The organism is Pseudomonas sp. TTU2014-080ASC, from assembly GCF_001446935.1.
Taxonomy (GTDB): Bacteria; Pseudomonadota; Gammaproteobacteria; order Pseudomonadales; family Pseudomonadaceae; genus Aquipseudomonas.
Genome location: NZ_LKKK01000013.1, coordinates 173,015 through 229,701, shown reverse-complemented (window position 1 = coordinate 229,701; position 56,687 = coordinate 173,015). Strand labels below are relative to the sequence as shown.

Here is a 56,687-nt window from a genome sequence, read left to right as displayed (position 1 = left end):
ACCGATACGGTTCGGGCCACCACCAAGGATCATGATCTTCTCGCGGGTGGACGGATTCGCCTCGCACTCTTCCTCATAGGTGGAGTACATGTAAGCGGTATCGGTGGCAAACTCAGCAGCACAGGTATCCACACGCTTGTAGACCGGCAGGACTTTCAGCTTGTGGCGGTGGCTGCGCAGGTTCTTCTCGGTCACACCCAGCAGCTTGGCCAGGCGCGCATCGGAGAAGCCTTTACGCTTGAGTTTGAACATCAGGTCGCGATCAATGTTCGACAAGCCAAGAGTTTTCACCTGTTCTTCGATCTTGATCAGCTCTTCGATCTGAACCAGGAACCACTCGTCGATACGGGTCAGGTCAAAGACTTCGGCAACCGTCTTACCGGCACGGAAGGCGTCTGCCACGTACCAGATACGCTCAGCGCTCGGCACAGTCAGTTCGCGACGTAGGGTGCTTTCGGCTTCTGGGTCGTTCAGATCCAGCTTCGGATCAAAACCTACAGCGCCCACTTCCAGACCGCGCAGGGCTTTCTGCAGGGATTCCTGGAAGGTGCGGCCGATGGCCATTACCTCACCCACAGACTTCATCTGAGTGGTCAGGCGGGCGTCGGCTTTCGGGAATTTTTCGAAGGCGAAACGTGGGATTTTGGTCACAACGTAGTCGATGGACGGCTCGAAAGACGCCGGAGTACGACCGCCGGTGATGTCGTTCTGCAGTTCATCCAGGGTGTAACCCACAGCCAGCTTGGCGGCGATCTTGGCGATCGGGAAGCCGGTCGCTTTGGAGGCCAGCGCCGAAGAGCGGGATACACGCGGGTTCATTTCGATCACGACCATTCGGCCGGTGTTCGGGCAGATACCGAACTGCACGTTGGAACCGCCGGTTTCAACACCAATCTCACGCAGTACTGCCAGGGAGGCATTACGCATGATCTGGTATTCCTTGTCGGTCAGAGTCTGTGCCGGCGCAACAGTGATGGAGTCACCAGTGTGCACACCCATCGGGTCGAAGTTCTCGATAGAGCAGACGATGATGCAGTTGTCCTTTTTATCGCGGACCACTTCCATCTCGTACTCTTTCCAGCCGATGAGGGATTCGTCGATCAACAGCTCGCTGGTCGGCGACAGGTCCAGACCGCGGGCGCAGATTTCTTCGAACTCTTCGCGGTTGTAGGCGATACCACCACCGGTGCCGCCCATGGTGAAGGACGGACGGATGATGCAAGGGAAGCCAACCTGCTCAAGTACGCCGTAGGCTTCTTCCATACTGTGGGCGATTCCGGAGCGCGGGCAAGCCAGACCGATGTCTTTCATGGCCTTGTCGAAGCGCGAACGGTCTTCGGCCTTGTCGATGGTGTCAGCGTTGGCACCAATCATTTCCACGCCGAATTTTTCCAGAACCCCGTGGCGCTCCAGATCCAGGGCGCAGTTCAGTGCAGTCTGGCCACCCATGGTCGGTAGCAGTGCGTCCGGACGCTCTTTCTCGATGATCTTGGCAACGGTGGCCCACTTGATCGGCTCGATATAAGTCGCATCGGCCATGGCCGGGTCAGTCATGATGGTGGCCGGGTTGGAGTTCACCAGAATGACGCGGTAGCCCTCTTCTTTCAGGGCTTTACATGCTTGCGCACCGGAGTAGTCAAACTCGCACGCCTGGCCGATAACGATCGGGCCAGCGCCGAGGATCAGGATGCTTTTTATGTCTGTACGTTTTGGCATTTTCTCTCTCTCGAATCCTTGGGTCAGTCGGCTGGCTTAACGGCGCTTGGCCATGGCTTCGATAAAACGGTCAAACAGCGGTGCAACGTCGTGCGGGCCCGGGCTCGCTTCAGGGTGGCCCTGGAAGCTGAAGGCAACCTTGTCGGTACGCTCGATACCCTGCAAGGTGCCGTCGAACAGCGACTTGTGGGTGGCACGCAGATTGGCTGGCAGGCTCGGCTCATCCACAGCAAATCCGTGGTTCTGGCTGGTGATCATGACCACACCACTTTCCAGATCCTGAACCGGGTGGTTAGCGCCGTGGTGACCGGTCGCCATCTTCACGGTTTTGGCACCGGAGGCCAGAGCCAGCAGTTGGTGGCCCAGGCAGATACCGAATACAGGGATCTCGGTCTGGAGAACCTCCTGAATAGCCTTGATTGCGTAATCACACGGCTCGGGATCGCCTGGGCCGTTGGAGAGGAATACGCCGTCCGGGTTCAGCGCCAGCACTTCGCTGGCTGGGGTTTGTGCCGGAACTACGGTCAGACGGCAGCCACGGGCAACCAGCATACGCAGGATGTTCAGCTTCACACCGTAATCGTAAGCGACCACGTGATATGGCAGTTCGTTTGCAGCAATTTCCGGATGACTGTCGCTTTCCAGATTCCATACGCTGGAACGCCACTCATAACGCTCAGAGCAGGTAACTTCTTTAGCCAGATCCATACCCTTCAGGCCTGGGAAGCTGCGCGCCAGTTCGAGCGCTTTTTCTTCCGTCGCGTCTTCACCGGCCAGAATGCAGCCGTTCTGTGAACCTTTCTCACGCAGGATGCGGGTCAGGCGACGAGTGTCGATACCGGCAATGGCAACGGTGCCATTTTCTTTCAGATACTCATCAAGCGGCTGCTTGTCGCGCCAGCTGCTGGAGATCAGCGGCAAATCGCGAATAATCAGACCCGCTGCCCATACGCGATTGGACTCCGCATCTTCCGGGGTAGTACCGGTGTTACCGATATGCGGATACGTCAGAGTGACGATTTGCTGGGCATAGGACGGATCAGTAAGGATTTCCTGATAGCCTGTCATGGCGGTATTGAAAACCACCTCTCCAATTGTATGGCCATCGGCTCCGATGGCCTCGCCGCGAAAAATGCTGCCATCAGCAAGGGCGAGTATGGCTGGCTTACTCAAGAAGACCTCCCGTAGATCGATGCTTGAAGCAAACGCAGATTGTAAAAAAGCGGGATGACGTCTCGACCGTCACCCCGCTTTTTTAATTCATTCATTCTGCGTAACTTTTAGTGGACACACTAAAGCGAGAAGCTTACAGGAAAGTGCCTTTTTGGTCCACCTTTGCGACGCCAAAGTCTTAGACTTCAGCGCCGAGTGCGACACAATGACTCAGTTAAGCCCCAAAACATCCTGCATGTCATACAGACCCGCTTCACGCCCCTGCAGCCACAGCGCTGCACGGACAGCACCCTTAGCAAAGGTCATACGACTGGACGCCTTATGGGTGATCTCTAAACGCTCGCCCTCGGCAGCAAACAGAACCGTGTGATCACCCACCACATCACCTGCACGCACAGTGGCAAAGCCAATGGTTTCACGCTCACGGGCACCGGTCTGACCTTCGCGACCATAGACTGCCACTTTCTGCAGATCACGCCCCAGCGCACTGGCAACAACCTCCCCCATGCGCAGCGCAGTACCGGACGGAGCATCCACTTTATGGCGGTGATGCGCTTCGATAATTTCGATATCGACATCATCACCCAGCACACGGGCAGCGGTATCCAGCAACTTGAGGCAGAGATTGACACCAACACTGAAGTTGGCCGCAAACACGATAGGGATCTGCTTGCCAGCCGCAGCCAGCAATTCCTTTTCCTGCGGAGTGAAACCAGTTGTGCCGATCACCATGGCTTTACCCGCCTGACGGCAGACTTCCAGATTCTTCAGCGTTACAGATGGATGAGTAAAGTCGATCAGCACATCGAACTGATCCAGCACCGCATTCAGGTCGCCGGACAGGCTCACACCCATCTTGCCCTGCGCGATCAGCTCACCGACATCGGCACCAACTAAGCTGCTGTCAGCACGATCAATTGCAGCAGTCAGGCTGGCAGAATCAGCCAACTGTACAGCCTCAATCAGGGTTTTACCCATGCGCCCGGCGGCGCCCATCACAGCAATACGTTGCATACGATTCAATTCCAAACTGTCATGACAGGCTGACTGCCCTGCCGGGCAGCGCCTGTCATGCACGATTACAGGTCGCCGAAGAAGCGCTTCACACCTTCAAACCAGCCATTGGCCTTGGGCGAATGAGAGCTGTCACCTTCCAGCGTTTTGCGGAACTCTTCAAGCAGTTCACGCTGACGACGATCCAGATTGACCGGCGTTTCAACCGCCACACGACACATCAGGTCACCGGCACCGCCACCACGTACAGGCGCTACGCCTTTACCGCGCAGACGGAACATTTTGCCAGTTTGTGTGCCTTCCGGAATCTTCAGTTTGACCCGGCCATCCAGTGTCGGCACCTCCAACTCACCACCGAGGGCTGCGTCAGCAAAGCTGATCGGCACTTCGCAGTAAAGATGCTTACCGTCACGCTGGAAGATCGCGTGCTCACGCACATTGACCACGACATACAGATCGCCCGCAGGACCACCCAGAGCACCCGCTTCGCCTTCGCCGGACAGACGGATACGGTCACCGGTGTCGACTCCCGCCGGCACCTTGACCGACAGTGTTTTGCTTTCTTCTACACGCCCCTGACCATGGCAGCTGCCACACGGATCAGTGATCATCTTGCCGCTACCATGGCAGCGCGGGCAGGTCTGCTGGACGGAGAAGAAGCCTTGCTGCATGCGTACCTGCCCAATACCGCCGCAGGTGGTACAAGTCACAGGTGAAGTACCTTTCTTGGCACCGGAACCATCGCAGGTCTTACAGTTGACCAAGGTCGGCACGCGAATGGTCACAGTCGTCCCGCGTACGGCCTCTTCCAGATCAAGCTCCAGGGTGTAGCGCAGATCACTGCCGCGCTGCGGACCACCGCGTTGCCCGCCGCGACTGCCACCACCGAAGAAATCACTGAACACATCACCGAAAATATCGGAGAAGTTCGCCCCGCCAAAACCACCTGCACCACCGCCGCCCATGCTTGGATCAACACCAGCATGGCCATACTGGTCGTACGCCGAACGCTTACTCGCATCGGAAAGCACTTCGTAAGCCTCGTTGGCCTCCTTGAACTTCTCTTCAGCGTCTTTATCGTCCGGGTTGCGATCTGGGTGATATTTCATAGCCAGACGGCGGTAAGCCTTTTTCAGCTCCGCTTCGCTGGCACCGCGCTCAACACCGAGCACCTCGTAATAATCACGTTTAGCCATATATCCTCAACACCTCGAATTCGTCAGCCCCAGACACGCCAACGCGGGAGCAAGCCCCCGCGTGACGGATCAAGCCGGATACAGCCTTAGGTGCATCCGGCAGGAGCGGCATAAGCTTGCGCTTACTTGTTGTCCTTGACCTCTTCGAACTCGGCGTCGACGACGTCGTCAGCCGGATCCTTGGACTTCTCGCCAGCGTCCGCCTGAGCACCACCCTGAGGCTGTTCGGCGTACATTTTCTGAGCCAGCGGTGCAGTCACTTCGGACAGGGCAGTCATTTTGGCTTCAATTTCAGCCTTGTCGTCGCCCTTCACAGCCGCTTCCAGCGCAGCAACGGCGCTTTCAATGGCTGCTTTTTCCTCCGCAGTCGCTTTATCGCCAGCTTCAGTCACCATCTTACGAGTGGCGTGTACCAGCTGATCACCCTGGTTGCGAGCACCAGCCAGCTCTTCAAACTTGCGGTCTTCCTCGGCGTTGGCCTCGGCATCACGCACCATTTGCTGAATCTCCTCCTCGGACAGACCGGAGTTGGCCTTAATCACGATGGACTGAGACTTGCCAGTCGCCTTGTCTTTCGCACTTACGTGCAGAATACCGTTGGCGTCGATATCGAAGGTTACTTCGATCTGCGGCACGCCACGCGGAGCCGGCGGAATCTCAGCTAGGTCGAATTTACCCAACGACTTGTTGCCGCTGGCCTGCTTACGCTCACCCTGCAGAACGTGGATGGTTACCGCGCTCTGGTTGTCGTCAGCAGTCGAGAACACCTGAGACTTCTTGGTCGGGATGGTGGTGTTCTTCTCGATCAGCGCAGTCATCACGCCGCCCATGGTTTCGATACCCAAAGTCAGCGGGGAAACGTCCAGCAGCAGTACGTCTTTAACGTCGCCTGCCAGAACCGCACCCTGAATGGCAGCACCCATGGCAACCGCTTCGTCCGGGTTAACGTCTTTACGCGGCTCTTTGCCGAAGAAATCGCTAACAGTCTTCTGCACCAGCGGCATACGGGTCTGACCACCGACCAGAATCACGTCGTTGATCGCGCCAACGTCGATACCGGCATCTTTCAGTGCAATTTTGCACGGTTCGATAGTGCGCTGAACCAAGTCTTCAACCAGAGATTCCAGCTTGGCACGGGAAATCTTGACGTTCAGGTGCTTCGGACCGGTCGCATCAGCAGTGATGTACGGCAGGTTAACGTCGGTCTGCTGACTGGAAGACAGCTCGATTTTGGCTTTTTCAGCAGCTTCTTTCAGACGCTGCATGGCCAGAGGATCACCCTTCAGGTTCATGCCGGTTTCTTTGTTGAATTCGTCTACGAGGTAGTCGATCAGACGAATGTCAAAGTCTTCACCGCCCAGGAAGGTGTCACCGTTAGTAGCCAGTACTTCAAACTGGTGCTCACCGTCTACTTCAGCAATTTCGATCACGGAAACGTCGAAGGTACCGCCACCCAGGTCATACACGATGACAGTGTGGTCGCCCTTGGCCTTATCCATACCGTAAGCCAGAGCAGCAGCAGTCGGCTCGTTGATGATGCGCTTAACGTCCAGACCCGCAATACGGCCGGCGTCTTTGGTAGCCTGACGCTGGCTGTCGTTGAAGTAAGCCGGAACAGTAATAACCGCTTCAGTCACTGCTTCACCGAGGTAGTCCTCAGCGGTTTTCTTCATTTTCTTCAGGACTTCGGCGCTGATTTGCGGCGGAGCCATTTTCTGGCCATTTACTTCAACCCAGGCGTCACCGTTGTCAGCCTTAGCGATTTTGTATGGAACCAGACCAATATCTTTCTGCACGACGTCTTCATCGAAACGACGGCCGATCAGACGCTTAACGGCGTACAGAGTATTGTGCGGGTTGGTCACAGCCTGACGCTTGGCAGACTGACCAACAAGAATTTCACCGTCATTGGCATACGCGATGATCGAAGGGGTAGTACGCGCACCCTCGGCGTTCTCAATAACTTTTACAGAACCGTTTTCCAGAATGGAGACGCAGGAGTTAGTTGTCCCCAAGTCAATACCGATAATTTTACCCATGTTCACTCTCCCGAAATTTTTTAAGATTTCGCCGCTGTAAGCCTCAGCCGCGATAGCACTAAAACGCTTGACTGCTTAATGGGGGCAGTCGGAAATATTTCAAGCCTGCTCGTCAATTGAAGGCGGGGCAGCGGCAGGTGCCTTGCTGACCACAACCATAGCCGGGCGCAGCAGTCGGCCATTCAGCAGCCAGCCTTTCTGGAATACCTTGAGCACGCTGTTAGGCTCTACATTGGTGCTTTCTTCCATGGCCATAGCCTGGTGATGCTCTGGATTGAATGGCGCACCGTGCGGATCAACCTGCTCCAGGTTGAAGCGTTTGAGTGTGTCCAGGAACAACTTCAGCGTCAGCTCCATGCCATCGCGCACAGCCTTGATCGATTCATCATCAGGACGAGAAAGCTCCAGCCCACGCTCAAGACTGTCCACTACAGGCAGCAAGTCGTTGGCGAACTTTTCCAAAGCGAACTTGTGCGCTTTTTCCACGTCCTGTTCAGCACGACGGCGTACGTTTTGCAGGTCGGCAGCCATGCGCAGCGACTGATCCTGCGCAGCAGCCAGTTGCTCTTCCAGCGTTTGCACGCGAGCAACCAGATCCTCGCCTGAAGTGTCTTCTGCAGTATTCAATTGCTCTTCAGGGTTCTGCGTATCCAGGGTCTGTTCGTCAGCCATGCCTATCTCCTCTAAAAGTTCGACGTGAGCACCGCTCACAACCTTGTCTTCTATATGGGAACGAATTTTCCTATTTCAAGGTCCCGCAGTGGATTGTCAGCCACAAGAAAAACACTGTATAAATAACCAGACCATAATTCGGAGGCCTTGCCATGCTGGTCCACCTGTCCGTTCATAACTACGCCATCGTTGAACACCTTGACCTTGAGCTGGACGCCGGCATGAGCGTCATTAGCGGTGAAACCGGCGCGGGCAAGTCGATCATGCTCGATGCGCTGGGCTTGACCTTGGGGGACAGGGCCGATAGCGGCGTGGTACGGCCCGGCGCTGACAAAGCCGACATTTTGGCCAGCTTCGACCTCAGCGACATTCCCGAAGCGCGCGCCTGGCTCAGTGAGCGGGATATGGAAACAGACGGCCCATGCATTCTGCGCCGCGTTATCACTAGTGAGGGCCGCTCCCGCGGCTACATCAATGGCACCCCCTGCCCGCAAAGCGACCTGAAAGCACTCGGTGAACTGATCATCGACATCCACAGCCAGCACGAACACCAGTCGCTGTTGAAAACCGATACCCACCGCCGCCTGCTGGATGAGTTTGCGGGCAGTCAGGAGCTGGCCCGTCAGGTACAGCTGGCAGCCCAACGATGGAAACAAACACGTAACGAACTTGAGCGGCTCTCTAACCAGAGCGATGAGCAGCGTGCCCGCCACCAGTTACTGAGCTACCAACTGGAAGAACTGGAGAACCTATCGTTAGGGGAGGATGAGCTCGAACAACTGGAGCAAGAACACAAGAACCTAACCAACGCCGAAAGCCTGCTTAGCGCCTGCCGCCTGGTAATCGAGCTGTGCAGTGAGAACGACTCTGGCAACGTCCTGTCCGCCTTGACTAACGGCCTTAATCGCCTGAGCGCCTTTCAAGGCCAACCCGGCGCACTGACAGAAGCCATCAACCTACTGGCCAGCGCACAGATCCAGGTCGAAGAAGCCGTTGGCGAACTGAACCGTTTTCTCGACCATTTCGAAGCCGACCCACAGCGCCTTCAATACTTAGAAGAGCGCCTGGACACCATCTATACCCTCGCCCGCAAACACCGCACCCAACCAAACGAGCTCATCAGTCTGCAACAACAGCTTCTGGAAGAACTGGAGAACCTCAATGCAGATGATCAGTCTCTGGAGCGCCTGAGCGAAGAGCTCAGCGCATTTGAACGTCATTATCAGGAAAAAGCTGCCGAACTCAGCGCCATCCGCGCTGACGCAGCCGAACGCCTCGGTCTTGCCGTCGAGACAGAAATGCACAGTTTGGGCATGCCCGGCGGCCGTTTTACCATCAAGCTCACAGGCAACAACAACCCTGAACCACAACCCAATGGGCTGGAACAGATTGAGTTTCTAGTTAGTGCCAACCCCGGCCAACCGCTTAAAGCCTTAGGCAAAGTGGCGTCCGGCGGTGAACTCTCACGCATCAGCCTGGCGATTCAGGTCATCACCGCACAGACCTCACGGGTACCGACACTTGTGTTCGACGAAGTGGATGTGGGCATTGGCGGGCCGACTGCTGAAGTCGTCGGGCAGTTGCTGCGCCGCCTGGGTGAGCGGGGTCAGGTGCTGACAGTCACTCACCTGCCTCAGGTGGCAGCCCAAGGCCACCAGCACCTGTTTGTGCACAAGATTCGGGAAAACAACGCAACCCGCACAGCCGTCAGCAAACTCAGCCCAACCCAGCGTGTTGAAGAGATCGCGCGCATGCTCGGCGGCGTGGATCTGACCGAAGAATCCCTGGCTCACGCCCGGAAAATGGTCAGCAGCGCACAAAACTGAGGGCAGCAAAAAGGCGACCTAACGGTCGCCTTTTCTAAGATCGAACTTAGGAAAAGCTACGCGTCAGATCTTTTTCCGCACATACAACACGAGATTGTGGTCAACCAACTCGAAACCGTGCTCACGGACGATCTCTTTCTGCCGACGCTCAATCTCAGAGTCAATAAACTCGATGACTTCGCCAGTTTCAACACAGACCATGTGATCGTGGTGACCACCATCTGCCAGCTCAAACACAGCATGACCGCCATCAAAGTTATGACGCACCACCAATCCGGCAGCTTCAAACTGCGTCAAAACCCTATAAACAGTTGCCAGCCCCACATCGTCACCCGCCTCCATCAGAGACTTGTAAACGTCTTCAGCGCTCATGTGGCGCTGGTCTGCGGAGTCCAGCATCTGCAGAATTTTTACTCGCGGCAAGGTGACCTTCAGGCCTGCCTTGCGTAATTCATTATTTTCAACCATGGTTTGCTTTCTCAAAGGAAGCGTCTTCGCAGCATCCTTTATTGCGGGTATGATCCGGTAATTCGTTGCCCAGACAAGATAGTGGAAGTCACCCTCCGATGCAAAAAGCTAAGCTACTGCTGACCAGCCTCTCCCTAACGGGGCTCTTCGCACTCGCCGGTTGTTCATTCCCCGGAGTTTATAAAATCGACATTCAACAGGGTAATGTCGTAACTCAGGACATGATAGACCAGTTGCGTCCAGGAATGACCCGTAAACAAGTACGGTTTATCATGGGCAACCCGCTTATCACTGATACATTCCATGCCAACCGCTGGGATTACCTGTACAGCATTCAGCCAGGTGGCGGTCAGCGACTGCAAGAACGTATCTCCCTGAATTTCAACAGTGACGATCAGTTGGTTGGGCTCAGTGGTGATTTTATGCCAGGCGTCAGCCGCGACCAGGCCATCTTGGGTGAAGACAGCAATGTCACCACCACCCAGCCTGCCGCGACCCAGCAGACAGAAGAAAAACCAGCTCCAGGCTCGCTGCTTGAACAGATTCAACGCGAAGTAGATGACGTCCAGGTAGTTCCAGTTCCAACTCCGGAACCTCTGGACCCTACGCCGCAGTAGATATTGCTGTTAAAAAAGCCCGGTCTGATCCGGGCTTTTTTGTACTCGCAGTTCTGGGTTATTCCTGCGCAGACTCGGCTTTAGCCTGAGCCGCCTTGGCGGCACGCTGCTTACGTACTTCTTTGGGGTCAGCAATCAAGGGGCGATAAATTTCAACCCGCTCACCGTCTTGCAGAACGCGCTCGTCAGGTTTGGCTACAGCCTTGCCAAAAATCCCCAAAGGACTGCCCTGCAGATCCAAGCCCGGGAAATGCCCGTCCATACCCGAGAGCAGCGCAGCCTGACGCACCGTCGTACCACTCGGCACACTGAGCTTCAAAAGCTTTTGCTTGTCAGGCAAGGCGTAAACCACCTCAACCACAATGGTTTGACTATCCATAGAGTTGCTTGGCTCGCTGACAGAACGCGTCCACCATAGTGTTTGCAGCCTGATTGAACAGCGGCCCCAGTGTGGCTCGAACCAATGGCCCGGCATAATCAAAGGTCAGGTCAAGGCTGATCTTGCAAGCTTTCTCGCCCAGCGCCTTGAATTCCCACATGCCATTAAGCTGAGTGAACGGCCCTTCAGCCAAGTTCAGCTGAATCGACTTACCCGGCTCCAAGACATTGGCGGTAACAAAACGCTGGCTCAACCCGCCTTTCGCCACCTCCAAACTGGCTCGCATGTGGGTGTCACTGGATTCGAGGATTTCACTGGCTGAGCACCAGGGCAGAAACTCCGGATACCTCGCCACATCATTTACTAGATCGAACAACGCCTGAGCCGGATACGGCAACAGCGCAGAACGCTGGATATGGGTACTCATAACACGACCATTTCATTGAACCTGTGCAGACCGACTGCTGACGGCACTGCTGGACACAGCCAAGGGAATCCCTCAACCACAAAATAAGGTGCAGGATGAATTTAGCAGGCATTCACCACGACGCCCGACAGTGCCGGTCGTTACTCCCGCAGCACATGCAATCATACCGAGCAACGCCGGGCTTCACCATTTCCGATTGCTAGACGGATTATCGCAGCACGCACCAGACACATAGCGCAGTCGCCTCAGAGCCCCTATAATGCGCGCCCTATGGCTAAACAAAAGAAACATCCGCAAGGCACCATCGCGCTGAATAAGAAAGCGCTGCACGACTATTTCATCGAATCCAAATTCGAGGCAGGCCTCGTTCTGTCTGGCTGGGAAGTGAAAAGTCTGCGTGCAGGTAAAGCGCAGCTGGTCGACAGTTACATCCTGCTCAAAGACGACGAAGCCTGGCTGATGGGCTGCCATATCACGCCCCTGAAAACCGCCAGCACCCACGTGATTGCAGACCCGACACGCACGCGCAAGCTGCTGCTGAACAAGCGTGAATTGGACAAACTATTCGGTGCAGTGCAGCAAAAAGGCTATACCTGCGTTGCCCTGTCGCTGTACTGGAAGGCTCACCTGATCAAGTGTGAAATAGCCTTGGCCAAAGGTAAAAAGGACTTCGACAAGCGCCACACGATGAAAGAGCGTGACGCCAACCGTGAAGTTCAGCGCGCCATGCGCACTAAAGGTAAAGGCGAATAACCCGCCTGGCCAAGAGCCCCGCATCAGCGGGGCTTTTTTGATTTATGGGACTAGCCCAATTGGGTAAAGGCCAATTTGACCCCCAGCCCAACCAGAACCGCCCCCATCAGACGATCAAACCAGTGCCCCATACGGGCAAAGCCTGAACGTACGCGCTCATGGCTAAAGACTTGAGCGATCAGACAGAACCACAGCGCCGTCGCAATCACCAAATACAGCCCGTAGCCGGCCTGTATTGACAGAGGTGTATGCGGATCAATCACCACTGTAAACAGAGAAAGGAAGAACAGCGTCACCTTGGGATTCAGGCCGTTGGTGACGAAGCCAGCCACGAAGGCCGCTCGCGGTGAACGCTCGCCTGACTGAGCCTTTAGCTCAGCCGTTCGGTCTTCTGCCGGGCGAGCCTGCAAAGCGCGTATACCAATGTAGAGCAGATAAGCCGCTGCCAGCCATTTGAGCACATTAAATAGCATCACTGACTGCGACACGATCAAACCGATGCCCAGCAGCGAATACAGCACATGAATGGAAATCCCACAGCCCACGCCCAAAGCGCAGAACCGTCCTGCTCTGCGCCCATGAGTCACGCTCTCTTTGATCACCACCGCAAAATCCGGTCCCGGACTCGCGACCGCCAACAAGTGAATTACAGCAACCGTAAAAAACTCCGCCCAGTACATGCGCCCCTCGAATAACCAATGTTTCTGATAGGCTCAACACAATCACCCACGCGAAAACACGCGAGATAGAGACCGCTGATGACCGACAGCATAAAAGCCGTTTTCCTGGATCACCACTCACTTGATCTCGGTGACCTGAATTTTGCCCCGCTAAACGCCACTTTTAGCAACCTTCAGCTGCACCCACATACTGCACCCGAACAGGTTATTGAGCGCCTGCAAGGCGCGCAGGTTGTGATCAGCAACAAAGTTCCGCTGGGCGCAAACCACTTCACCGCCTGCCCTGACCTCAAACTGGTTCTAATCTCAGCCACAGGCACCAATACTGTTGACCTTGCAGCAGCCCGAGCCCATGGAGTTACCGTATGTAATTGTCAGGCATACGGCACCCCCTCAGTCGCACAGCACACGCTCATGCTGCTGTTAGCGCTGGCGACTAACCTTCCCGCTTACCAGAACGATGTTAACGCCGGCCGCTGGCAGCAGGCCTCGCAGTTCTGCCTGCTTGATCATCCAATCATGGAGCTGCACGGCAAAGTGCTTGGCCTCCTGGGCCACGGCGAACTGGGCGGCGCAGTGGCCAAACTGGCAGAGGCCTTTGGGATGCGCGTGGTTCTCGGCCAGGTCCCCGGACGCCCGGCCCGGACAGACAGAGTACCGCTGGACGAGTTACTGCCGCAGGTCGACGCCCTAACGCTGCACTGCCCGCTGACAGAACACACGCGCAACATGATCGACGCCTCCCAACTGAGTCAGATGAAGGCCAGTGCTTTAATCGTGAATACTGCCCGCGGTGGCCTGATCAATGAACAAGCGCTCGCTGACGCTCTGCGCAGCGGCCATCTGGGCGGTGCCGCAACCGACGTCCTGACGCAAGAACCGCCACGTGAAGGCAATCCACTGTTGGCCGGGGATATTCCACGCCTGATTGTCACCCCGCATAACGCCTGGGGTAGCCGGGAGGCTCGGCAGCGCATCGTCGAACAGCTGAGCGAAAACGCCCGGGCCTATTTCAGCGGCGCACCGATACGTGTAGTCAGTTAAGCTACGCGACTTTTTCCAGGAGCGCTTATGGACCCGCGAAGCGAAGTACTGCTGCGTCAGGCTGATCTGTTCACAGGCCCACTGTTACTAGCCGGTTTGCCCGCTGACGATTTACTCAGTCAATTGCCTGGCGCTCATGGCTGGAGCTGGCATGCCGGTGACAGCGCACAACTGAATGCCCGCTTTAGCGGGCGCTGCCACTTCGGCACTGCCCCTGCGAGTGGCATCCAGATTCACGCAGCGGTGCTGTTCCTGCCCAAGTCCCGGGAACTGACGGATTACCTGCTCACCACCCTAGCAGCAGAACTCATCGGTAAGAGCCTATTTTTGGTGGGTGAAAAGCGCGCGGGGGTTGAGCGGGCTGCCAAGCAACTTGCCGCCTTCGGTCAGCCGCGTAAACTCGACAGTGCCCGGCATTGCCAACTCTGGCAGGTTCGGGTCGACCACTGCCCTGCCCGGCCGGACCTTCATTCATTGGCACAGCACTACGAACTTGAACTGCCTGATGGTGCCCTGAACGTGCTCACCCTGCCCGGCGTATTCAGCCACGGCAGGTTAGATGTTGGCAGTGCCCTACTGCTTGAACATCTTGATGACTTACCCGGCGGACACATCCTCGACTTCGGCTGTGGTGCCGGTGTGCTGGGCGCAAGCCTGAAGCGTCGCTATCCTGAGTCCGACATCACCCTGCTAGATGTGGATGCCTTCGCCCTTGAAAGCAGCCGCCTGACCCTTGAGGCCAACGGCCTGAAGGCCGACGTTATCGGTGGCGACGGCATTGACGCAGCCCCGCACAACCTAACAGCAATTCTCACCAACCCGCCATTTCATCAGGGTGTGCATACGCACTACCAGGCCACCGAGCACTTGTTGCGACAGGCGCACTCCCACTTGACCACCAAGGGCGAGCTGAGACTGGTAGCAAACAGCTTTCTCAAGTACCCGCCGTTGATTGAGCAGCACCTGGGGCCTTGTGAAACTTTGGCAGAGAGAGATGGTTTCCGTATTTACCGTGCCAGAAAGTAAGCACTAAGACTTGCCCTAGGCTGATCGCATAGGCAGAATGCGCCCTGTCCTAGGGGAGTAGTCTCCCGCGAGCGCCACGCTCGCCCGGTTTGCGTCAACATACTTGCTCCGCAGAGCATGGCGTAAACGACCTTGGCCTACCCGGCCTCTGGTTTGACAAGACCTATGACGCGTACACCCTTACCCGGGGCGGGGAGGTTGTTCGTGTCATAGCCGTGTCAACCCGCCCCCATAGGAAGTCTGATGCTTGAATCCCTACTTGTTCCCACTGGTATAGTTGCCTTGGCTGAAATTGGCGATAAGACCCAATTACTGGCCTTGCTGCTAGCTGCACGCTTTCGTAAACCCTGGCCAATCATCTGGGGCATTGTTGTTGCCACCCTGGCTAACCACTTTGCAGCCGGTGCCGTGGGTAACTGGGTCGCCAGCTTCTTCTCAGCCGCAACCCTGAGCTGGATCCTCGCGGCCAGCTTTGTTGCTGTAGCGTTGTGGACATTGGTCCCGGACAAACTCGACGATGACGAGAGCTCCAGCCTTAAACGCTACGGACCGTTCCTAACCACGCTGATTGCCTTCTTTATTGCCGAGATGGGTGACAAAACCCAAGTGGCGACGGTGATGCTCGCCGCCCAGTATCCGTCGTTCTTGCTGGTGGTGATCGGTACGACTTTGGGCATGCTGATTGCCAACGTCCCGGTAGTATTGGCTGGTAACTTTGCCGCCGACCGGCTGCCTCTGACACTGATTCGCCGCCTAGCTGCATTAGCCTTTGCCGCCCTGGCGATTTATGCGGCCTATCAAGCAATGAAGCTAAGCGGACTGCTGTAATTCCTGCCCCCAAAAAGCCCCGAAATCGGGGCTTTTTCATTTCAGCTTCGGGTTTTGGCCTGTTCATACAGCGGCATCACCTTCGGAATTGCCTGCTGCAACGCAGAAATTCGGCTGGACGAGGATGGGTGAGTGCTCATGAACTCAGGCGGAGCGCCCTCACTGCCCGAGGACATCTTCTGCCACAGGCTGACTGCGGCATTAGGGTTGTAACCGGCCCGGGCCGCCAGCTCGAGACCAATAAGATCAGCCTCATTTTCATTACTGCGGCTATTAGGCAAGGTCAGACCATACTGCACAGCCGCGTCGGCCAGTGCCAGGGTGCCCGAACCCAACCCCAACAACGCGCCAGCTCCCTGCTTACCCAATTCGATGCCATAGGCCTTGGACATGGCTTCACGGCCATGCTCGCGCAGAGCATGGGCAATTTCGTGGCCCATGATGGCGGCAATCTCATCATCAGTCAGGTTCAACTTTTCGATAATGCCGCTATAGAAAATGATCTTACCGCCGGGACCACAGTTGGCATTCAACTCCGGGCTTTTGATCAGATTGACTTCCCAGGCCCATTGCGCAGCGTCCTGACGGAAGTACGGAGCCTGCTTAATCAACCGATCGGCAATCACCCGCAGACGCTTGGCGTTAGCACTGGAGGTATCCAGCACGCCTTTACCCGACGCCTCAGCCAGGGTCTGTTGATACGATTGTGCATACATCTGATCCACTTCAGCGGATGACAGCATGCTGAACATGTATTGCTTACGCTCCACACCGACAGCACCACCGCTAGTGGTGTTGACTGCCTGACAACCGGCCAGCAAAACCGTCGCCGCTGCACATCCCAAGACTCCTGCCTTGAACATCCGTCATCCTCCTTAAAATACAGGCTGTATGCTAAGGCCCGCCCCGCCGCAGAGCAACCGCCCAGACGGCTAGCCATGTGCTATCAAATCTTCACAAAGCCCGATATAACTTACGTGAGGTAAATCACATTGTAGTTAAGGTTTCAGCTACTACGGCCGACACATTCAGCAGGCTAAATCTGAGCGAGGCTCGAGATGAATTTCAGATCCATTCAGTTTTCTGTCGCCGTACTCGCTGGAACCAGCGTACTGGCGGTTGTGGCGGCTCTGGTCATATATGCGCTGTTCGCCAGCGACCGTACCCAGGCCTTGGTTGAACAACGCACCTCGGCCCTGCTCGAAAAAATGCTCGAAGAACGCCTCACTGCGCGCATCCAGACTGAGGCCGGCAGCATTCAGCGTGAACTGGAAATGCCTCTTCAGGTGACCGCCGACTTAGCCAGGGTCAGCGCCATGCTGGGGGAAACCGACAGCAGCGGAGCCAACCTACTGCACCTCAGCCGTGAAGAGCTGGCTGGGCTTTTGCAACAGACAACCAAGCAGACACCAAAACTGCTGGGCACCTATTACGGTTGGGAACCCAACGCTTTCGACGGCGCTGACGACCTCTATGCAGGCGAAACCGGTAATGGCTACGACGGCAGCGGACGCTTTCTGCCTTGGTGGTACCGCAACGCTGACGGCAGCCTGGGTATTGATGCCATCAGCATGATGGAGAGCGAGAAACTGCTGCCGACCGGCGTGCGCGAAGGTGAGTACTATCTCTGCGCGAAAGAGAAGAAACGCCCTTGCGTAACAGACCCTGCACCGTATGAAGTAGGCGGCAAAATGACCATGCTGGCGTCCTTTACGTCGCCCATTCTGGTCAATGGCGAGTTCAAAGGCATTGCCGGAGCTGACCTGTCCCTGAACTTCATCCAGGATCTGCTGACCCACGCCGACGCACAGCTCTACAACGGCGCAGGGGAAATGGCCCTGATCGCCAGCAACGGCCGCTTGGTGGCCTCAACTCAATTTCCAGACAAACTCGGTGAGCCAGCACGTGAGCTGATGGGGCAACAGAATCTGGACGCCATCAGCTCGCTACAGCCGGGCAAGCCTCTGTTCAAGATCAATGCGGACAGCGCCGACGAGCAGTCCCACATTGATCTGTACCTCAACTTCAGCATCGGCCAGAGCGACACCCGCTGGACCCTGATGTTGATGCTCCCGCTGCAAACCGTCATGGCGGATTTGCAGGCCCTGCAACAGGAACTAGCCGATCAGCGCGATGCCGATGCACTTGGCATGACCCTGGTAGGTCTGCTGATCGCGGCCATTGGCCTGCTGGTGATATGGTTTGTCGGACACGGCATTGCCCGCCCGCTGAAGCAGATGGTGGGCATGCTGGATGATATTGCCAAAGGCGACGGTGACCTCACCGTCCGCTTGCAGGTCAACCGCCAGGACGAACTGGGCCAGATTGCGCAAGGTTTCAATGCCTTCCTCGGCAAGCTGCAAACCATGATCGCCGAAGTGGTCGGCTCGGTGCAGAAAGTCAGCGACTCCTCGGAGCACACCGCCGACATCGCCATCCGCACCAACCAGGGAATGCAGAAGCAGTTGGCTGAAATCGAACTGGTGGCAACCGCCGTCCATGAAATGACCGCAACCGCCCAGGATGTAGCCCGTAACGCCACGCTCGCCGCAGAGTCGGCCAACCATGCCGACTTGGCGGCCAATCAGGGCAAAAGCACCGTACAGCAAACGGCCACTGCCATTGGCGCGCTGGCCGAAGAGATCGGCCGGGCCGTGGGTGTAGTGCAGACCCTGGCCAAGGACAGCGAAAACATCAACGCCATTCTGGTGGCTATCCGCGGCATTGCTGAGCAAACCAACCTGCTGGCCCTCAACGCCGCCATCGAAGCAGCCCGAGCTGGTGAGCAAGGTCGCGGCTTTGCCGTGGTGGCCGATGAAGTGCGCAACCTCGCGCAGAAAACCCAACACGCCACAGAAGAAATTCAGCTCATGATCCAACAACTGCAAAACGGCACCCGTGAAGTGGTACGGGTGATGGAGCAGAGCCAGGCCAAGACCAACGACAGCGTTGAGCACGCCAATGAAGCAGCTGACTCGCTGGAGACCATCACACGGGCTGTTTCAGTGATCAACGACATGAACACCCAGATCGCCAGTGCAGCCGAGGAGCAAAGCGCGGTGGCTGAAGACATTAACCGCAACGTCAACAACATCGGCCAGGTGGCCAATGAAGTAGCCAGTGGCGCGAATGAAGCCAACCAGGCCAGCGCCGAACTGACCCGCTTGGCCGAGCAGCAGCGTCGCTTGATCAATCAATTCAAGGTTTGATCAGTCCCACCAAACAAAAGGGGCGACAATCCAACGATTGCCGCCCCTTTGCATTACCGCCCGGTTTCAGGCTGGCGTCAGGCATTCAGGACCATTCAGCTTGGGATCATTAACCAACGTAGCCAACCCTCGCTCACGCAATACCGGCTGTGGCCCATCGAGTAAGGCCTGCAGCTCGTCTGGCGAAGCATCCTCAGCCAGCCACAGTGCCTGTGCGGCCTCATCCAAAATCACCGGACGCCGCAAACTGGCAGCCGGCCCGGTGATCATGGCGCAACTCAGGTAGACATGCCCCTCAACCGGGTACGCCTCCCACAGCGCGGCAAAATATAGCAACGGCACCTCAGCAGTGATCCAATACGGGCGCTTTCGCGCCGACCCCCGCCATTCGTAAAAACCGTTCGCAGCAATCAGCCCTCTGCGCTGGCGAAATGGTTCGCGGAACATCGGTTGGCTACTCAGGGTTTCACAGCGGGCATGGGCTGGCGTTTTGGTCATATCGGTCAGCCAAGGTGGAGTCAGCCCCCAGCGCGCCCGCGCCAGCTGCCGCTCTCCCCCCACATTGCGCAGCAGTAGAACCTGGTGATGCGGAGAAATGTTCCAGTGCGGCGTCTGGTCCGCCGGGAACCCCGGCAATGCCGCAAAAGCTGGGGTCCAGCGGAACAACGCAAAACGTCCACTCATGGATAAACCTGGAGTCTCTGAAATAAAGCGCCAGCGATCAGCACAACAGCGTGCCAGGCACACTCACTGGCTCATCATCGGGCAATGGTTGAGCGGCATTGTACGCAGCAATCAGCGCCCGTGCCCGACTGACATCCTCATCGTCCACCATCAGTCCTAGTAAGCCACTGACCGGTAACTCGCCTACTGCCCCCAACAGATGCTGACCGGACACATACGTCTCAACCCCTTCACTGGCGAGCATGCCCTGCAACAGCTCCGCCTCCATCAGATTTTGTGGCTCATAAATCCGCTGCATCCTGATCCCCCTGTTGAATCATTGCCCGCGAGACATCGCCAATTAGCCATACGGCATCACTATAGAACACGCTCATAAGCAATTATTCCCGCCGTCCACCACCAGCCTCACAGCCAATCCCCAAGTTGAGCGTATAATGTGCGCTTATTAGGCTCTGCTGAATCTCCAACCTGAGTGCTCAGCCCCAGAGGCAGCGCCCGTTACCAACAGAACCGTTTTACAGTCACCCACAACAAGAGATGATGATGGGCGAATTTGATGCCATCCGACCTTATGCCGACGCAGAGGTACCTGCTGTACTCTCACGCCTTCTGGCAGATGATGCATTTCTCAACATCCTGACCCAGTTCCGCTTTCCCCGGTTGGCCAACTCACTCGGCTGGCTACTGAAGCCGATGATTGCCCACCGCCTGCGCGCCAAGTTCCGTGATGTGCGCAGCGTGGCCGATCTGCAGGAGCATGTTGAAGGTTATGTAGACCGCACCATTGAGCGTGCCACAGATGGCATCACCTACACCGGCATTGAGCACCTGCAGAAAGGCAAGGCTTACCTGTTTCTGGCCAATCACCGTGACATCGTGATGGACCCGGCGTTTGTGAACTACGCGGTGTACCACGCAGGCTTGCCCACCCCGCGCATCGCCATTGGCGACAACCTGCTGCAAAAGCCCTTCGTCAGTGACCTGATGCGCCTGAATAAGAGCTTTATCGTGCACCGTTCCCTTACTGGTCGCCGCGAGAAGCTGGCGGCGTACCAGCTGCTGTCTGCCTACATCAACCATTCGATTCGCAACGATGGCGAGTCAATCTGGATCGCCCAGGCAGAAGGCCGCGCCAAAGATGGCGACGACCGCACCGACTCGGCCATCCTCAAGATGTTCCACATGAGCCGCAAGGACGAGCCGTTCGCCGACGTGATCGCAAGCCTGGGCCTTATTCCAGTCTCCATCAGCTATGAATATGACCCCTGCGACCTGGCCAAAGCGCGCGAGCTCTATATCCGCGAAACCAGCGGCAGCTACACCAAAGCTCAGGGCGAGGATGACCTAAGCATCGCCCAGGGCATTACCGGCTACAAAGGGCGCGTGCACATCCACTTCGGCGAACAGGCCGTGCGCAACATGGATGACAGCAAACAACTGGCCGGCGAAGTGGATCAGCAGATTCTGAGCGGCTACCGCCTGTTCCCTGTGCACTACTTGGCCTACGCCATGTGGAACCAGCGTGACCCTGCCCTATCGGTTCCCCAAGCCAGCGAGCTGTTCCCGGCCGCCGAATTGGCAAAAGCCGAGGCAGAATGGCAGCGCCGCCTCAACAGCTGTCCGGCGGAGCAACAGCCTTACCTAATCCTGCAATACGCTACCCCGGTGCGTAATCAGTACCGGATCAAGGCGGGACTACCGCTCTGAGCAGCAACAAAAACGGCAGCGATAAGCTGCCGTTTTTGCATCAGATGCGCCTTAAAGCGTGGTACTCCACCAAGACAGCGTGAGTGCCATACCCAATGTCACGAACGCAAACACATAGAAGAATCGATTCAAGCGCAACACCGGGTCGCTTTCGTCCCAGGCCCGGGAAAGCGCTGATCCCAGCGCTGCGGCGCGCTGGACACGAACACGGGTGGCAATTGCCAGCCAAGACCCCGCAATCGCAAAGAACATAGCCAAACCATTAAGCCATTGGGCAGCATGCCCTTGGACCACCATCCACAGCACTTGCAACGACATACACAACCTCAGGAAACGCTTCAGCCAAGCGGCTGCCCTAACTGTCGGGGGGGGCCCCGGAAAGCGCGCATCTTACAGATCAGAGGTGCGGCCTGATGTGGCTTTCCGACGAGTCGCAGACCTGCGCGCCAATTTGTCGCGCCGCGTCCTGATGCAGTCGGCAGGCATAAAAAAGCCCGGAAAGTCCGGGCTTTCTAACAACATACAGACTTACTGGGAGAGCATTTGACCGATGGTTGCGTCCTTGAACGCACGGGTCAGAGCATCGCTCAGAACATCGCTGACCAGCTTGGTATTGGTCGCCTGATTCGGCGCCATGCCAAAGCGCTGATTCAACGATGCGCCATAACGGCCGGTGTAACGGCGACTGCTGTTCTGCACATCGACCCGGATATTCGCGGTCATATCCGCTTCAGTCACGTAAAGCTTGTCTTTAGGCGACTGATACTTGAGCTCAGCCAAGGTCAAGGTCAACTGCGGAGCGTTGTACGCATTGGGCGTAGGAGTAAAGCCGAGCAGGCGAACAGCGGCTTCAGCCTGAGCCTGCAGCTTAGGTACGACCGCATTACTGCTGACGCTGATTGCGCTGGTTTCCGGGTACAGACCGCCGCGCGTGCCCAATACCTGAGAAGGACGGCCATCGACCACCTTCACCACCACAGGCTGGCCGCGCCCTACCGCAGTCAGCGGGCTGTTCAGCTTAGGATCAGGGTTCAGTTGTTGCGGGCTGTGGGCACACCCCACCAGAGAAATACTGGCAACAGTCAAAAGACCTAACAGCAGACGACGCATGCTTAATTTCTCCTGCAAAAGCATTGAACTGAATTGGCGCGCAGTATAGCGACCTTAGGAATGGTCGCACAGCACAGCTATTAGGACATTTAACAGCTATCAGGTTCCCGTCATATACCTGTCATCGGCCTGTGGGATAAAGGCTATACCTGCCCCACAATGAGAGAACGGCATGAGACTGTTCAAACACCTGCTGAACCTGTTCAAACCCGTACGCTGCTTTGCCTTGGTCGATCAGCAAGGCATTTGCCGCGCGCTGCGCCAAGCTACCGAAGCACCTCAAGGCAGCGGCTGGGTTGAGATCGACGAATACCGCCTGAGCCTGCTCAGCCGCCCACTCCCTGCAAAAGCCCGCCTTAGAGGCATCTCCTGCAAGCACAAACAGCAGCCACAACTGGCTACCTGATGCAGATTTGAAGAAAACTCACTTCAAGCGACCACTTTTCCTACTTTGCCCTTATAATCGCGCCCGATTATAAGGTCGCCTCCTGAACCGGGCCTGCCGTAGCGCTGATGCACCTTCATCGGCCGCGCCCCAGAGAGTCGCCCGCTGCGCACAATCCAGAGAACCTGCACTTCAGACTTCCGGTCGAACGCTATAGCTCGGCCTTATAACCTGAAGTAACTAACCGGATTGATGTGATTTGAGGTTCACGACTCCAAAAGAGCGTGAAAAAACGGTTGGAAAAACTTCACAAGAGTGTGGCGAAGATGAACGATCTCACGGTTGGCAACAGCCTGAAGAAGTCTGCCTCCTGCACCTATGAGTATCTCGTCGACTGCTGATCGGCGGTGTTAATACACGCTCGTTTACGTCTATTGAGTACAGGTTTGCGGAGAAGTGGTAATGGCGCAGAACGCTTACGAAACAGTGGATGTGGTGCTGGTTGGTGCCGGCATCATGAGTGCGACTTTGGCCGTACTGTTGAAAGAGCTCGATCCCGGCATCAAGCTGGAAGTGGTCGAGATGATGGCTTCCGGTGCACTGGAAAGCTCAAACCCGTGGAACAACGCAGGCACCGGCCACGCCGCCCTGTGTGAGCTGAACTACACACCGGAATCTGCTGACGGCTCGATTGACATTAAAAAGTCAGTCACCATCAACACACAGTTCGAAGAATCCAAGCAGTTCTGGGCCTATCTGGTCGAGAAGGGTCACTTCAACGCCCCTAAATCCTTTATCAATCCGGTTCCGCACATCAGCTTCGTGCGCGGCCCGAAAGATATTGCGTACCTGAAAAAGCGCCACAGCGCGCTGACCGCTCACCATGCCTTTGAGGCCATGGAGTGGACCGAAGACCGCACCACCATGGCTCAGTGGATGCCACTGATGATGGAAGGTCGCGACGCCAACGAGCCGATTGCCGCGACCCGCGTGGAAGCAGGCAGCGATGTTAACTTCGGTCGCCTGACCCTGAATCTGCTTGATCACCTGAACAAGCAGGAAAATGCCAAAGTATCCTGCAGCCAGAAAGTGGTTGGCCTGCAGCGCAGCGGCAACGGCTGGCTGGTCACTGTAAAAGACCTGAACAGCGGCAATACCCGCGAGCTTCAAACCAAGTTTGTCTTCCTTGGCGCTGGCGGTGCTGCACTGCCACTGCTGCAAATGTCCGGCATCCCGGAAGGTAAAGGCTTCGGCGGTTTCCCGGTCAGCGGTCAGTGGCTGCGTTGCGACAACCCTGAGGTGGTCAAACAGCATCAGGCCAAGGTCTACAGCATGGCGGCGGTTGGCTCACCACCGATGTCGGTACCGCATCTGGACACCCGCGTAGTAGATGGCAAGACCTCCCTGCTGTTCGGCCCTTACGCCGGCTTTACCACCAAGTTCCTCAAGCGTGGCTCGTTCCTTGATCTGCCAATGTCGGTGCGTCTGAACAATATCGGTCCGATGCTGGCAGTTGCCCGCGACAACTTCGACCTGACCAAGTATCTGGTCAAAGAAGTGCTGCAATCTCAGGATCAACGCTTGGAAACCCTGAAAGGTTTCTACCCGCAAGCTAAAGCTTCGGACTGGCGCCTGGAGATCGCAGGCCAGCGCGTGCAGATCATCAAGAAGGACGCTAAGAAAGGCGGCGTTCTGCAGTTTGGTACAGAACTGGTAGCTGCGCAGGACGGCTCGATTGCTGCACTGCTGGGCGCATCGCCGGGCGCATCCGTGACCGTTTCGATCATGCTCGACCTGATTGAGCGTTGCTTCGGCGACAAACTCAAATCCGAGCAGTGGAGCAGCAAGCTGAAGGAGATCTTCCCAGCCAGCCGCAACGAAATGGCCACCGATGCAGCGCGCTATAAAGAAGTACAGGCTCGCTCAAACCAGCTGCTGCAACTGAACATCAGCAGCGACGCTTGATCGATCGCCATAAAAAAACGCCCTTCGGGGCGTTTTTTTATGGGCTATCTGCGTACATCAACAGCGCTCAGCGATGGCTTTGTGTAATTGGCTGCGAGTGCTATCCATCTGTTCATCGCTGTAATAGGTACGAGTGCCGTCTGCTTCCTGACGGAAATAGCGGCCGCCTTCTGCGACCGTCGCCAAACGTCGACGCAAGTCCTGACACTGCTGCGCACGCTTTTGTTGCACCTCACGGGCTTTGGCCGTATTGCTGGCCTGCTCCTGTCGGCGCGCGTCATAAAATTGATTGGTGCGCGCCTCACGTTCACGGGTGAGCTGATCCCGCTCGACCACCTGAGGCTTCACCTGAATCTGCTCGGCCCCCTGACCTGCAGGGCGCTGACCGAAATGCACCTGACCATTGGCATCCGTCCAACGGTAGATTTCAGCGCCGGCCAGCCCCGGCAACACAATAAGCAAGCAGATTAAAGCGCGCATGGCATAACCCAGAGGCAGATTCAGTGAGCTAGCTTAGATGGCAATGCCGCTTAAGTGCCAGTTCAGGGTTTGACCGCGCTCACCTTCACGGCTGGCTCACCACCATGCCCCAGCTGGCGCAGTGTCTCGATCCGCGCACGGGCGCGATAAGCGTACTCACTGGCAGGATAATGGGCGTTGATGTATTGGTAAGTCTGCATGGCATCCACATACAGAGCCTGACGCTCCAAGCATTGGCCGCGCAGCAGGGAGATTTCCGGCTGCATATAGCGACGGGAACGACTGTTACGCTCGGCTTTGGATAAATACAGAATTGCTGCCTCGCAGTTACCTTCATCGTAAGCCTGATAGGCCTTATTCAGGTTGCTGTCCAGATTGTGACGGGTTGTGCAGCCCGCGACTGCCGCCAACAGCACGGCAAATACAAGAATTCGCATGATGGGTTCTCCTTCGATAGCCCGTTATCGGCCGTTTGCAAAATTTCTACAGCACACATCCTCCGTTGGGTAATGACGCAGTAGCCTTGGCGGGCGCACCTTCGTCTCAATAGACTCGGAAAAATCGGTCCCGCCCCTGGAGTCCCTATGCTGCCGAATTCCCGCCTGAGCCTGCTGGTTTGCGCCCTCGCGCTGGCCGCATGCGCCCCGACAACGCCGTTGTTTATTGCCCAGATCACCACCAACGAAGTGGTTGAGTACAAGGCCATGAAAGAACACCGGATGCAGGCAGCCATTGAAGAAGAAGGTGATCTGCTGACCTACAGCGCCCAGGCCATCCGCGATGCCAAAACCGAGCAAGCCCAGCAGCTATACCTCACCGGTTATCAGGACACCAAACTCAGCGATGATGTGCGTGCCATCGCTCTGTACCAGATCGGCCTGATCTACATGAACCGCTTCAACGACCAACGTGATGACACCGTAGCGCTCAACTATTTCTATAAGGTACTCAACGAGTTTCCTGCCAGCCGCGCCGCCGAGCGGGCCGAGGCGCGCATTGTGATCATCCGAGAGCGAGCCGGGGATACCCTGCAGAAGACCTCCCGCGAGCTGCTCGCCACCTGGCAACCCAATCAGCAGCTGGATTTGTATAAGCCTAGCCTTGATCCCGATATGACTTTGCTGTCACGCCGTGCGGTACTGAAAAACCGCGTGGACGAAGCCGAAGAGCTGTATCTGCTGGCCTTGAGCGATCCAGCCATTGCTGCGGATATCAAAGAGAAGGCGCTGTATCAGCTCGGTCTCATGTATCTCGCTGTGGATAATCCGAAACCCGACCGCGACAAAGCCATCGCTTACTTCCGCCGTCTGCTGGTGCAGTTCCCAGACAGCAGCCTCAGCGAAAAGGCCGGTCGTCATCTGGATCAAGCCCTCAATCAATGAAATAACCGATTGTTGTCTGTAGTTCGCCCGTTTTAATCAGGTTTTGCACAAGGTAGCGACACAGGAGCATGACTACACAGCCGCACCGTAGTAGCCTGCCACTGTGTTGCCATTCAGGAGTTTGTGCATGTCCATTCGCCGTACCAAAATCGTTGCCACACTTGGCCCATCCAGTAACAGCCCGGAAGTTCTGGAACAGCTGATCATTGCTGGCTTGGATGTAGCCCGTTTGAATTTTTCTCACGGCACCCCGGACGAACACAAAGCCCGCGCCCAACTGGTGCGCTCGCTGGCCGCTAAACACGGTCGCCATGTGGCCCTGCTTGGTGACCTTCAAGGCCCGAAAATCCGTATTGCCAAGTTCGCTAACAAACGCATTGAGCTCAATGTTGGCGACAACTTTACCTTCTCCACCAGCCACCCGCTGACCGAAGGCAATCAGCAGGTTGTAGGCATCGACTACCCCGACCTGGTCAAAGACTGCGGCGTCGGCGACGAGCTGCTGCTAGACGATGGCCGCGTGGTTATGCGGGTTAAATCTGCCACTGCAACTGAGCTGCACTGTGAAGTACTGATTGGCGGCCCGCTGTCCGATCACAAAGGCATCAACCGCCGCGGCGGTGGCCTGACAGCACCAGCGCTGACCGAAAAAGACAAAGCCGATATCAAACTGGCTGCAGAAATGGAGCTGGATTATCTGGCGGTGTCCTTCCCGCGCGACGCCTCCGACATGGAGTACGCCCGCCGCCTGCTCAAAGAAGCCGGTGGTAGTGCCTGGCTTGTGGCTAAGGTCGAGCGTGCAGAAGCTGTGGCCGATGACGCAGCGCTGGACGGCCTGATTCTGGCCTCAGACGCGGTGATGGTTGCCCGTGGTGACCTGGGCGTGGAGATCGGCGACGCTGAACTGGTCGCGATCCAGAAGAAAATCATCCTGCACGCACGCCAGCACAACAAAGCGGTGATCGTCGCCACGCAGATGATGGAGTCGATGATCCAGAACCCAATGCCGACCCGCGCCGAAGTCTCCGACGTGGCCAACGCCGTGCTGGACTACACCGATGCGGTGATGCTCAGCGCAGAAAGCGCCGCCGGTGCTTACCCGCTGGAAGCGGTACAGGCGATGGCGCGTATTTGTCTGGGCGCAGAAAAGCACCCGACCAGCAAAACCTCCGGCCACCGCATGGGCACCGAGTTTGAGCGTTGCGACGAAAGCATCGCTTTGGCGTCGATGTACACCGCCAACCACTTCCCCGGTGTGAAGGCAATCATCGCCCTGACAGAGAGCGGCTATACCCCGCTGATCATGTCGCGTATCCGCTCTTCGGTACCAATCTTTGCTTTCTCTCCGCACCGCGAAACCCAGGCCCGCGCGGCGCTGTTCCGCGGTGTTTACACCGTGCCGTTTGATCCAGCGGCACTGCAGCCGAGCGAAGTCAGCCAGGCTGCGGTGGACGAGTTGCTCAAGCGTGGCGTGGTGCAGGCTGGTGACTGGGTAATCCTGACCAAGGGTGACAGCTACCACACCATCGGCGGCACCAACACCATGAAACTGCTGCATGTGGGTGAAGCGCTGGTCTGATCAGCATTCACGTACAAAAAGGCCGCTCACCGAGCGGCCTTTTTTATTCAGTAAACCTTCAGACGAACTTGCTGAAGTCCGGCTCACGTCGCTGCATAAACGCGCTCAGAGCCTCAATAGCCTCAGGCGAACGCAGTCGCTGACCAAACAGTGCGCCCTCTTCCTCAATCACTCTGCGCAACTCTTCACGCCCCGGATCACGCATCAGGCGCTTGCTGTCGATAACCGCAGAAGGTGCCAGCTTATTGAAGCGCAGTGCGACCTCTCGCGCAGCAGCCACAGTCGCCTCGCCATCCTCCAGCGCCTGATTAGCAATGCCCCACTGCGCGGCTTGCTCACCTGTAAAACTCTGGCCCAATAACAACAGTTCAGCAGCACGGGCATGGCCGAGCATACGCGGCAAAATCAGGCTCGAACCATACTCAGGACACAGGCCCAAATTCACGAATGGCATTTTCAATGTAGCGCTGCGACCGATGTAGACCAGATCGCAGTGCAGCAGCATAGTCGTACCGATTCCAACAGCCGGGCCATTTACCGCCGCAACTACCGGCTTACTGAAATCGAACAGTGCTTTCATAAACTGGAACACTTCGCTGTTCAGCCCGGTTGGCGGTGCCTGAATGAAGTCCGCCACATCATTGCCACTGGTGAAACAACTTTCACCGCCGGTAATCAAAACCGCACGTACACTCTTGTCCTGATCGGCCTGATTCAGAGCATCAGCCATAGCGCTGTACATGGCTCGGGTCAGAGCATTCTTTTTATCAGCACGGCTCATCTGCAGCGTGACAAGACCTTGCCCGCGCTCAACCAACACATGTTCGCTCATACACCATCCTCACAACTGTTCGGCCACGCACTTGCGACCGGACGACGCTAAGCGTGGGGCAAAAAACTGTCAGTGAAGATCTGGCTGCGCGGCAAACCGGCAAGATAGAGATGCCGTGCAAAACATTCGACACTGTCAGGATGGCCGCAGAGTAAGGCGATGGTTTGACGTGGAACAAGGCGTAGTTCGGCCAAAGCAGCGGACAAGTCGGTCGAGCTGACTTGCTCAATCTGAACCTGATCGTGCTGCTTAGCTATCTCGCCCAATTCAGGCTTCAGATAGTGCTCTGTAGGATGTCGCGCAACATGCAGCACACGGATGGGCCCTTGATGATCATTACGCAGCGCCTCACGCAGTACTGCGTACAAAGGTGCCAGTCCTGTTCCGGAAGCCATGAGTAGCAAAGGACGGTCCTGCCACTCGGGATCGTAACGCAGTGCCGCACCATGCAATTGACCAAGGCTCAGCTGGGCTCCGACACTCAGCGCTTTGGCCATTGTCGTGAAAGCACCGGGCCGATAGCAGTCGATATGAAATTCCAACCAAGAGTCCTCTCCCGGCAAGCTGGCCAGAGAGTACGGCCTGATCACATCGTCTGCGCACAGCGACAGGTGCTGTCCAGTGGAATAACGCAACGGGCGCTGCGGCATAAGGCGCAAGCGCAGGACATTCGGACTGGGCCAGTCACAGCTGTGGACAGTTGCCGGAATGCCATCTCGGGCCGCATCAAACACCTCAACTTCAGCGTCATCAACAACCAGACACTGGCAAGCCAGGTGCCAGCCCTGATCGCGCTGCGCGGTGGTCAGGGCATCGGGCTTTATATCGTGCAGAGTGCCACTTACACCCCGCACAAGGCAGGCATGGCAACTACCGGCACGACAGCTGTAAGAAACATTAATCCCTGCCTCAAGCAGGCTGTCGAGCAAATTGGCATTGTGCGCCACACTCACGCTGCGCCCGCCTACTAGCAAATCAGGCAATTACCTCTCCCCAGCTGGCAGCGCAACGGTTACGCCCCTCATGCTTAGCACGGTACAACGCCTGATCAGCCCGGCGCATTGCGCTGTCCAAATCATCCCCCGGACTGAGCAATGTCATACCTACAGAAAGACTCAGATCTCTCACACTCATCCCAACTTGTTCTGCTTCATTAAAGGTCTGGCGCAAACGCTCACAGCAGGCACTGAGCTGATCAGCATCCGAGTCAGGAAGTAAGAGGACAAACTCCTCACCGCCATAGCGGGCCAGGACATCACCTTCCCGCAAACACGCTTGCGCAACCGCAGCAAACAGCTGCAGAACACGGTCCCCTACAGCATGCCCATGGACATCGTTAATGCTCTTGAAGTTATCCAGATCAATGAGTGCAATCCCAAACTGTTGCTCAGGCCTCATACACTTCAGGGACTCATTGACCACATGCAAAAAATGCCGGCGGTTGAACAACCCGGTCAACTCATCCGTGGCGGCCAGATCTTCGAGCTTGCTCATCATGCCACGCAAAGTGTCTTGGCTAGCCCTTAAGTCGTAGCGCCGCTGGCGCATTTGCTGACGTAGGGAATAGACATAATTGCCAAAGAGGCACATCCAGACCAGCATGCCGGCCAGAATACAGCCCTGGAGCAGAACATGCCGCACGTCCATGGCCTGATCAAAAAAGCCTTGGTAGAGATGAGCGCAGAGGAACCCGGCAAATGCAAACAGCGCACAGCCTACAACGACTCTGGGTCTTAACTGGAAAATGCCAAATAAAAGGACCGGGCAGTACAAAACCAGCAAACTGCTGTGTACCTCGTCAAATACAACAAGCAGCAGGCTTATCCAGGCCAAACCGAAAAGAACCTGGGGCAGAGTGAGACTTGGGTCTTTGAAGCGCAGGTTCAGATTCGACAGAAACAAGCTTAAAAATATGGCCTGACTGACAACCAATGCCACCAGCGCTAGCAGTGCAGCCCCTGACGAGAGCTTGATCAGCCCAGTACTTGTCGCCAGAAGGCTGATAGCGCAAATCAGCAGATATGAAATCAACGCCATTGCAAAACGTTTGCGCAACAGATGCTGCAAGGCGTGCTGAGAATTATTTTTCATGATGTCACAGGCTCCGTCCCATGCTGGCACAACAATGTCAATTTACTCTTATTTCCACAAAAAAAAACAGGGTAGCCTAAGAGTAAATAGTTCTTCTCTATCAGAGCCCTAAGACCTTGAAGGTGTCCGTGATAAGCCTTGCAAGGTATACTAGCGGCCCTTTTATCCTGAGCCCCGGGCCCTGATAAATACGCGCTGGGCCCGCCCGGCGCTCTTCAAAGTTCCTGCCCTATTAAAGGAGCGCGCCTAGCATGACCGTGATCAAGCAAGATGATCTGATCCAGAGCGTTGCCGACGCCCTGCAGTTCATTTCCTATTACCATCCCGTGGATTTCATCCAGGCCATGCATGAGGCCTACCTGAAAGAAGAATCCCCGGCTGCACGCGACTCCATCGCGCAGATCCTGATCAACTCGCGCATGTGCGCCACTGGCCACCGTCCAATCTGTCAGGACACCGGCATCGTCACCGTATTCGTCCGCGTGGGTATGGACGTACGCTGGGACGGCGCCACCATGAGCGTTGATGACATGATCAACGAAGGTGTTCGCCGCGCTTACAACCTGCCGGAAAACGTGCTGCGCGCCTCCATTCTGGCCGACCCGGCCGGTGCCCGTAAAAACACCAAGGACAACACCCCAGCGGTTATCCACTACTCCATCGTTCCGGGTAATACCGTTGAAGTGGACGTGGCAGCCAAAGGCGGCGGCTCCGAAAACAAGTCCAAGATGGCGATGCTCAACCCATCCGACTCCATCGTTGACTGGGTATTGAAAACCGTTCCGGAAATGGGCGCAGGCTGGTGCCCGCCAGGCATGCTCGGCATCGGTATCGGCGGTACTGCGGAAAAAGCAGCCGTGATGGCCAAAGAAGTGCTGATGGAGTCCATCGACATCCACGAACTGAAGGCCCGCGGCCCGCAGAACCGCATCGAGGAAATCCGCCTTGAACTGTTCGAGAAGGTCAACCAGCTGGGCATCGGCGCCCAAGGCCTGGGCGGTCTGACCACTGTTCTGGACATAAAGATCAAGGATTATCCGACCCACGCCGCTTCACTGCCGGTGTGCATGATCCCGAACTGCGCCGCCACCCGTCACGCTCACTTCGTGCTCGATGGCTCCGGCCCAGCTTCGCTGGAAGCGCCGGATCTGGACGCTTACCCGGAAATCGTCTGGGAAGCAGGCCCAAGTGCCCGCCGCGTGGACCTCGACACGTTGACCCCAGAAGACGTTCAAAGCTGGCAACCCGGTGAAACCGTTCTGCTTAACGGCAAGATGCTGACCGGCCGCGACGCTGCGCACAAGCGCATGGTCGACATGCTGAACAAAGGTGAAGAGCTGCCGGTAGACCTCAAAGGTCGCTTCATTTACTACGTGGGCCCGGTTGATCCGGTTGGCGACGAAGTGGTTGGCCCGGCTGGTCCGACTACCGCAACTCGTATGGACAAGTTTACCCGTCAGATTCTGGAAAGCACTGGCCTGCTGGGCATGATCGGTAAATCCGAGCGTGGCCCGATCGCCATCGACGCGATCAAGGACAACAAAGCGGTATACCTGATGGCTGTAGGCGGCGCGGCTTACCTCGTGTCCCAAGCGATCAAAGCGTCCAAGGTTGTGGCCTTCCCGGAACTGGGCATGGAAGCGATCTACGAGTTCGAAGTGAAAGACATGCCAGTTACCGTGGCAGTCGACACCAAAGGCGAGTCGGTCCACATCACTGGCCCGGCGATCTGGAACAAGAAGATCCACGAAAGCCTGGCCGTCGAGGTCAAGTAATCGCCCGAATAAAAAACCCGGCTCAGGCCGGGTTTTTTATTGTCTGTAAAGACTCGGTTGTCAGTGGCCTTTTGGCGCCGCAGCCTGATCGGCGAACTTGGACAGAATGTGCGCTTTCATACCGCGTGCCAGTTCTTCCTCATCAAAGAACACTTCACCCAGCGAATCCTTACGGAATATCTCCACTGCGTCAGGGCTGTGAGTACGAATCACCACCTCAATATCCGGGTTGAGCATGCGCGCAGTTTCCACCATGCGCTGTACATTCATCGGATCAGGAGTGGCAATCACCAGCATCGCTGCGTCAGCGATGTGAGCCTGGATCAACGTGCCCGGCTCAGCCGAGTCACCACTGACAGCGACCATGCCCTGATTGCGAATTTGCTCCACGCGCTCACGGTTCTGCTCCACCACCACAAACGGGATGTGCCGCTCCAACAGGCTGCGGGCAATACGTCGACCAACACGACCGTAACCCACCATCACCACCTGGCCTTCAAGGTACTTCCTCTCAGTGCTCATTGGCAGCACAGCCAGCGGGTCTTCTCGGTGTTCAAGGCGGCGGGCAAACGAGGAGCGACGCAGCGCCAGCTCTTTCAGTGGTTTAACCGCCGCAAACACGGCCGGGTTCAGCGCAATGGAAATCAGTGCACCTGCCAGCACCAGGCTCATGCCCTCTTGTGGCATCAACCCTAGAGTCAGACCAAGCCCAGCGAGGATGAACGAGAACTCGCCGATCTGCGCCAAGCTAGCCGCCACCGTGAATGCGGTATTGAGCGGATAACGAAAAGCCAACACCAACGCCGCAGCCGCCAGGGTTTTACCGATAACGATAATGCCCACCACTGCCAGCACATGCAGAGGCTCTTTGAGCAGCACCAGCGGATCAAACAGCATGCCGACCGAGACGAAGAACAGCACCGCAAACGCATCGCGCAGTGGCAATGATTCTTCAGCCGCACGGTGACTGAGATCCGATTCACGCATCACCATGCCAGCAAAGAAGGCCCCCAGTGCAAACGACACTTGGAACAAAGCAGCCGCACCATAGGCAATACTGATCGCCGCCGCCACCACCGAGAGGGTAAACAGCTCGCGGGAGCCAGTCTTAGCCACATGCATCAGCAACCACGGAATCAGGCGGCGTCCGGCTACCAGCATGACCGCCAGGAAGCCCGCCACCAGCAATAAGGTTTTACCCAGTGTGTACCACAGTGGATCACTGCTGGTTTCTACGACCGTCGTGCTGCCCAGCACGCCTGCCAACGGCGGCAGCAAAACAAGCACCAGCACGGTGACCAAATCCTCGACCACCAGCCAGCCCACGGCAATACGGCCGTTCATGGAGTCGAGAATTCCGCGGGACTCAAGGGCCTTGAGCAGCACAACCGTACTGGCACAAGACAGCGACAGACCGAAGACAAGCCCAGCCCCGAAGCTCCACCCCCACCAGTGCGCGACAGCCATCCCCAAAACCGTAGCAAGGCCCATCTGCACGATTGCACCGGGCAATGCGATTTTCTTAACCGATAACAGATCGTCCAGGGAGAAATGCAAGCCGACACCGAACATCAGCAGCATCACGCCGATTTCTGACAGCTGTGCAGCCAGCTCCATATCGGCAACAAAACCAGGCGTTGCAGGGCCTAAGATAATCCCGGCGCAGAGGTAGCCGATCAGCGCTGGCAGCTTAATCTTCTCGGCAATAAAGCCAAAAATAAGCGCCAGGCCAAAGCCGCCGGCCAAGGTGGTGATCAGGGAGATGTTGTGCTCCATCCAGTGTCCTCATGTTAGTGGTGGTACGACTGTGCCCTGACGCATGGCAAGTACCACTGCCCAGAGGCCGCAACAACTTCCACGATGGTGCACACATAGATCCGGCGATTTGCCGGGCCGGGACAAGGTGATGCTGTCAGACCCCGGACAGGCCAGCATCTAGCACTTTCTTGCTAAGACGCTTAGTGAATAATAAAAAAAGGTTTTAGATCAATAAAAAATAACAAAAAATTCACGAGACAAGACAAGCGGTGCGCACGACAACAAGTCACAGCTATCGCAAGACAAGTGGGAATCCGACCATTGCGAGCCGGATTCATGGCGACATGTCTAAGAATTTTCTTAGCAAATACTCTGCCATATTTTTTACGGCGTGCTGAAGGTCAGTCGTCCCTTGTCAGCACTTCAAGCAGCTCGACCTCGAAGATCAAGTCTGAATTCGGCTTAATAAAAGCGCCGAACTCGCGGTCGCCATATCCCAGCGCGGATGGCACATAGAGTTTGCGCTTACCGCCTACACGCATTCCCATCATTCCCAGATCCCAGCCCTTAATGACCCGACCTGTGCCGATAACACACTGAAAGGCTTTACCACGTTCGTAAGATGAGTCGAATACGCGGCCATCTTCCAGGAATCCGACGTAATTGGTGGTAATCAACGCACCTTTTACAACTTCCTTGCCGTCGCCAACCTTGATGTCTTCAATGCGTAATTCTTCAATCATTGCACGTCCTCACTGGTTCACCCGTATAGGGATTGCGCGCACAACTGCCGAACAGTCGTACCATCCTGCTAACTGAGAAGCTCGAAAGGCCCCGCCGAGACACGTTTGAGGCGTGATAAAGTCCGCCGGTATTTTCGGCCACACAATGAGAGCAATTATGGAACCCCTGGCAGCAAACGGCGAACTTGAAAACTGGGACGCGCTGCGCGCCAGAAAGTCATTCCCGGACTTGTTGCTCGGAAATGGTGCAAGCCTGGCGGTTTGGCGCAACTTTGCTTACTTCTCACTGTTTGATGAAGCTCAAACCACGCGCAACCGACCGCTCAGTCCAACCGAGCTGAGCGTATTCCGCGCCATGGACACAAATATCTTCGAGCAGGCACTCGGCGCACTGCGTAACAGCATCCGGGTGAATGCCGCGCTAACCATCAATGCGTCATCACCGCGCCATCGCTATTTCGCGATTAAAGAAGCGCTGATCCACGCCATACGCTCCGTTCATATTCCCTGGAGCCAGATGCCTGCCGATACGCTGGCCAGCATCAATCAGGAGCTCAGTCGCTACCGCACAGTCTACAACGGCAATTACGACCTGCTGACCTACTGGGCTGAACTGCACGCGCCTGGAGGTTTCGACAATATTTTCCGTGGCAGCGATGCCACATTCGAGCCAACCTACACAGCGCGGAAAGGCAACACGACACGCATCCTTTACCTGCATGGCGGTTTGCATCTGGTGAAAAACGCAGATGGCAGCACGCGCCTGCTCAACTCATCTGAAAGCACCCTGCTGGCCAGTTTCGCTATCAATCAGTTAGGCGATATTCCACTGTTTGTGAATGAGAGCAGTAGCGAGGACAAGCTTAAGTCCATTCGTGGTTCGGACTATCTGTCCTACTGCCTCGGCCAACTGGCACAGCCAACGGAAGGGTTATGCATCTTCGGCCACAGCCTGAGTAAGCAAGATCACCACCTACTCCACGCCGTGCAGCAAGCCAGCCCGAAAGCACTGGCTATTTCTATCTATCCGCACAACAGCAATTTCATTGAGCAACAGAAGAGCTATTACCAGCAGCTATTCGCCGAGCACCCGCACATCGAATTGTGTTTCTTTAACTCAATGAGTCACCCGCTGGGCAACCCCGGGTTACGCGTACCGGTTCCCAAATCTGATCTGGGAGCCACACATTAGGTGGCTGCCCGCACCAGACTCAGCTCAACCGGAGCGCGCCGCTGACTGAGATAACGGGTACAGCTCACGCGCAGGAACGAGGCGAAGTTCACCACTTCGCCACGATAATCCATGACCTCGTCATAAAGCTTGGCGATCAGTTGGTTTGTGGTCATGCCGTCCACCTCTGCAATTTCCCGCAGGATGTCCCAGAACTGATTCTCCAGCCGCAACGTGGTAACAACACCGCGAATGCGTAGGGAGCGCGAGCGTGACTCGTACAGAATCGGATCGGCTTTTACGTACAATTCACACATAAACGCACTCCTCGTGCACTGCGCCCCGCCTGTTACAGGCTGATTTGGGTGCCCAATACCTTTAAGAATCCCGCCAGCCAATTCGGATGCGCAGGCCACGCAGGGGCCGTGACCAGATTGCCCTGGACGTGAGCCTGATCCACCGGAATATCAATATAGGTGCCGCCGGCCAAACGCACTTCCGGCGCACACGCTGGGTAGGCACTACATTCGCGCCCCTCAAGCACACCGGCAGCAGCCAGCAGTTGCGGGCCATGGCACACAGCAGCAATCGGTTTACCGGCGGTATTGAAAGCCTGCACCAAGCCGATCACATCCGCATTCAGACGCAGATACTCAGGCGCACGACCACCTGGAATCAGCAATGCGTCATACGCCTCGGCGTGAACCTGATCAAAGGCAAAATTCAGAGCAAAGTTGTGACCGGGCTTTTCGCTGTAAGTCTGCTCGCCTTCAAAGTCATGAATCGCTGTGCGTACCGTCTCGCCAGCAGCCTTACCGGGGCAAACGGCATGTACCTGATGGCCGACCATCAACAGCGCCTGAAACGGCACCATGACTTCGTAGTCTTCGACGTAATCGCCGACCAGCATGAGAATTTTCTTCGCGGCCATCTGGGGGTTCCTTTCATGAAGTTGGGAAGCCAGAAGTGTTATCCCTAATCCGCTACAGCGGGTAATACCCAATTACTACAGCGACAAAAGGCTCCGGGTCTGGGCCCGGAGCACAGGCATCAGTCGAGGGTTTCTTCATCACGCTGCAGCACGTACACACAGCCGCTGTCGTCTTCCAGGTAGTCGTGTACGTAATACATGACGACTTCCCCCAAACCCGGCGTGACGGCTACGTAATCGCCGATATCTGCGGTGAAATGAGCCTTGCTGCCCGGCTTGGCCTCACTCTCAATACGCGCTGTGACAAACAGCTCTTCAGCAAACCCAGCGAAATACTCTTCACGCTCAGCTGCATCCCAACTCGATGGCACCTTAAATGCCCCCGCGAATACGATTTTACCGTCGCCCAAGTCTTGCTCCTCGGCCTCAGGGTCGTTCTCATCGGGGCGATACAGGGTGCAATCCTGCGCTTGTGGGTGTTGCAGCACAGCCAGTCTGGCCGCCAGTTGTTGCTCTGTATCCAGGGATGGCATTTTGTTCTCCACGCCAGCGGCGCATTGTTTTCGTTATAGGTAGCAGGCTAGCCGCTCCGTAATAGCGGACTAACCTGCCGGGTTCCTCCTGGGCTTGCAACTGTTACAACGCCTGTCCCAGCAAACTAATGGCCACGCGCTTCAATGTACTCAGGTCCACCGGCTTGCACAGACAGTCTTGAGCGCCGCGTCGACGGGCCTCGGCGAACAGCGCTTCATCAGCCGCCGCACTCACCACCATCACTGGCACCGAACTCAGACGCGGGGTCTGGCGCATGAAGTCGATCACGCTCAACCCCTCGCCGTCAGGCAGATCAAGATCCAACAACACCAGTGTCGGAGTATGCAGTTCCAGCTCGGCCAGGGCTTGTTGGACGGTGCCTACGCCACGCACTTCGGCAAACTCACGCAACGCCTCCTGAACCACCTTCAGGCTGGCCGCATGATCCTCAATACACAGCACATCCGCGAGCAACGCGGGCTGCTCTGTCAACTGCTCAGTGCTCTCCTCTGGTGGCGGTTCTGGGGCGGCTCCCGGCAGATCAATCCAGAAGCGGCTGCCGCAACCTGGCGAACTCTCAAAGCCAATTTCGCCGCCCATCAGGGTCGCCAGCTCCCGGCACAACACCAGCCCAATACCGGTTCCGGGAATGGTTGAGTTTTCCCGGCCCAAACGCTGAAACGGCTGGAACAGATTGGCCTGTTGTTCCTCACTCAGCCCGACACCGTTGTCTTCAACCCACAAGCGCACGGCATCCGAACGCACTTCATAGCCCAGATTCACCAGCCCGCACCGAGTGCTGTACTTCACGGCATTGGAGAGCAAGTTGAGAATGACCTGACGCACACGGCGGACATCCGCTTGCACATACAGGCCGGTGTCAGCCTCTGCCAAAACCTGCAACTGCAGCTGACGTTTTTTGGCTTCCGGCAACACCAGTTCCGCACAGCCGTGGAGCAGCGCGCCGATTTCTACAGGTTTGAGCTTAAGCTGCTGTCGACGGTTTTCGATGCTCGACAGATCGAGAATGTCATCCACCAACGAGGTGAGGTGACGGCTGGCGTTGACGATTTCACGGGCATAATCCGCCTCTTGCGAAGCATTAGCGCGACTCTCGGCCTCCATTTCAATGAGCTGAGCAAATCCATGGATCGCATTGAGCGGCGTACGTAATTCGTGACTCATGCTAGAAAGGAAGCGGCTCTTGGCCTGACTGGCGGCTTGGGCGTCCAGGCTTGCCCGGCGCAACTCTTCCTGCACTGTTTTCAGGCGAGTGATATCCACATGAGTGCCTGCGATGCGGCACGGTTTTCTATCGCCATCACGTTCAATCACCCGACCACGGCTCAGCAGCCAGACATACTCACCACTGGGAGTCGCATAGCGGTACTCCACTTCATAGCGATCTTCCTGACTGTTAATAAACAGCTGGCGCAAATGGCGTATACGCTCCAGATCATCCGGGTGCATACGCTGGTTGAAGTCAGCCAGACTCATCTTCTCTGGCGACAAACCGAAACGGTTCACAAAGCGCTCACTCAGGGTAATGCTCATGGACTGGACATCAATGCTCCACAAGCTCTCCGTCGTACTTTCCATCACCAGTTCAAGTACACGCTGCGCCTCCAAGCGCTGAGATTCACTGGCCTGCAACTGCCTGCCTGTTTCCTCAACCGCTCTGGCCATGCTGTGGATCTCAGCAATCTGGCTATCAGGCACCGGCGTGGTGAAGTTGCCACGCCCAACTGCCCGCATCATCTCCACGACGCCCTTGATCGGCCCGGCCAATTGCGAGGCCAAATGACGGGTGCGCATCCACATCAACGCGAAGAAAAGTACATAAAACACCAGCAGCCCGGCGATCAGCAGATAACCGATATGCAGGTAATGACGGGCCAGGTTACGGGTTTCGGTAAAGATATTTTCTTTGTCGACGACCATCATCAAGCGCCAACCGGTCTGCGGAATCGTGCTCCACGACACCAGTTGATCGCGCCCTCCCAGCTCAACTTCCTGAACGCTGTCCGGGCCAGTGTTCATGGCCTCCACCAACGTTTTTAACTGGGGGTAGCGAGACAGGCTGAAATCTTTGGGTTTGAGCACCTCACGGCGTACCGCCTCAGCGTAGGAGTAACCCATCAGCTCGGTCAGCCCAAAGTCATCCTCACCCTGAGGCGGCAGCGCGAGGATATTGCCGTTACGATCCAACAGCATCGCGTAGCCGCTCCACGGAACCTGCAACGAATCGATACTTTCAAGAATCTGCCCGACGGTGAAATCCATCCCCACAACGCCTTCCAGAAAGTCACCGGCATAGACCGGCGCGATCGCAGACATCATCCAACCCATTCCGGCGGGATCAAGATAAACCTCGGTCCACACCACCTTGCGCTCTGGGTTGTGCTTGGCATCTGCCAGGTAATAGAAGTTGTAATCCGGTATCACCATGTCATGGGGATACTGCTTAGGCGTCATAAAGAACGGATAGATGCGGTTGTAACTATCCCAACTGTTGAAATAGAGCGAGGCGATACGCGACGTGGAATTGTGCATCGCCCGCATCAGAGGGTCCAGCTGAGACAGACGCAGTGCTTTGTCGTGGTCCTGCTGGGCAAGCGGCGTACTGTTGGCATAGAACGAGGCTGCGCGTCCGTTATCCGTCTTGGTGTAGAACACCCCGCTGTCTGTTACAGCATGCCGCTGCCGCTCCAGGTCGTCCGGTTTGAAGGAGGTATCCTGCAGCGCCTTCAAAGTCATATCCCGGAACACCGCGACCTGCGACTCCACACCCAACAACCGCCGCGCAATCAAGTGGCCCTCGCGCTGTGCAGTGGTCGTCAGATTCTCCAATGCATTTTCTTGCAGGTAATCGATCTGAGCGTCCCTGATCTCGCTATTCATCAGCAGATAAGCAGCAATCAGTACGAACTCAACCAGCACCAGTGGTATCAAGGCACTCTGGACAAAAGCTCGCCAGATCCACTGACGCAATGGGTAGCGCGGCATACGTTGGAGGATTCCTGAATTGTCAGCGTGTCAGACAACAATCATAGCTGGCAAAGCGTGCTGAATGGGCACCGATTGAACAGTCGACGAAAATGAACCTTTCACGTACAATCGTGTCTGTATAACTGCACGAAAGTTTTGGGGCCGATTAGGATTCGACGCCGGTGGCGAAACTTGAGGGGCATGCCGAGTGGGTAACAGAACTCGTAAATCCACTGTTGCAAAACTTATAATTGCCAATGATGACAATTACGGTGCTCAACTAGCTGCGTAAGCAGCCTAGCGCACTTCTGGTAGCTTCGGCTCCAGCAATCACTAGGGGATGTCTGTAAACCCGAACTGATTGTCAGATAGAACAGAATCGTCGCCTAGTACGTTGTGGACGAAGCGACTAAATCTTACACAACTCGCCCAAAGCACCCTGCCCGTCGGGCGGCCAAGGGTTAACTTAGTAGACACGGCTAAGCATGTAGAACCGATAGCGGAGAACTGGCGGACGGGGGTTCAAATCCCCCCGGCTCCACCAAATCAACATCTAAAGACGTCCACGGACGTCTTTTTTTGTGCCTGAAATCCAGTAAATACGGGGCCTCCAGCGTTAAAGATGTTCAATAACATCCAATGACAGCTTTTCACCTTGGTATTCCAATTGGTATTCCAAGCCAACAGATGGTAATTTTTGGAATACCAAAACCACTTTTGGAATACCAATGTGCGCCCACGCTACTCGCCTTTCTGAAGTCAAAATCAAAGCTGCCAAGCCTAGGGACAAGGACTATGTGCTTGTTGACGGTGACGGACTTCAAATGCGAGTGAGAATCAATGGCTCCAAGCTTTGGAATTTCAACTACTACCACCCCGTGACGAAAAAGCGTATCAACATGGGGCTTGGCAGCTACCCAGAACTCTCACTTGCTCAAGCAAGAAAGCTGACCATTTCGGCACGAGAGCTTTTGGCTTCAGGGATTGATCCGAAAGAGGACCGCGAGAATCTCAAGCAAGCGAAAAAAGCCGAGACCGAACACACCTTCCAGAATGTGGCCCTTGCTTGGTTTGAGTTGAAAAAGGATTCCGTCACCAAGCCCTACGCTGAAGACATTTGGCGTTCGCTAACGCTACACATCTTTCCAGATCTAGCTACAACACCGATTTCAGCGATTACAGCGCCACTAGTCATCAACCTACTCCGCCCCTTAGAAACCAAGGGCAGTCTTGAAACCGTGAAGCGCCTTAGCCAGCGCTTAAACGAAATCATGACTTACGGGGTTAACTCTGGCCTGATTCACGCCAACCCACTGAGCGGCATTCGTGCCGTATTTAAGAAACCGAAAAAAAAGAACATGGCAGCTCTGGCACCGGATGAGCTCAAGGAGCTTATGGTTGCCATCGCCAACGCTAGCATCAAGCGCACGACACGCTGCTTAATTGAGTGGCAACTCCACACCATGACGCGCCCAGCTGAAGCAGCTACCACCCGCTGGGAAGACATCGACTTCGAGAAAAAGATTTGGACGATTCCAGCTGAGCGCATGAAAAAGCGCCGCACACATATCGTCCCGCTGACAGAGCAAGCCCTAGCACTACTAGAAGCGATCAAGCCTTACAGCGGCCATCGCGAATATGTGTTCCCTGCAGACCGTAACCCTCGTACCCACTGCAACAGTCAGACAGCAAACATGGCGTTAAAACGCATGGGCTTCAAAGACCGCTTGGTTAGCCATGGCATGCGCTCAATCGCCAGCACCGTACTCAACGAGCACGGCTGGGACCCAGAACTTATTGAGGTGGCATTGGCGCACGTCGATAAAGATGAAGTGCGCAGTGCTTACAACCGAGCAGACTACATCGAGCGTAGACGCCCGATGATGGCTTGGTGGAGCGAACACATACAGCAAGCTGCTACAGGCAATTTATCCGTAGCAGCTACAGCTGATGGGCGGGATCGAAAGGTTGTATCGATCCGATAAAAAGGGTGGCGACTAACTACCGCTTTCGGCCAGAAGCAGACGGTTTAGCTTATAAATAAATCCGTCCACTTTTCCATACCGCATCGCTCGTGCTGCATGGTTGCTCCATCTAATCCTCAGTCCCTACCTCTAATTCAGCCTCTGGAGTAAGAAGCTGCTTAGCCCGTAGTTCAGCGATTACGAGGCTGGATAGTTGAAGCAACTGCACATTTGGTTGGTTACGAATCCACTCCTTAACTTGCTCCGGCGTCAATGACGAGTCGGTTATCAATGAAGCAATTACAGAGGCAGTAATGCGCGAAAGACCAAGCTCAACCAGTGAACGACCAGTTTCGGTAGATATGCCTAGCTCTAACGCTAGGGAGAAATCGTAGACTTGACCAATGAGATCACTCCGCCCTGCCTCTGCCAACACAAAACGAAGTAGATCTACATATGCCTTGGCCCACTGGACTAACCTAAAGCGAATTGTCTGCTCGACCAGGCTAAACATATTTCTAATCGCAGCGTCAATTATCGCTTGATTGCGATTTTTTTTAGAGGCTTCAGATGCTTTCTTTAAGTGATATTTAACCGACTCCCTGACCAACTGCGTAAGTGGCTCACCTCTCATCCAGCTTAAAGCAGTAACAGTTACATGATTAACAAATCCGCGAGCTCTTTGGCCCTCCTCCCCTGAAAGAGTCAAACCTCCTAAATGCTTGTACAATCGACGAATTATGCCATTGTAAACTTTGTATGAGTCAGAGGAGGGGTTTACTGGAATCAGTTTTTCAAACTCTCCTTTTTTCACTCCTTGACGCAATCGCTGCAACAGACTCGTCAATGCTATAGGGTCGATCATCCAGCTGCTTGTCAGCACCTGCTCTGGCAAGCCTAGCTCCAACAGTGCCCTCTCAGCAGAACTTTTGAGTGTTATTTTTTGCGCGTCAGTGAGCTGGAGACTGGGGCGTCCTAGAAGAGCACCAAGACTTCCTTGAGCGGAACGATAGAGCACTAGACCCGCCGCGGCGGTTATTCGCTCGTCAGTACCTAGACGAACAGATCCGTCTTGCGCTTCAGTGGCTGCGAACTCAAGGACCTTGACTACCGATTCAAACTCATCTTCTATCGTTTGTTTGAAAGCGACCTTTACTGAAAATGGTTTTCGCTCGGTAAGCGGCTGAGATTCCCAGTTTTCATAATTAACCAAGAAGACATTTCCGACAACCTCTTCTCCGAGCCTGCCTGCGCGACCAGCGAAGTTCCAAAGTGCTGCCTCGTCGAGAGGCTCACCTTTGTTTCCTCTTGTAGGTGTATCGATGAAAACATTTCGAGCTGGCAGATTAACTCCCTGGAATAAAGTTGTAGTACAGCAAAGGTAATCCAAATCTTCTTTTCGAAACGTATCTTCAATCCCTTCGCGCAGTAAACTAGGCATGCTGCCGTAGTGGAAAGCAACACCCTTCAGTACATACTCCGCCAGAGAGTAATCTTTGTGGATATGTTGTTTGATGAATTTTGATAGCTCGCGCAGCGCTTCTGTAGTTTTAGATTCTCGATTGAGGGCAATGAGGCCTGCTAATGCCTCAGCGTTGGCTGCGCCTGTGGCATAGACTAAGGATCGGCCTGATACTCCAAACTCTTGGGCTACCGCCGCGAGCTTAGCATCTTCCTTCAATGCAAAGCCGCGCTTGAAAACATAGGAACCAATAGTCTCAAGTTTTTTTGGCGTGACAAGCTCTAGCTCAACGAGATTTTCATTTTGCATCGAGAAACGAACATTAATGCGATTCTGAACCACCGGAGATAGTGAAGTTTCCTTAACTTCTATTTCAGGTAATCCAACGCTATCTCCTATAAGCTGAAACCCGCTTGCACCTGGAGCTAGAAACAGGAAGCGAGCGTTGTGGTTGGATATTTTTATCTTCTCTAGCACATCCTGCAATATCATGCCGCGACTGTCATCACCCATCGCCTGGGCCTCGTCCACAACTACTAGATCAATAACTCCAGAAAGGTCTACGGTCGAGAGCAACAACTGCACTCGCTCTTGGGTGAGGACATAAATTTGTTTAGGGCGCTTCGAGGGATCAAGAACTGGAATGGTCGTAATTCGAAGCTCAGAGGAGACTTGAGACAAACGTTTCTCTAGTTTTCCTTGTATCTCCGTCAGTAGCGCTCTGGTTGGTGCAATGTACAAAGCGGTAAAGTTTGCTTCCGTAATTGCTCGCTCGCACAAATGTTCGAGAACTACGTATGATTTTCCTGCGGAGGTAGGCGCTGATATCGCTGCTGCAATGCTAGATTTTAAGCTACCCCAAACATCCAACTGAAACTCGGTTAGGGAGACTCTCTTGCCTGCCATTTCAACAGTATTGATTTCTTCAAGCAGATGTCGCCGCATATATGCTTGGAAATTTTCGACAGCGGCTGTCGCCTGCTCAAGCTTGTTCAGGCCAGGAAAATTCCCCAAATCTGACATTACATGCACTACAGCCTGATGCACTGCTTCATCATTGGAAGCAAGGGAGGAAAAAACTGCAATTTGTTGGGCTAAGTCACGACTTTGTTCATCGTTGGCCTGGGCAAAAATGCTAGCGGAGCTGAGGAGTCTGGCTACAGTCGCGCCCTCTAGCTCGGGGCCTTTTACTTCCGCAGCTTGAGCGGCTGCAGAAAGTGTTGAACGAATGCCTACTGCTCTAAGCTCAGCCAGGTCAGTCCAGAATGCTTCTTCCCGACGTATATCTCGTGCTACTTCAGTCGCAAATGTGTTCATTGTTCAGCTCGGCGAATATCCGTTTCAACTTATAGACATCGGGCACTGCAACCAAGAAGACTATGCAACCGCCAAGATCCACATTCTTAGCCGCTGCTTGGTTGGTTAGATTTTTTTGGAATCTAGGGTGCTTGGTAGAATATTGAGACTCGAAGTGATCTTCGTGAATTGTGATGGGCTGTTCAGCATCTCGTTCTAGCTTCTCATTGTAGGCCTCTTCGCTAAAGACGAGACTTCCTACGTGTATATCTCTGCGCTTGAGATGGTTTCCGTTCCCTGAATAGACATTGAAGAAAGATTTAGCGGCTTCGCGCTGTTCCCCTTGTAGTGCCTCAAGATTTGATAGATCGCTTACAAGACGGAGCTCGTTCAGTCGCCTGCCCCGATCAGCCTGAAATTCCGATACAGAATCGACCATTTCACGAGACGCATCCGCCGCGCTTGGAGTTATTTTTGACTCTAACAAAAAAAATGTCACTGTACCGTCAGGGTTCGCTCTGACATGTAGTCCATCAGCGCCATGGACGGGCATTTCTGAAGATGTCTTTAGGGCCATCTTAGCGCCTACTTGGCCGGCACGAAGGAAGTGAACAGCAACTACATAGGAGATCAACTCCCCAATCTCCCCATAACGACTAGAGTTTTCCTTACTGTATTTGACCAGCAAACGGATTGCTTCGCGCCTCAATCTAGATGCAGCAGCCATGCTGCCGCCCGTATTAGATTTAGCACCTTGAGCATTTGCTTGCTGGCGCTTAGTCAAAGGTATCGCGTAGTCTACGAGGTGGTCAGATAAAAGCTCCACAAACTCATTAGTTTGCGGCTCGTGCTCTCGAAATCGGACAAATAGCAATCGAGGTTGCTTGAGGGGTGGCGAGGCAGAAACTTCCTTGAGGACGTTTTCCAGTCCGTCAACCGGCTCAAGTAGTGCATCGAAATAGTTTTCTACGTCTGCTGTCACTAACTGTCCCTGTATTCTTTAGTGTGGCAATAAACGAAAGATTACCCACTTGATAGAAATAGGCTCTCTTTTGAATTGGTATACCGCCCATTAAACGAGATATAAATACATTGGCGATTTATTAGTGGGAAAGTGCTATTTTATCAGAATGGTAGCCTAGTGATATCGCAAGAGCTAGTCATTACAACATGGCTTTTTTGACGGCGCTGCTTCATGGGCATGAGAATGCGGTGATTAGCTCCCCTAGGGCGATTCACTCAGGGGAGAAAGCCTCTCCAATAACTGCCATTGCCGACTGGCCGCTTGTGGCCGACAGCAGACATTGCCAAACTCAACCTCAGGTATTTCGATTCAAAAAAATCTCAACCACACATCACAGCAATGACATTCACCTCAGGAGTTTCGCTATGTCATTGCAATGCCCCCAATGTGGTTCTGCCGAGATATCAAGACGCTTCACCGCCATGCAGGTCGGCGCAGTTGTCGGTTTGTTAGGCGGTGCCATGCGTGGCGCTGGAGGCGTGCCACTGATTGAATCCAGCTCATCCATCACCAGCCTTAACAAACTCCCCACAGCCAACCTCAACGAGCTATCCACAGCAGTCATGGCTGGACTCGTAGGCGCAGCTGGAGGTTGCACTCTTGGCGCTCAGCTTGGCGAAAAGCTGGACCGGCACGTCCTAGCCCACAACACCTGCACAAGCTGCGGTCATCGCTTCAACCTACCCGTTTAACCCCTTCGAATTCATTGTCGGTGCTGCCTATGTGCAGCGCTTTATGCCGGCACGCACCCTAAGGAAATTCGTTATGGCACATCTGATAGAAACCATGGCCTATGCAGGCGAAGCTCCCTGGCATGGCTTAGGCAATCAACTCACACAAAAACAACCCATTGAGGTCTGGCAGCGTGAAGCAGGAATGGATTGGCAGATCGAAGAAAGCCCCGTGCATTTCAAAGCTGATGCGGTAGGCCACTTAGGCACCATTCACTCCTTTCCAGAACAAAAAGTGCTGTACCGCTCGGATACCAAAGCTCCGCTTTCAGTGGTGTCACAGCGTTACCACACCGTCCAACCTCGTGAGGTACTGGAGTTCTATCGGGACCTCACCGAGGTATCAGGTTATGAGCTGGAAACTGCAGGTGTACTGAAAGGTGGCCGTAAGTTTTGGGCGCTGGCACGAACTGGCCAAGGTACAGCCATTAAAGGCCATGACCAAGTAAATGGTTATTTGCTTTTGGCCACCTCTTGCGACGGCACACTCGCCACAACCGCAACGCCTACCACCGTGCGCGTGGTCTGCAATAACACATTAACCATCGCCTTAGACGGCACCAGTCGTGCAATCAAGGTGCCGCACAACACGCGCTTTAACGCAGACGTTGTGAAACGTCAGCTGGGCATTGCCGTGTCTCAATGGGATGAGTTTATGTATCGCATGCGTCACTTAGCTGAACGCAAAGTACATTGGCATGAAGCTATGGGCTTTTTCATGGATGTCATGTGCGATGTAAACCCAACCGCCCCACTGCCAGAACAACTGCCTAACGAACGCGCCCTGCGTAGAGTACAGGAGCTCTATGAAGGTCGTGGACGCGGTAGCCAACTGGCCTCAGCGCAAGGCACCGCATGGGGACTACTCAATGCCGTAACCGAGTACGTGGACCATGAACGCCGCGCACGTAGTAACGAGTACCGCATGGACTCGGCTTGGTTTGGCCAAGGTGCGCAGATCAAGCAACGTGCTTTGGATACAGCTCTGCAATTGGTGGCTTAACCAAATGGCCTGATCTGATCAACAGATCGGGCCATTTTCGTATGTCCGTACATACTGAGTTACTCAATGAACGCGAACAATAGGAGCACCACCGTGAAATTCCTCGTTCAACTACTGCTTGTGGGTCTGTTCTGGAATGGCCACACCAACGCAGCTCAGCCCGCTAGCGGGTCAAGCGCTGCATGTTTAGATCAATGGGTTACTGCGTATCGTGATGAAGCAGGGCAAGACGCACCAGTGCGCCATGACATGCTTCAAGAATGGAAACAGTGGTGCGCTGAAGGCAAGCAACCTAACGCCTCTACTGCAAACCCCAGCTGCGTTGATTCGTGGGTAAACGCCTATCGCGATGAAGCAGGGCCAGATGCATTGGTTCGTCATGACATGCTAAACGAATGGGAACAGGCTTGTGCACAAGGCCAAACACCCAACGCAGCAGCACCATCATGCGTTGAAAAGTGGATAAATGCCTACCGAGATGAAGCTGGGCAAGACGCTCTCGTTCATCACGAGATGCTGGGCGAGTGGGAACAGTGGTGTGCAGCCGGAAAAACGCCCTAAGTGCTTTCGCCAAGTAAGCAGATCAAGAATCGACTCACCACACAGAACCAGCTCAATCCTATAACCATCCCCATAAAGCCCAGACCGCCTCGTACGGTCTGGGTTTTTTTGTGCCTGAGAGGAACACGCGATGAAAGCTCGCTCACTTACAGCCCCCGTTAGTAAACCCCGGCCTGCCCTGCGTTTAGTCAGCACCAAAGAACTACCCCGTGAAGACTGGCTACAGATCCGCAAACAAGGCATAGGTAGCTCTGATGCCGCTGCTGCTGTTGGGCTTAACCCATACAAGTCTCAACTTGAGCTATGGATGGAAAAAACCGGTCGTGATTCAGGCTTACCCAAAGCCGACCCACATGACGAAGAAAGCCCGATGTACTGGGGTAATGTGCTGGAACCCATTGTGGCCTGGCATTACACCCATCGCACCGGTAACAAGGTCCGGCGCATCAATGCAGTACTTCAGCACCCAGATCCTGAGCTCTCATGGATGTTGGCCAACATTGATCGCGAGGTAATTGGTACAGACGAGGTACAGATCCTCGAATGCAAGACAGCCGGCATAAACGGGGCACGCCTCTGGAAGGAAGGCGTACCCGAATATGTGCAGTTGCAGGTGATGCACCAGCTCGCCGTCACCGGCAAGCAGGCAGCTGATGTCGCTGTGTTGCTCGGTGGTCAGACGCTGGAAATCCATCGTATCGAGCGGGACGAGCAGATGATCGCTCGCCTGATCGAGTTGGAGCGCCGTTTCTGGCAGTACGTCGAAACGGATACCCCACCACCTGCCGATGGCAGTGCCTCGGCTGAGCTGGCGCTGCGTTGCCTGTATCCGCAGGACAATGGCCAGGTCGTCGACTTCAGCGGCAATGCCGGTCTGGCGGCTGCCTTCCTGGAGCTGAAGGCTGTGCGTCAATCGATCTCCGAGAAAGAAAAGCGCGAAGCCGAGCTCAAGCAGATGCTGCAGCAGGCCATGGGTGAATCCACCCGCGCCGAGTTCTCCAGCGGCTACGTGAGCTGGCGCAAAGCCAAGGACAGCACCGTGCTCGATGTCGAGCGCCTGCTTCAGGAAAAGCCTTACCTGCAGGCCCGCTATCCAAAGCTCAAGGAAGGTAGTCGGCGCTTTCTGATCGGCTGATCACCCTCTTCCACTCAATCCCTCCCCTTGGCCAGTCCATGCAGTTCGCGCTGTGTGACTGGCCCTTTTTATTTCAAGGAGCGCCATCATGCTCAAAGGTCTGGCTATCACCCCGCCCGTGCTCGGGCGCATTTCCATCGGCAAGGTCGTCGAGAAAAACGGCAAGCGCCTACCGGAGAAAGACGACCAATTCACCATCACCTCTCAGGTGCAGGGCAAGGACGGTTGGCTACTGCACCCGCTCAATGACGAACTGCGTCAGGGCAAGGACGACAAGCTGCGCAGCATCCCGGTGCGCTTGCTGTTCAACGAACCTGAGCTGAACTTCCGCGCTGATTACACCCTGTTTGATCGGCAGAACGGTCGACCGGTGTGTGTCGGCAACGGTGAAACCTGCAAGCGTGTCGGCAAGGACGGCGCTCAATCACTGCCCTGCCCTTCGCCCGATGCCTGTCCTCTGGCCAAGGGCAACGCCTGCAAGCCCTACGGAAGAATGAACGTGGTGATTGGCGATGAGGATGCTCTGGGCAGCTTCGTGTTTCGCACCACGGGTTTCAACAGCATCCGCACTCTGATAGCCCGATTGCAGTACTTCCGGGCCATATCAGGTGATCGTCTGGCGTGCCTGCCGCTGGAGCTGCGTCTACGTGGCAAATCCACCCGGCAGAGCCATGGCACGCCGATCTTCTACGTCGATCTGACGTTGCGCAACGGCATGACCGTGGAGCAAGCGTTACTTACTGCGCGTGAGTTGGATGAGGCGCGTCAGGCGGCTGGTTTTGATCAAGCCGCACTGGATGCCACGGCGCGTGTCGGTCTGGGCAACGGTATCTTCGAGGATGATGGCGAGGACAGCAGCGCCATTGCTGAAGAGTTCTTTCCGGACGGTCAGCCCGCCAAGTCGAAACCCGATAGCACCGTTCACACCCAGTCACTCGCTGAGAAACTCGAAGCCCAATCCCAGCAACTTGAACCCTCTGCCTAACCACAGGCGAGCCAGCTCGGCTCGCCCACCGGAGACACACCATGAAATTTCACAAGCTCAGAGCCGGTGAAGTCGCCGGCAGTTACCTGGTGGATTCGCCCGTCAGCGAAAACGACATCCTGCGCATGGCCCAACAGTTGGCCACACACCGACTGAGTAAGGGGCGCGCGCTGACTGATCCACACAAAGTCAGAGAGCATCTGCAGGTGTTGCTGCAGGATCTGCCACACGAAGTCTTCGCGGTGTTGCTACTCGACAGCAAACACCGCGTGATCAGTTTTGAGGAGCTGTTTCGCGGCACCCTCGACGCTGCCAGCGTCTATCCGCGTGAAGTGATCAAAACAGTGCTCGCGCAAAACGCCGCTGCCGTGATCCTGGTGCACAACCACCCTTCCGGCGATCCCTCGCCCAGCCAGGCAGATATTCGCCTGACGCAGACACTCAAAAACGCCCTGGCCATGGTCGGCACCACCACGCTGGATCACTTCATCGTGGGGTCAGAAGGCATCGTGTCGCTGGCTGAACAGGGCTTGCTCTAACCACCCTTTGCTGCGGGCACCATCACGCCCCGAGGAGCGATCATGTCCACACGCTGCTTGATCTGTGAATCATCCGCTGTGTTGACCAACGAATCGGTCGGCACGCTGGTCATGTTGGCCAGCGTTATAGGCGGCTTTATGAATGCGACACGGCGACCGTCCGGCCCAGAGGCTGCATCACCTGAAGTGAAGCCGATCAACCTGGAACAGGTGCTGGGATTTGTGACGCAAGGGATTGAACTGGCTCAGCGGCAATGGGCTGAGAACCAGCCCTTTCTGCAAGACGCCCGGCGCTTTCAGTTCATGCAACACGACTGTCTGTGCCTGCGTTGCGGGGCACTGTTCAACCGGGCGCCCGAACCTGAACTCAATCCTGACTCAGGCGTTGGGTGAGACGCTCGATCATCTCCAGCACCAGCTGACGATCTGCTGGTGTGAGCTGGTTGAGCATCTGGCTGATACGCACGGCCTGGTCTTCAGGCCGATGGCTGGCTTGGGTCAGCAGATCCGCAGCCTCACAGCCGAATATCTCAGCGAACTGCATCAGGCGCTCGATGTTCGGCATCACGATGCCACGCTCGATACGCGACACTGCTTCACCACCAATCCCCAACCGCTCGGCGACCTGCTCTTGAGTCAGTTCGCACAGCATGCGCTGCCTGGCAATCGCCAAGCCCACCACTTTGGCCAGGTTCGTTTCTTCAGACTTCGGCATACACCCTCCAGGTCAACCTGAATGGTCGAATGCCATCCTCTTGACATGAAGGGCCTCAAAGGTTGTTATCCAACCCATAGAGTCGACAACCATCCATCTAAGTCGACACTGCAAACCCCTTCATTGCGCAACAAGCGAGACCTTCACCATGACACAACTGACATTCGACGACTTGGCCACCGCCAAGTTGCCTCAACTCATCAGCCGCAAAGAGTCGTTTGAGGTTGTAGGCCTCAGCGGCAAGTTGATCGAAGCCGTTCGACTGGTCGAAAGCAAGATCGAGGTCACCGGACTGACCTGCCGCATTTACACCGTCGGCCGCGTTGGCTTGGCAGCCGGCAGTTTTGCTGGAGGAGTCACGGGGGCATTCGGATTGCTATCGGCGACCAGTATTGCCGTGCACAACCTGCTGACCTTCAACCCCGACTACGAGATCGAGAAGTACCCGGTGCATAACCGGATCGTCGTTCGCTACAAGAAAAAGAAGAAGTAACCCAACCCATACCGAGCGGCCAGCCGCTCACCATACGAAGGGAGTTCGATCATGAACCTGACCACAAACCCCAAACTGATTTTCGGCTTTGCTGCCACGCTGATCACTGCCGTCACAGCGAGCAACATCGCCACGGCCCAGCAGCGTGAGGTGGACTACGTTGTTGGCGAGAACGTCTTTAGCTGCTCAACCACGAAACACAGAAGCATCGGTAGTTACGACTGCCGCCCTGCAGGCGACCGTACGCCACGGATCAAGCGCCTGCCCTTCATCGACACCCAGACCGGCACCAAGACGCTGGAGGAAGTACCCGGTTCGTTGAACGTACTCTGTGACCAATACGGCTGCGCCACGATCTCGAATCAGCCTGGGTTTCCGAAGGGCACTATGGTAGGTAAAGGAGCCAACGGTTACTTCATCATCGAATCGGGTTGGTATCTGGGCTATGACAGCAATGGTCACACCACTGCATACCGTGGAGATGTGGGACCGGACAGAGGCGACGCACCTTACGAGCCTTTGGTAAACATCGCCAAATACGGCACCGACGCCTGCCACGACGACGCCGTCAATGCTATTGAGAGCAAAACAGGCGCACCGCTGGAGGATTACTACATGATCCGTCAGATCCTTGAAGAGTGCGGCCTGCCGATCCAGTGACTGACTTTTGTGCAAACACATGCCTCGTACCTCCGGGTACGAGGCATGACTTATTTTTTGTCCCGATGATGGGCCTTGGTTATCAGCCAATGCCTGATGTATCAGCTATCTGAGTTCCGGATCTTAAACTCAGGGTTCGACTGAACAACTGCGCCTGAGGGCGCACTGACCAGCACAACATCATCTACATAGGCATCACCATCACCGATACTGAAAAGTACATGCCAAGTGAATTTCCCTTGAGATGTAGTCGCAACGAATGTAGCTCGACGAGCTTCATCGTCACCTTTAAAAGCTAGTGCTGATACCTGCGTCGTCTCATCCACGACTTGCTTGATCTGACCGGCGCTGATCGTACTGGTTTGCCCAGCATGCATAATCTCAGCCCCACGGCGGCACTCGATAAAAAATCCCATCTAAAGCACTCCTTCTGTGAGAAGGAGAGACTCTACCAAATCTGATCCCCACAACCAGCCGAGAGGCAACGTCGTTACTTCCAGCATGCTAGCAAGGAACGAATGTTCACGGGACAAATGTTCGGCTCAGCCGGCACTTCGCAACGTTGCCGACTTGGGATCGTAAATAACGCCAGCGATTGAACCGTCGCGAATACGCTCCACAGCCTCGTTGATAACGTGCAGCGGTACCAAAAACCACTCCCGGGGTTTGACCGGATTACCGAAGCGATCAGGGATCGTCAGCTCAATCTGGGCAGGGCTGAACAAGCGGTGGAACAAGTTTTCCATCCGCGTACGATTGATATTGTGCAGCTTGTAGGTGGCGACCACCTCAACATCCGCCAGCAGGTAGGTGGCGTCCTTGTTAGCCCCAGCGATACGCGTTTCCACCTTGCCACCGGTGACGCCGATCTTGTGGATCAGCTCGCGATGCTCGGCCACGAAGGGATGCGTTGAGTGGCTGCGCAGGACGTAAATGGTGCCACTCTCGATGTCGTCGGGCTCCAGTGTTTCGCCAAACAACGGGCCGGCATCCGCATCGGTAATACGACGGCCGGCATCGTCCTTGTAGAGCGCACGCTGCAAGGATCTTCGCAGTAGATTGCTCTCGGTGCCGTTGGAGTAAATCACCCTCAGCCGGGCATCGCTTTCACCATTCGGTGCCTTAATGGTCTCACCGACCTCGGCGACATAAACCGTCTGCCCACCGAGAATGAAGAACTGGCCTTCCTCAATGCTCGCATCCCGGATGAAGGTGCGGGTAACTCGAACGCCCGACTGCAGCTCGCGCTGCACTTGCTCAAACAGCGGCTGGAACCGCTCAAAGTCCTCGCAACGCTCGCGTTGTGCAATCTCCTCGGCCTCACGTTTTTCGGCATTGCTGCGAACATGACGTAGGTTCTGAATATCCGCCCCCTCGTCGTCGTCGGCCAGTTCCGCCAACAGTTCGTCGTCCGTCATGGTGTAGTCGCCTTGTGGCTCCCGCACCTCAAACGCATTCAGTAGGCCCTGATGGTCGAGAGGCATGAGCAGGGTGCGGCATTCTTCCTGCTCGCGCAGACGATCCAAGCGTACGGCATACAGGCGCTCGAAGATGTCTTTATCATCGCCATGGCACGGCGCATGGCCGTGCTCCTCAACAAAGCGCTGAATATCTTCGAAGCCGGCAATGATGCGCTCCTCGCGAGGAGTGCGACCTGTCTTTTTGTCTGACGTGGCGAAATCGGAAAGCTCCGCTTCCAGCTCATCAAGATCAAATTCGTTAGCCATAACGGCCCTCTTTCTTAAAACGCATAAAGGCAGCAGCGCCCTCCGCCATGCTCCGCTCCCAAGGGTCTTGAGCAGTAAGTGAAGGAGCCCGGCCACCATGATCTTTCTTGAACTTCACGGCACGGATGGCTAAGTCTTTGGCTTCCTCTGGCGTCAGGCGGGTGCGCTTAGCACCGATCACCGCAGCGACCTGCTTGAGGCTTTCCTCGCTCATGGTCTTTGCGAGAATGGCGTAGGCTTCGCTAAACGGGTTGATCCGGTCGATCAGGTCGATATCCAGCTCACGCACATCCATCGCGAACTTACGCACGCCATCAATCAGGGCAGTGCTCGGGGCGCTGTTTGCCCCAGTGACGGTGCCTTGCAGGTCATCACCCAACACCAGTTGCTTGGCTTGCTGAGTCAAGTTCAGTGCCGCAATGGCGTGCTGGCGAACGGCCTCCTGATCCTCGGCATCCAGTTCGGGGTACTTGTCGCGGATGATCTTACCCATGCGCAGCTGGGTCAGCTCTTCGGGAACCAGTTCCTCATCGAACAGGCCGCGCTCGATGTTGGTCTTGTCCTGAACGAAGCTGGCAATCACCTCGTTCAGGTCTTCCTGACAGATACGGCTGGCCTCAGGGCTCTTGGGTTCGGCCAGACCTTTGATCTCGATCTGCAGCTGCCCGGTTTCATGGTTGAAACCCACGTTGCACTTGTCAGGCTGATAGCCCGCATCGCCGTAGTCAAAGCCCTCCTGCGGCCCAGAGGTAGGAGTCTTCGGCTTGAACTCAAAACGCGGGGCCAAAACCTGCTCCATCAGTAGGCTGGCAGCAATCGCTTTGAGCGTATCGTTCACGGCCTCGGCCACCACCTTCTCACTGGCATCAGGCTCGGCGATCAGATTGGTAAAACGTGCCCGCACCTTGCCAGGCGCATCACGTGTGGCCCGCCCGATGATCTGAACAATCTCGGTCAAACTGGAGCGGTAGCCCACTGTCAGAGCGTGCTCACACCAAATCCAGTCGAACCCTTCTTTGGCCATGCCTAAGGCGATGATGATATCGACATGATCACGGTTATTTTTTTGCGTTGGGTCTTTCAATGCTGCCGAGACTTTGTCGCGTTTAACAGGGTCGTCATCGACTAGATCAGCAATACGCAGCACACGCCCATTAGCGATCTTCACCAGTTGGAAACCCGTTACCGGATCAGCCCCCTGCCACTCACC

General features: G+C 55.5%; 56 protein-coding genes, 1 other RNA gene, 1 pseudogene and 1 riboswitch (2 of these 59 running past the window's edge). Of the genes and pseudogenes, 26 read left to right on the top strand and 32 right to left on the bottom strand.

Annotated elements, in window-relative coordinates:
* From carB to grpE, 6 genes are all read right to left on the bottom strand, one after another.
* Positions 1-1,716, bottom strand: the 5' portion of a protein-coding gene (carB, locus tag AO726_RS17555; protein WP_058069405.1) for a carbamoyl-phosphate synthase large subunit. It extends 1,506 nt beyond the left edge of the window; the window shows 1,716 of its 3,222 coding nt (coding positions 1-1,716); its start codon is at positions 1,714-1,716; the stop codon falls past the left edge of the window.
* A 36-nt stretch (positions 1,717-1,752) separates the two neighbouring features.
* Positions 1,753-2,889, bottom strand: a complete 1,137-nt coding sequence (carA, locus tag AO726_RS17550) for a glutamine-hydrolyzing carbamoyl-phosphate synthase small subunit (RefSeq protein ID WP_058069404.1) — start codon at positions 2,887-2,889, stop codon at positions 1,753-1,755.
* A 210-nt stretch (positions 2,890-3,099) separates the two neighbouring features.
* Positions 3,100-3,903, bottom strand: a complete 804-nt coding sequence (gene dapB, locus AO726_RS17545; protein WP_058069403.1) for a 4-hydroxy-tetrahydrodipicolinate reductase — start codon at positions 3,901-3,903, stop codon at positions 3,100-3,102.
* A 65-nt stretch (positions 3,904-3,968) separates the two neighbouring features.
* A complete protein-coding gene (gene dnaJ / locus AO726_RS17540; RefSeq protein ID WP_058069402.1) occupies positions 3,969-5,099 on the bottom strand; it encodes a molecular chaperone DnaJ in 1,131 nt (376 codons plus the stop codon).
* Positions 5,100-5,221: 122 nt separating this feature from the next.
* Entirely contained in the window at positions 5,222-7,138 is a 1,917-nt protein-coding gene (dnaK, locus tag AO726_RS17535; protein ID WP_058069401.1) for a molecular chaperone DnaK, read from the bottom strand.
* A gap of 99 nt (positions 7,139-7,237) precedes the next feature.
* Positions 7,238-7,810: a nucleotide exchange factor GrpE gene (grpE, locus tag AO726_RS17530; protein WP_058069400.1), complete on the bottom strand. Its 573-nt coding sequence runs from the start codon at positions 7,808-7,810 to the stop codon at positions 7,238-7,240.
* Positions 7,811-7,962: 152 nt separating this feature from the next.
* Here grpE and recN point away from each other — a divergent pair, with 152 nt between their 5' ends.
* Positions 7,963-9,636, top strand: a complete 1,674-nt coding sequence (gene recN, locus AO726_RS17525) for a DNA repair protein RecN (protein WP_058069399.1) — start codon at positions 7,963-7,965, stop codon at positions 9,634-9,636.
* A 63-nt stretch (positions 9,637-9,699) separates the two neighbouring features.
* Here recN and fur read toward each other — a convergent pair whose 3' ends face one another.
* Positions 9,700-10,104 (bottom strand): ferric iron uptake transcriptional regulator, encoded by a 405-nt coding sequence (gene fur, locus AO726_RS17520; protein ID WP_058069398.1) that lies wholly within the window; start codon positions 10,102-10,104, stop codon positions 9,700-9,702.
* 98 nt (positions 10,105-10,202) lie between these two features.
* On the opposite strand from fur, the gene AO726_RS17515 reads away from it, so the two are divergent.
* Positions 10,203-10,721 carry an outer membrane protein assembly factor BamE gene (locus AO726_RS17515; protein ID WP_058069397.1) on the top strand — a complete coding sequence of 173 codons (519 nt, stop codon included), beginning with the start codon at positions 10,203-10,205 and terminating at the stop codon, positions 10,719-10,721.
* 58 nt (positions 10,722-10,779) lie between these two features.
* Here the strand turns inward: AO726_RS17515 and AO726_RS17510 are convergent, their stop codons facing one another.
* Positions 10,780-11,100 carry an RnfH family protein gene (locus AO726_RS17510; protein WP_058069396.1) on the bottom strand — a complete coding sequence of 107 codons (321 nt, stop codon included), beginning with the start codon at positions 11,098-11,100 and terminating at the stop codon, positions 10,780-10,782.
* The gene (locus tag AO726_RS17505; RefSeq protein WP_058069395.1) at positions 11,093-11,527 is read right to left on the bottom strand and encodes a type II toxin-antitoxin system RatA family toxin; all 435 of its coding nucleotides are present in this window, start codon (positions 11,525-11,527) and stop codon (positions 11,093-11,095) included. The genes AO726_RS17510 and AO726_RS17505 overlap by 8 nt, the downstream gene beginning before the upstream one ends.
* Before the next feature lie 270 nt (positions 11,528-11,797).
* On the opposite strand from AO726_RS17505, the gene smpB reads away from it, so the two are divergent.
* Complete coding sequence (gene smpB / locus AO726_RS17500; protein WP_058069394.1) at positions 11,798-12,280, top strand: SsrA-binding protein SmpB; 483 nt, start codon at positions 11,798-11,800, stop codon at positions 12,278-12,280.
* 50 nt (positions 12,281-12,330) lie between these two features.
* Here the strand turns inward: smpB and AO726_RS17495 are convergent, their stop codons facing one another.
* On the bottom strand, positions 12,331-12,960 hold the full coding sequence (locus AO726_RS17495; protein ID WP_058069393.1) for a LysE family transporter: 630 nt from the start codon (positions 12,958-12,960) through the stop codon (positions 12,331-12,333).
* Positions 12,961-13,038: 78 nt separating this feature from the next.
* On the opposite strand from AO726_RS17495, the gene AO726_RS17490 reads away from it, so the two are divergent.
* From AO726_RS17490 to AO726_RS17480, 3 genes are all read left to right on the top strand, one after another.
* Positions 13,039-14,004, top strand: a complete 966-nt coding sequence (locus tag AO726_RS17490; protein WP_058069392.1) for a 2-hydroxyacid dehydrogenase — start codon at positions 13,039-13,041, stop codon at positions 14,002-14,004.
* A 27-nt stretch (positions 14,005-14,031) separates the two neighbouring features.
* Positions 14,032-15,030 (top strand): class I SAM-dependent methyltransferase, encoded by a 999-nt coding sequence (locus AO726_RS17485; RefSeq protein WP_058069391.1) that lies wholly within the window; start codon positions 14,032-14,034, stop codon positions 15,028-15,030.
* A 40-nt stretch (positions 15,031-15,070) separates the two neighbouring features.
* A riboswitch (yybP-ykoY riboswitch) is annotated at positions 15,071-15,253 on the top strand.
* A gap of 20 nt (positions 15,254-15,273) precedes the next feature.
* Positions 15,274-15,858, top strand: coding sequence for a TMEM165/GDT1 family protein (locus AO726_RS17480; protein WP_058069390.1), 585 nt, complete (start codon positions 15,274-15,276; stop codon positions 15,856-15,858).
* Between the two features lie 41 nt (positions 15,859-15,899).
* Here the strand turns inward: AO726_RS17480 and AO726_RS17475 are convergent, their stop codons facing one another.
* Positions 15,900-16,721, bottom strand: a complete 822-nt coding sequence (locus AO726_RS17475) for a M48 family metallopeptidase (RefSeq protein WP_058069389.1) — start codon at positions 16,719-16,721, stop codon at positions 15,900-15,902.
* Positions 16,722-16,916: 195 nt separating this feature from the next.
* Between AO726_RS17475 and AO726_RS21660 the strand changes: the two are divergent.
* Positions 16,917-18,209: pseudogene (locus AO726_RS21660) on the top strand (HAMP domain-containing protein); the annotation flags it as partial.
* A 15-nt stretch (positions 18,210-18,224) separates the two neighbouring features.
* On the top strand, positions 18,225-19,067 hold the full coding sequence (locus AO726_RS21655; protein WP_446737434.1) for a methyl-accepting chemotaxis protein: 843 nt from the start codon (positions 18,225-18,227) through the stop codon (positions 19,065-19,067).
* Between the two features lie 66 nt (positions 19,068-19,133).
* Here the strand turns inward: AO726_RS21655 and AO726_RS17465 are convergent, their stop codons facing one another.
* Complete coding sequence (locus AO726_RS17465; protein ID WP_058069387.1) at positions 19,134-19,751, bottom strand: SOS response-associated peptidase; 618 nt, start codon at positions 19,749-19,751, stop codon at positions 19,134-19,136.
* Positions 19,752-19,788: 37 nt separating this feature from the next.
* Entirely contained in the window at positions 19,789-20,049 is a 261-nt protein-coding gene (locus AO726_RS17460) for a putative signal transducing protein (RefSeq protein ID WP_058069386.1), read from the bottom strand.
* A 245-nt stretch (positions 20,050-20,294) separates the two neighbouring features.
* Here AO726_RS17460 and AO726_RS17455 point away from each other — a divergent pair, with 245 nt between their 5' ends.
* Positions 20,295-21,458 carry a 1-acyl-sn-glycerol-3-phosphate acyltransferase gene (locus AO726_RS17455; protein ID WP_058069385.1) on the top strand — a complete coding sequence of 388 codons (1,164 nt, stop codon included), beginning with the start codon at positions 20,295-20,297 and terminating at the stop codon, positions 21,456-21,458.
* 51 nt (positions 21,459-21,509) lie between these two features.
* On the opposite strand, the gene AO726_RS17450 is transcribed toward AO726_RS17455, so the two are convergent.
* Complete coding sequence (locus tag AO726_RS17450; protein ID WP_058069384.1) at positions 21,510-21,776, bottom strand: hypothetical protein; 267 nt, start codon at positions 21,774-21,776, stop codon at positions 21,510-21,512.
* 210 nt (positions 21,777-21,986) lie between these two features.
* Positions 21,987-22,568 carry a YajG family lipoprotein gene (locus tag AO726_RS17445; protein ID WP_058069383.1) on the bottom strand — a complete coding sequence of 194 codons (582 nt, stop codon included), beginning with the start codon at positions 22,566-22,568 and terminating at the stop codon, positions 21,987-21,989.
* Positions 22,569-22,740: 172 nt separating this feature from the next.
* Here AO726_RS17445 and AO726_RS17440 point away from each other — a divergent pair, with 172 nt between their 5' ends.
* Both AO726_RS17440 and mqo read left to right on the top strand, forming a co-directional pair.
* Positions 22,741-22,974, top strand: coding sequence for a hypothetical protein (locus AO726_RS17440; protein WP_058069382.1), 234 nt, complete (start codon positions 22,741-22,743; stop codon positions 22,972-22,974).
* Positions 22,975-23,415: 441 nt separating this feature from the next.
* Positions 23,416-24,918, top strand: a complete 1,503-nt coding sequence (gene mqo, locus AO726_RS17435; protein ID WP_058069381.1) for a malate dehydrogenase (quinone) — start codon at positions 23,416-23,418, stop codon at positions 24,916-24,918.
* Between the two features lie 57 nt (positions 24,919-24,975).
* Here mqo and AO726_RS17430 read toward each other — a convergent pair whose 3' ends face one another.
* Positions 24,976-25,398, bottom strand: coding sequence for a DUF4124 domain-containing protein (locus tag AO726_RS17430; protein ID WP_058069380.1), 423 nt, complete (start codon positions 25,396-25,398; stop codon positions 24,976-24,978).
* A 62-nt stretch (positions 25,399-25,460) separates the two neighbouring features.
* Complete coding sequence (locus AO726_RS17425; RefSeq protein ID WP_058069379.1) at positions 25,461-25,835, bottom strand: tetratricopeptide repeat protein; 375 nt, start codon at positions 25,833-25,835, stop codon at positions 25,461-25,463.
* A 147-nt stretch (positions 25,836-25,982) separates the two neighbouring features.
* On the opposite strand from AO726_RS17425, the gene AO726_RS17420 reads away from it, so the two are divergent.
* Together AO726_RS17420 and pyk are read left to right on the top strand one after the other, a co-directional pair.
* On the top strand, positions 25,983-26,780 hold the full coding sequence (locus AO726_RS17420; protein ID WP_058069378.1) for a tetratricopeptide repeat protein: 798 nt from the start codon (positions 25,983-25,985) through the stop codon (positions 26,778-26,780).
* A 127-nt stretch (positions 26,781-26,907) separates the two neighbouring features.
* Complete coding sequence (pyk, locus tag AO726_RS17415; protein ID WP_058069377.1) at positions 26,908-28,359, top strand: pyruvate kinase; 1,452 nt, start codon at positions 26,908-26,910, stop codon at positions 28,357-28,359.
* Positions 28,360-28,417: 58 nt separating this feature from the next.
* Here the strand turns inward: pyk and AO726_RS17410 are convergent, their stop codons facing one another.
* Genes AO726_RS17410 through AO726_RS17400 form a run of 3 tightly spaced genes read right to left on the bottom strand, consistent with a single transcriptional unit; the run spans position 28,418 to position 31,282 of the window.
* Positions 28,418-29,191: an enoyl-CoA hydratase gene (locus AO726_RS17410; RefSeq protein ID WP_058069376.1), complete on the bottom strand. Its 774-nt coding sequence runs from the start codon at positions 29,189-29,191 to the stop codon at positions 28,418-28,420.
* Positions 29,192-29,238: 47 nt separating this feature from the next.
* Positions 29,239-30,174 (bottom strand): iron-sulfur-binding ferredoxin reductase, encoded by a 936-nt coding sequence (locus AO726_RS17405; protein WP_058069375.1) that lies wholly within the window; start codon positions 30,172-30,174, stop codon positions 29,239-29,241.
* Positions 30,167-31,282 (bottom strand): GGDEF domain-containing protein, encoded by a 1,116-nt coding sequence (locus tag AO726_RS17400; RefSeq protein WP_058069374.1) that lies wholly within the window; start codon positions 31,280-31,282, stop codon positions 30,167-30,169. Before AO726_RS17400 ends, AO726_RS17405 begins: the two co-directional genes overlap by 8 nt.
* Positions 31,283-31,533: 251 nt before the next feature.
* Here AO726_RS17400 and AO726_RS17395 point away from each other — a divergent pair, with 251 nt between their 5' ends.
* Positions 31,534-33,057, top strand: a complete 1,524-nt coding sequence (locus AO726_RS17395) for a fumarate hydratase (RefSeq protein WP_058069373.1) — start codon at positions 31,534-31,536, stop codon at positions 33,055-33,057.
* A gap of 60 nt (positions 33,058-33,117) precedes the next feature.
* On the opposite strand, the gene ybaL is transcribed toward AO726_RS17395, so the two are convergent.
* Positions 33,118-34,833 (bottom strand): YbaL family putative K(+) efflux transporter, encoded by a 1,716-nt coding sequence (ybaL, locus tag AO726_RS17390; RefSeq protein ID WP_058069372.1) that lies wholly within the window; start codon positions 34,831-34,833, stop codon positions 33,118-33,120.
* Positions 34,834-35,216: 383 nt separating this feature from the next.
* Positions 35,217-35,558 carry an FKBP-type peptidyl-prolyl cis-trans isomerase gene (locus AO726_RS17385; protein WP_058069371.1) on the bottom strand — a complete coding sequence of 114 codons (342 nt, stop codon included), beginning with the start codon at positions 35,556-35,558 and terminating at the stop codon, positions 35,217-35,219.
* A gap of 157 nt (positions 35,559-35,715) precedes the next feature.
* On the opposite strand from AO726_RS17385, the gene AO726_RS17380 reads away from it, so the two are divergent.
* Positions 35,716-36,750 carry a DUF4917 family protein gene (locus AO726_RS17380; RefSeq protein WP_058069370.1) on the top strand — a complete coding sequence of 345 codons (1,035 nt, stop codon included), beginning with the start codon at positions 35,716-35,718 and terminating at the stop codon, positions 36,748-36,750.
* On the opposite strand, the gene AO726_RS17375 is transcribed toward AO726_RS17380, so the two are convergent.
* The 4 genes from AO726_RS17375 to AO726_RS17360 all read right to left on the bottom strand — a co-directional run bounded on the left by AO726_RS17375 (position 36,747) and on the right by AO726_RS17360 (position 41,200).
* Entirely contained in the window at positions 36,747-37,046 is a 300-nt protein-coding gene (locus AO726_RS17375; RefSeq protein WP_058069369.1) for a ribbon-helix-helix domain-containing protein, read from the bottom strand. The two genes, AO726_RS17380 and AO726_RS17375, sit on opposite strands and share 4 nt — an antisense overlap.
* A gap of 32 nt (positions 37,047-37,078) precedes the next feature.
* Complete coding sequence (locus AO726_RS17370; protein WP_058069368.1) at positions 37,079-37,660, bottom strand: DJ-1/PfpI family protein; 582 nt, start codon at positions 37,658-37,660, stop codon at positions 37,079-37,081.
* Between the two features lie 119 nt (positions 37,661-37,779).
* Positions 37,780-38,193: a hypothetical protein gene (locus tag AO726_RS17365; RefSeq protein ID WP_058069367.1), complete on the bottom strand. Its 414-nt coding sequence runs from the start codon at positions 38,191-38,193 to the stop codon at positions 37,780-37,782.
* A gap of 103 nt (positions 38,194-38,296) precedes the next feature.
* Complete coding sequence (locus tag AO726_RS17360) at positions 38,297-41,200, bottom strand: ATP-binding protein (RefSeq protein ID WP_058069366.1); 2,904 nt, start codon at positions 41,198-41,200, stop codon at positions 38,297-38,299.
* Between the two features lie 140 nt (positions 41,201-41,340).
* Between AO726_RS17360 and ssrA the strand changes: the two genes are divergently transcribed.
* Together ssrA and AO726_RS17355 are read left to right on the top strand one after the other, a co-directional pair.
* Positions 41,341-41,726: a transfer-messenger RNA gene (gene ssrA, locus AO726_RS21045) on the top strand.
* Positions 41,727-41,910: 184 nt separating this feature from the next.
* Positions 41,911-43,167, top strand: a complete 1,257-nt coding sequence (locus tag AO726_RS17355) for an integrase domain-containing protein (RefSeq protein ID WP_058069365.1) — start codon at positions 41,911-41,913, stop codon at positions 43,165-43,167.
* A 109-nt stretch (positions 43,168-43,276) separates the two neighbouring features.
* Here AO726_RS17355 and AO726_RS17350 read toward each other — a convergent pair whose 3' ends face one another.
* Together AO726_RS17350 and AO726_RS17345 are read right to left on the bottom strand one after the other, a co-directional pair.
* Entirely contained in the window at positions 43,277-45,925 is a 2,649-nt protein-coding gene (locus AO726_RS17350; protein WP_058069364.1) for a DEAD/DEAH box helicase, read from the bottom strand.
* Complete coding sequence (locus AO726_RS17345) at positions 45,906-46,886, bottom strand: HamA C-terminal domain-containing protein (RefSeq protein WP_058069363.1); 981 nt, start codon at positions 46,884-46,886, stop codon at positions 45,906-45,908. The genes AO726_RS17350 and AO726_RS17345 overlap by 20 nt, the downstream gene beginning before the upstream one ends.
* Positions 46,887-47,293: 407 nt before the next feature.
* Here AO726_RS17345 and AO726_RS17340 point away from each other — a divergent pair, with 407 nt between their 5' ends.
* The 7 genes from AO726_RS17340 (at position 47,294) to AO726_RS17310 (ending at position 52,275) form a co-directional block, all read left to right on the top strand.
* Complete coding sequence (locus AO726_RS17340) at positions 47,294-47,620, top strand: hypothetical protein (RefSeq protein ID WP_058069362.1); 327 nt, start codon at positions 47,294-47,296, stop codon at positions 47,618-47,620.
* Positions 47,621-47,693: 73 nt separating this feature from the next.
* Positions 47,694-48,662 (top strand): DUF932 domain-containing protein, encoded by a 969-nt coding sequence (locus tag AO726_RS17335; protein WP_058069361.1) that lies wholly within the window; start codon positions 47,694-47,696, stop codon positions 48,660-48,662.
* A 93-nt stretch (positions 48,663-48,755) separates the two neighbouring features.
* Entirely contained in the window at positions 48,756-49,223 is a 468-nt protein-coding gene (locus AO726_RS17330) for a hypothetical protein (protein WP_152987314.1), read from the top strand.
* Positions 49,224-49,353: 130 nt separating this feature from the next.
* Positions 49,354-50,358, top strand: a complete 1,005-nt coding sequence (locus AO726_RS17325; protein WP_058069359.1) for a YqaJ viral recombinase family nuclease — start codon at positions 49,354-49,356, stop codon at positions 50,356-50,358.
* Positions 50,359-50,446: 88 nt separating this feature from the next.
* Positions 50,447-51,343 carry a recombination directionality factor gene (locus tag AO726_RS17320; protein ID WP_058069358.1) on the top strand — a complete coding sequence of 299 codons (897 nt, stop codon included), beginning with the start codon at positions 50,447-50,449 and terminating at the stop codon, positions 51,341-51,343.
* Between the two features lie 41 nt (positions 51,344-51,384).
* The gene (gene radC / locus AO726_RS17315; protein WP_058069357.1) at positions 51,385-51,882 is read left to right on the top strand and encodes a RadC family protein; all 498 of its coding nucleotides are present in this window, start codon (positions 51,385-51,387) and stop codon (positions 51,880-51,882) included.
* Positions 51,883-51,924: 42 nt separating this feature from the next.
* Entirely contained in the window at positions 51,925-52,275 is a 351-nt protein-coding gene (locus AO726_RS17310; protein WP_058069356.1) for a hypothetical protein, read from the top strand.
* On the opposite strand, the gene AO726_RS17305 is transcribed toward AO726_RS17310, so the two are convergent.
* A complete protein-coding gene (locus AO726_RS17305) occupies positions 52,250-52,597 on the bottom strand; it encodes a helix-turn-helix domain-containing protein (RefSeq protein ID WP_033939302.1) in 348 nt (115 codons plus the stop codon). The two genes, AO726_RS17310 and AO726_RS17305, sit on opposite strands and share 26 nt — an antisense overlap.
* A gap of 148 nt (positions 52,598-52,745) precedes the next feature.
* Here AO726_RS17305 and AO726_RS17300 point away from each other — a divergent pair, with 148 nt between their 5' ends.
* Entirely contained in the window at positions 52,746-53,090 is a 345-nt protein-coding gene (locus AO726_RS17300; RefSeq protein ID WP_058069355.1) for a hypothetical protein, read from the top strand.
* Positions 53,091-53,141: 51 nt separating this feature from the next.
* Positions 53,142-53,750, top strand: coding sequence for a hypothetical protein (locus AO726_RS17295; protein ID WP_058069354.1), 609 nt, complete (start codon positions 53,142-53,144; stop codon positions 53,748-53,750).
* Between the two features lie 101 nt (positions 53,751-53,851).
* Here AO726_RS17295 and AO726_RS17290 read toward each other — a convergent pair whose 3' ends face one another.
* The 3 genes from AO726_RS17290 to AO726_RS17280 form a co-directional block, all read right to left on the bottom strand.
* The gene (locus tag AO726_RS17290) at positions 53,852-54,166 is read right to left on the bottom strand and encodes a hypothetical protein (protein ID WP_058069353.1); all 315 of its coding nucleotides are present in this window, start codon (positions 54,164-54,166) and stop codon (positions 53,852-53,854) included.
* A 126-nt stretch (positions 54,167-54,292) separates the two neighbouring features.
* The gene (locus tag AO726_RS17285) at positions 54,293-55,477 is read right to left on the bottom strand and encodes a GIY-YIG nuclease family protein (RefSeq protein ID WP_058069352.1); all 1,185 of its coding nucleotides are present in this window, start codon (positions 55,475-55,477) and stop codon (positions 54,293-54,295) included.
* Positions 55,470-56,687, bottom strand: the 3' portion of a protein-coding gene (locus AO726_RS17280) for a DEAD/DEAH box helicase (RefSeq protein WP_058069351.1). 852 nt of this gene lie beyond the right edge of the window; 1,218 of the gene's 2,070 nt are visible here — the last part of the coding sequence; its start codon lies off the right edge, out of view; its stop codon occupies positions 55,470-55,472. The genes AO726_RS17285 and AO726_RS17280 overlap by 8 nt, the downstream gene beginning before the upstream one ends.

Coding starts and splice junctions, on each gene's coding strand:
- AO726_RS17350 (WP_058069364.1), bottom strand. CDS start 45,925: ATGAACACATTTGCGACTGAAGTAGCACGAGATATACGTCGGGAAGAA.
- AO726_RS17515 (WP_058069397.1), top strand. CDS start 10,203: ATGCAAAAAGCTAAGCTACTGCTGACCAGCCTCTCCCTAACGGGGCTC.
- AO726_RS21655 (WP_446737434.1), top strand. CDS start 18,225: ATGATCGCCGAAGTGGTCGGCTCGGTGCAGAAAGTCAGCGACTCCTCG.
- AO726_RS17445 (WP_058069383.1), bottom strand. CDS start 22,568: ATGCGTCGTCTGCTGTTAGGTCTTTTGACTGTTGCCAGTATTTCTCTG.
- fur (WP_058069398.1), bottom strand. CDS start 10,104: ATGGTTGAAAATAATGAATTACGCAAGGCAGGCCTGAAGGTCACCTTG.
- AO726_RS17490 (WP_058069392.1), top strand. CDS start 13,039: ATGACCGACAGCATAAAAGCCGTTTTCCTGGATCACCACTCACTTGAT.
- recN (WP_058069399.1), top strand. CDS start 7,963: ATGCTGGTCCACCTGTCCGTTCATAACTACGCCATCGTTGAACACCTT.
- AO726_RS17465 (WP_058069387.1), bottom strand. CDS start 19,751: ATGAGTGGACGTTTTGCGTTGTTCCGCTGGACCCCAGCTTTTGCGGCA.
- AO726_RS17400 (WP_058069374.1), bottom strand. CDS start 31,282: ATGAAAAATAATTCTCAGCACGCCTTGCAGCATCTGTTGCGCAAACGT.
- AO726_RS17475 (WP_058069389.1), bottom strand. CDS start 16,721: ATGTTCAAGGCAGGAGTCTTGGGATGTGCAGCGGCGACGGTTTTGCTG.
- AO726_RS17440 (WP_058069382.1), top strand. CDS start 22,741: ATGAGACTGTTCAAACACCTGCTGAACCTGTTCAAACCCGTACGCTGC.
- AO726_RS17480 (WP_058069390.1), top strand. CDS start 15,274: ATGCTTGAATCCCTACTTGTTCCCACTGGTATAGTTGCCTTGGCTGAA.
- AO726_RS17355 (WP_058069365.1), top strand. CDS start 41,911: ATGTGCGCCCACGCTACTCGCCTTTCTGAAGTCAAAATCAAAGCTGCC.
- ybaL (WP_058069372.1), bottom strand. CDS start 34,833: ATGGAGCACAACATCTCCCTGATCACCACCTTGGCCGGCGGCTTTGGC.
- AO726_RS17305 (WP_033939302.1), bottom strand. CDS start 52,597: ATGCCGAAGTCTGAAGAAACGAACCTGGCCAAAGTGGTGGGCTTGGCG.
- AO726_RS17395 (WP_058069373.1), top strand. CDS start 31,534: ATGACCGTGATCAAGCAAGATGATCTGATCCAGAGCGTTGCCGACGCC.
- AO726_RS17385 (WP_058069371.1), bottom strand. CDS start 35,558: ATGATTGAAGAATTACGCATTGAAGACATCAAGGTTGGCGACGGCAAG.
- AO726_RS17505 (WP_058069395.1), bottom strand. CDS start 11,527: ATGAGTACCCATATCCAGCGTTCTGCGCTGTTGCCGTATCCGGCTCAG.
- dnaJ (WP_058069402.1), bottom strand. CDS start 5,099: ATGGCTAAACGTGATTATTACGAGGTGCTCGGTGTTGAGCGCGGTGCC.
- AO726_RS17295 (WP_058069354.1), top strand. CDS start 53,142: ATGAACCTGACCACAAACCCCAAACTGATTTTCGGCTTTGCTGCCACG.
- AO726_RS17360 (WP_058069366.1), bottom strand. CDS start 41,200: ATGCCGCGCTACCCATTGCGTCAGTGGATCTGGCGAGCTTTTGTCCAG.
- AO726_RS17430 (WP_058069380.1), bottom strand. CDS start 25,398: ATGCGCGCTTTAATCTGCTTGCTTATTGTGTTGCCGGGGCTGGCCGGC.
- AO726_RS17495 (WP_058069393.1), bottom strand. CDS start 12,960: ATGTACTGGGCGGAGTTTTTTACGGTTGCTGTAATTCACTTGTTGGCG.
- AO726_RS17365 (WP_058069367.1), bottom strand. CDS start 38,193: ATGCCATCCCTGGATACAGAGCAACAACTGGCGGCCAGACTGGCTGTG.
- AO726_RS17370 (WP_058069368.1), bottom strand. CDS start 37,660: ATGGCCGCGAAGAAAATTCTCATGCTGGTCGGCGATTACGTCGAAGAC.
- dapB (WP_058069403.1), bottom strand. CDS start 3,903: ATGCAACGTATTGCTGTGATGGGCGCCGCCGGGCGCATGGGTAAAACC.
- pyk (WP_058069377.1), top strand. CDS start 26,908: ATGTCCATTCGCCGTACCAAAATCGTTGCCACACTTGGCCCATCCAGT.
- AO726_RS17320 (WP_058069358.1), top strand. CDS start 50,447: ATGCTCAAAGGTCTGGCTATCACCCCGCCCGTGCTCGGGCGCATTTCC.
- AO726_RS17485 (WP_058069391.1), top strand. CDS start 14,032: ATGGACCCGCGAAGCGAAGTACTGCTGCGTCAGGCTGATCTGTTCACA.
- smpB (WP_058069394.1), top strand. CDS start 11,798: ATGGCTAAACAAAAGAAACATCCGCAAGGCACCATCGCGCTGAATAAG.
- AO726_RS17285 (WP_058069352.1), bottom strand. CDS start 55,477: ATGGCTAACGAATTTGATCTTGATGAGCTGGAAGCGGAGCTTTCCGAT.
- AO726_RS17340 (WP_058069362.1), top strand. CDS start 47,294: ATGTCATTGCAATGCCCCCAATGTGGTTCTGCCGAGATATCAAGACGC.
- AO726_RS17380 (WP_058069370.1), top strand. CDS start 35,716: ATGGAACCCCTGGCAGCAAACGGCGAACTTGAAAACTGGGACGCGCTG.
- AO726_RS17455 (WP_058069385.1), top strand. CDS start 20,295: ATGGGCGAATTTGATGCCATCCGACCTTATGCCGACGCAGAGGTACCT.
- AO726_RS17425 (WP_058069379.1), bottom strand. CDS start 25,835: ATGCGAATTCTTGTATTTGCCGTGCTGTTGGCGGCAGTCGCGGGCTGC.
- grpE (WP_058069400.1), bottom strand. CDS start 7,810: ATGGCTGACGAACAGACCCTGGATACGCAGAACCCTGAAGAGCAATTG.
- AO726_RS17460 (WP_058069386.1), bottom strand. CDS start 20,049: ATGCAGCGGATTTATGAGCCACAAAATCTGATGGAGGCGGAGCTGTTG.
- AO726_RS17335 (WP_058069361.1), top strand. CDS start 47,694: ATGGCACATCTGATAGAAACCATGGCCTATGCAGGCGAAGCTCCCTGG.
- AO726_RS17410 (WP_058069376.1), bottom strand. CDS start 29,191: ATGAGCGAACATGTGTTGGTTGAGCGCGGGCAAGGTCTTGTCACGCTG.
- radC (WP_058069357.1), top strand. CDS start 51,385: ATGAAATTTCACAAGCTCAGAGCCGGTGAAGTCGCCGGCAGTTACCTG.
- AO726_RS17510 (WP_058069396.1), bottom strand. CDS start 11,100: ATGGATAGTCAAACCATTGTGGTTGAGGTGGTTTACGCCTTGCCTGAC.
- AO726_RS17290 (WP_058069353.1), bottom strand. CDS start 54,166: ATGGGATTTTTTATCGAGTGCCGCCGTGGGGCTGAGATTATGCATGCT.
- AO726_RS17300 (WP_058069355.1), top strand. CDS start 52,746: ATGACACAACTGACATTCGACGACTTGGCCACCGCCAAGTTGCCTCAA.
- AO726_RS17325 (WP_058069359.1), top strand. CDS start 49,354: ATGAAAGCTCGCTCACTTACAGCCCCCGTTAGTAAACCCCGGCCTGCC.
- AO726_RS17420 (WP_058069378.1), top strand. CDS start 25,983: ATGCTGCCGAATTCCCGCCTGAGCCTGCTGGTTTGCGCCCTCGCGCTG.
- mqo (WP_058069381.1), top strand. CDS start 23,416: ATGGCGCAGAACGCTTACGAAACAGTGGATGTGGTGCTGGTTGGTGCC.
- AO726_RS17450 (WP_058069384.1), bottom strand. CDS start 21,776: ATGTCGTTGCAAGTGCTGTGGATGGTGGTCCAAGGGCATGCTGCCCAA.
- AO726_RS17310 (WP_058069356.1), top strand. CDS start 51,925: ATGTCCACACGCTGCTTGATCTGTGAATCATCCGCTGTGTTGACCAAC.
- AO726_RS17375 (WP_058069369.1), bottom strand. CDS start 37,046: ATGTGTGAATTGTACGTAAAAGCCGATCCGATTCTGTACGAGTCACGC.
- dnaK (WP_058069401.1), bottom strand. CDS start 7,138: ATGGGTAAAATTATCGGTATTGACTTGGGGACAACTAACTCCTGCGTC.